Raw genomic sequence first — 46577 nt, forward strand, 5'->3', positions numbered from 1 at the left:
TGCTGTTCTCTATATTTTGAAGAACCGAAGTTCTTCACTCACTCGTTGTTCAGTTTTCAAAGATCAAAGTCTTTTTCTTTACCGCTGTATCTCTCGCAGCAACTCTTATATCATATCATGTTCGTTTTCATTTAGCAAGCACTTTTTTAAGAAGTTTTTCTTAATGTGTAACTTGCTGATGTGACTCTCATGATACTTTATCTTTCATTGTCACTCGTTCGTGACAACTTTTATAATATATCATGTGAGTTTATTTTCGTCAACACTTTTTTTGAAATAATTTTGTTGGCTCTTATTTCTATGAGTATTGACTGTTAGCCATTAAAATAATGACCGTTGCTTAATATATCATGGTTTTTTTATAGAAGTCAACTAGGTATTCAATATTTCTGTTTTTTTAGATTTGGTGGTCGATTTAACATGGTTTGCCTGCTTCATACTTTCTTACTCTTTGTATCATAACAGAGCATTTATACACTCTATCGATCAAACTAAATCGCTGATGGATGTTTGAGTACGATAAAGGATGCTGCATTGCTTTCTTACAATATATGATGCTAAAGAGGAACAAAAACAGAGTTCTTCTTTCTGTATTTCGCCACTCACTCATGTGTTCGCATCATTTACACACAGCGCAGGCTGCGGATCTCTTTCATAGGAAGATATTTGGTAATCTACCGACCTACTTTTTGACTCGGTGATGCTTGATCAAGTAGCTTTATTTCCTTTTCACTCCAATTAGCTCTACTACTCCTATAATTATCACTGACAAGTCCAGCAAATGACTGAAATGAATCAATCCATTGAGGTTATGGGCAACTTCGGTAGTCTGGACTAGCTAATACAGTATCCCGTAGCTAATAATAGACAGACTCTATTAGCCCTATATCATAAAAAAAGGCATCCGTTTCCCATTTATGGGTGAACAGATGCCTTTTTTCGAAAGACTTCATAGGTATATAAAAAAGATTATAGTTCTCTGCGCCCTTCCAGTGCTTTGGACAGTGTAACCTCATCTGCATATTCCAGATCCCCGCCGACTGGCAGTCCATGAGCAATACGGGTTACTTTGAGATTAAACGGCTTCACCAGACGCGAAATATACATCGCTGTTGCTTCGCCTTCAATATTCGGATTGGTTGCCAAAATTAGCTCCTGTACCCGTTCATCACTCAGACGATTCAGCAGTTCTTTGAGTTTAATCTCGTCAGGCCCTATACCCTCAATCGGTGAAATAGCGCCATGCAGTACATGGTAGTAGCCATCAAATTCACGGGTACGCTCCATTGCGACCAGATCCTTGGGTTCCTGTACCACGCAAATCACAGAAGCATCTCTCGTTTTGTCCTGACAGATCCGGCATGGATCTGCATCGGTAATATTGCCACATACGGAACAATAGTGAAGATTCCGCTTCACATTGACCAGTGCTTTGGCAAAATCGATCACGTCATCCTCTTTCATACGAAGAACGTGAAAGGCAAGCCGACCGGCTGTCTTCGGCCCTACTCCCGGCAAGTGCGTAAAAGCATCTATCAATTTAGCAATCGGTTCGGGATAATACAATACAGCGATCTCCTTTGAGACCGGTCATTTGGCTAATGCCGATCTGTTATTTTAGAACAGGCCAGGAATCTTCATTCCGCCTGTGAATTTACCCATATCCTGGTTTGCCAGCTCTTCTGCTTTGCTCATTGCATCGTTAACTGCTGTCAGTACCAGATCCTGCAGCATTTCTACATCATCCGGATCTACAGCTTCTGGCTTGATGTTAATAGATATAATTTTTTTGTGTCCGTTGACTTCAACAGAGACTACACCGCCACCAGCAGTACCCGATACGGTTTTGGAGCCCAGTTCTTCCTGTGCTTTCAGCATTTGCTCCTGCATTTTCTTCACTTGCTTCATCATTTGATTCATGTTACCCATTCCAATCATCTCCTCTAATAAAGTATAAGTGTATCTATCATTATTCCTTGATTACAACAAGTTCCTCGCCAAACAGCTGAATAGCTTCATCCACTAGAGCATCACTATTGGCTGCTTCCTCATGTTCAAGCTTGAGTTCTTCACCAGGCTGCTCGCTTGTTCCTTCAATAGCGTCCATCCAGTCTTTTTGCATCATCGTTACGAGACGATAAGAACCGCCCAGTATTTCATTTAATACTGATTCGATAACCTGCTTGTTGGCAGACTTCTCGATCGTCTCCCGGTGCATATCATGTTTGAAGGCTACCAAAACAGCATCTTCGTGGAAGGATACAGGGTCACAGTTTACAAACCAGGCATGGATGGTAACCTTAACTTCCTTGACACGCTGCAGCACTTTGCTCCACGAACCGGAGATTTTGGCAAAGTCCTCATGATTACGGTTGGAGACATAATGTGGCATTTGCGATGGAATCTTGGCAGCAGCAGATATTCTCGGAGCCGGTGCCCGTCTGCCAGTATTGCTGGAAGCAGCTTCTCCTCCAGTAGAGATACCCGATTTGAGCGCTTGATCCAGCTTTTGCTCCAAGGCTGCCAACTGCTGCTTGAGCTGCCGAATCTCGCCGGCATCTGCCGAGCCCCCACTAGTGGTGACTACTCCAGCTGAATTCTCAGAAGCATTACCACCCGGTATACTACTCAGCTTGAGCAGCGCCACTTCAAACAGCATCTGTGGCTGCGTAGCATATTTCATCTCCGTCTGATAGTGATTCAGCGTATCGATCATGGCAAACAGCTGTTCTTTGGTAAAAGCAGCCGCTGTCTCCCGGAAATTTTCAGGGTTCAGCATGCGTTCTGTCAGGTCACCAGCCTGCGGAATCATCTTGATCATCAGCACATCACGGAAATAGTATAGCAGATTCTCCATGCATTTCTCTGCGCTTTTGCCTTCCTGCATAAATGATTCTACCATATGCAGTACCTTGCCTACATCATTCTGCAATAATGCCGAAGCTAATTCGGCAAACTGCTCCGAGGCAATGCCGCCGGTCATCTGGAGTACCTGCGGATAGGTGATCTTGCCTTCAGTAAACGAAGACACCTGATCCAGTATACTCAGTGCATCCCGCATTCCTCCATCGGACAGTCGAGCGATATACTCCAGGGCATCCCGCTCCGACTCCAGACCTTCCTGCTCGGAGATCAGCTGCAGACGTTCGGTCTGCTCTTGCAACGATACCCGGCGGAAGTCAAACCGCTGACAGCGTGAAATAATCGTCGCTGGTAGACGATGAGGCTCTGTTGTTGCCAATATAAATACCACATGGCCTGGCGGTTCTTCCAGTGTCTTGAGCAGCGCATTGAACGCTTCCGTCGTCAGCATGTGGACTTCATCTATAATATATACTTTGCGCCGGACTTCGGTAGGCGCATACTTTACCTTTTCTCTAAGATCCCGTATTTCTTCTACACCCCGGTTGGAGGCAGCGTCAATCTCCAGTACGTCCATAATATTGCCTGAAGTGATCCGTTTACAGGTCTCACATTCATTACAAGGCTCAATAGCCGGGCCTTTTTCGCAGTTGATTGCTTTGGCCAGTATTTTGGCGGCAGATGTCTTGCCCGTACCTCTGGGACCATTAAACAGATAGGCATGTGAAATACGCTCTTCCCGAATGGCATTCTGCAGTGTCTGAATGATATGCTGCTGTCCTACCATGTCCTGAAACGACTGCGGCCGCCAAGCACGATAAAGTGCGATATGTTCCACTTGCTTACCCTCTTTCTTGTATATGGCTACCTTTGACTTCACTACTTGTCAAAGATGATCTGGCATAAAAATAATGTTATAAAACAAAAGAACTTACCTTTAATTATACTATAAATCAGCATCAAGCAAAACCTGCACACCCTAATTTCACAAACAAAAAACACCTGTTGCAGTACGCAAAAGGTGTTATGAATAGCTTAGTTATATACCGTGCACCTGTCTTCGATAATTGCGATCCAAGCGGTTCTTCTGAGCGACAGCTCAGGGTAGGCACTCCCTCGGCACAAGAACGAAACTGCTTATGGCTGCTTCCTTCCGGACCTGACCAGGTTCACAGGTGTTCCTTGCGAAGGACCCATCCGTCAACACTGCGCTCAGATACCTGCCTTACATCGACAATACCTAGGACAGGAATTCAATCTCGCTATAGCGGATTGCGAGTTATAGGGCACCGCTACCTCCCCATCTAGCACGGCATTAAGTAATTATACCTGACACACGTAGACAATGCAACTATCCATTAGATATGTTTTGCCAGGTCAATTGGTTGTCGCGGAAGCCGTAGTAGAACGGGTCGTACGTCTGCCTGTACTGCCAGAGCCAGTGCTGGAAGATGTAGATGGTTTCTTGGTACCGGAACTGCCGTTTTTGCTATCTTCCCGGGTATCAAATGTAGCAAGGAACTCCTGATTGGTCTTAGAATTGCGCAGCTTTTTGAGGAAACCTTCTACAAAGTCCTGGCTGTCGTTCATATTTTTACGGATATGCCAGATCGTATCCAGTTCTTCCTTGGCAAGCAAATCTTCTTCACGGCGCGTACCGGAACGACGAATATCGATTGCCGGGAAAATACGACGCTCGGACAGTTTGCGATCCAGATGCAGTTCCATGTTACCGGTACCTTTGAATTCTTCGTAGATAATATCATCCATACGGGAACCGGTGTCGATCAGTGCCGTAGCCAGAATCGTCAGACTGCCGCCTTCCTCCACATTACGCGCAGAACCGAAAAAGCGCTTTGGACGATGGAATGCTGCCGGATCGATACCGCCACTGAGTGTACGACCAGATGGTGGAATAACCAGATTGTATGCACGTGCCAGACGAGTGATACTGTCCATCAGGATAACAACATCCTTTTTGTGCTCTACAAGACGCAGTGCACGTTCTAGTACCAGTTCCGCTACTTTGATATGATTCTCGGGCAGTTCGTCAAATGTGGAAGCAATAACTTCACCTTTGACAGAACGCTGCATATCCGTAACTTCCTCCGGACGCTCATCAATAAGCAGCACAAAAAGCTCAATCTCCGGGTTGTTCGTTGAGATGCTGTTCGCGATTTCTTTGAGCAGGAGTGTTTTACCGGCTTTGGGAGGTGCTACGATCAGACCACGCTGTCCCAGTCCGACTGGAGCCAGTACATCCATGATCCGTGTAGAGAGTTTGTTGGGAGCTGTCTCAAGAACCAGCTTCTTTTGTGGGTAAAGAGGAGTCAGCGCAGGGAAATGAAGACGTTCTGCTGCCTGTTCCGGACTAACACCATTGACGGCGTTTACCTGAAGAAGTCCGAAATAACGTTCGTTTTCTTTGGGAGCACGGCATTTACCGGATACGAGATCACCGGTACGCAGATCGAATTTGCGAATCTGTGAAGCCGAAATATAAATATCTTCTGCACTTGGCAAATAGTTAATCGGCCGCAGGAATCCATATCCTTCTGGCAGTATTTCAAGTACGCCCTGCATGAACATCAGTCCACTGCGTTCAGCCTGCGCACGTAGAATTGCAAAGATCAATTCCTTTTTTTTGAGCTGTCCATAATACGGAATCTGGTATTGCTTGGCCAGTTTGTATAAGTCGGTCAGCTTCATTTCTTCCAAATCGGAAATTTGTAAATCCATACAATAACCACCTATTCAATTTTATAGAGAGTGTTGAGACAACCGATAGAATAATGTTGGGAATAATCAGAAGATTGAATTATACGGAGTGGATACTTCCAAATTCATTCATAGGATAGCATTACCCATTTTGGGAGGAGATATTCAAGAGGTATGTATTTTGGGAAATACAAGTGAATTCTCCTCCCTGTAAGAGGGACAATCAAATTAAAGAGTACGCGTTTCCAGCGTCTCTCTCCATACATTGGCACCCAGGTTACGCAGGTTATCTACAATGTGGTCATAACCACGATCGATAAACTCTACACCGGATACTTCGGTTACGCCTTCGCCAACAGTCAGACCGGCAATCACCAGCGCTGCACCTGCACGCAGATCCATCGCCTTGACTTTGGCTGCATTCAGTTCGCCGCCTTCAATAATAGCCGAACGGCCTTCCACCTTGATCTTGGCACCCATACGCGCCAGCTCTGGCACATGCTTGAACCGGCTGCTGTAGACGAAGTCACTTAATACACTAACTCCCTGCGCCTGTGTCAGCAGACTGGTCATCGGAGATTGAAGATCCGTAGCAAAACCTGGATACGTAAGAGCCTTGACATCTACGTGGTTGTAGGAAGCCTTGCCGAGAACACGGATACCCTCATCTAGTTCGTCGACATGTACACCCATTTCCAGCAGTTTGGCTGTTACTGCTTCCAGATGCTTGGGAATAACATTGTCAATCAGAACATCACCGCGCGTTGCCGCTGCAGCGATCATATACGTACCTGCCTGAATACGGTCAGGAATAATGGAATGTCGACAACCATGCATTTCGGAAACGCCCTCAATACGGATCGTCTCTGTACCTGCGCCCTTGATACTTGCGCCCATGGCATTCAGTAATGTTGCTACATCTATAATCTCAGGCTCTTTCGCCGCGTTTTCGATAATTGTATGGCCTTTGGCTCTTGCTGCCGCCAGCATAATGTTAATGGTCGCACCCACACTGGCTACGTCCAGATAGATTTTGGCTCCACGGAGCTCTTTGGCATATAAATGAATCGAACCATGTTCGTTGGTAACCGTTGCACCAAGTGCTTCAAAGCCTTTGATATGCTGATCGATAGGTCTTGGTTCAAAGTTGCAGCCGCCCGGCAAGCCGATCGTTGCTTCTCCAAAACGTCCAAGTAATGCACCCATCATATAATAGGATGCCCGCAGCTTTTTGACAGGTCCGTTGGGCATTGGAATAGATCTGACACTGCTTGGATCAATACGCATCTGGTTCTCTAGCTCATGCCAGCTTACGCTCGCACCCAGATTCTCGAGAATTTCCGCATAAACTGCCACATCGCTCAGAAGGGGCAAGTTATCCAGCACGACTTCTGACTCGGCGAGCAATGCCGCAGGAATAAGCGCAATGGCACTGTTTTTTGCACCACTGATGGTGATAGTTCCCTGCAGCGGACGTCCGCCACTGATCATCAATTTTTCCATAAAGCTTAGTATCCCCCTACGTGTTTTGCAGCCGATAAAACGACACGTGCTGTTGATTTTTTGGCGGTTAAAATGGAAAGACACCGGCTCAGCGGTGTGCTCTCCATAACAACCTATTTAATTAGACCTTCTCCAGCTGGAAAAGTTCCGGTTCATTCTGTTTTAACTTCTGCATACTGTAATATACACTACGCCTATTCAAAAAGCCAATTACGCTTTGTTGCTTGTACCAAACTCGCGGATTTTACCGATAACGGTTTGTTTGATTGCATCGCGACCTGGAACGATGAAAGTACGTGGATCGTAAGCTTCTGGTTTGTCAGCCAGTACTTTGCGAACCGCTTTTGCAAATTCGATCTGGTTCTCGGTATTCACGTTGATTTTGGAAGTACCCAGGGAGATCGCTTTGTCGATATCGTGTTTAGGGATACCAGTACCACCGTGCAGTACGAGTGGCAGTTTAACCGCGTCACGAATTTCTTCCATTTCTTTGAAGCCCAGGTTAGGCTCACCATGGTAAGGACCGTGTACGGAACCCAGTGCTGGTGCCAGTGTATCGATACCTGTTTCTTTAACGATGCGTGTGCACTCTTCCAGGTCAGCGTACATGATACCGCCGATAACGTCGTCTTCCTGTCCGCCTACAGTACCAACTTCAGCTTCTACGGAAACGCCTTTAGCGTGTGCATATTCAACTACTTTTTTCGTCATTTCGATGTTCTCATCGATTGGGTGATGGGAACCGTCGATCATAACGGAAGTAAAGCCAGCATCAATCGCTTCTTTACATTTGTCAAAGCTAGAACCGTGGTCCAGGTGAATGGCTACTGGAACTGTAATTTTCATATCGTGAAGCAGACCTTCTACCATTTTGACAACAGTAGTGAATCCGCCCATGTGACGTGCTGCACCTTCGGATACACCCAGGATTACTGGTGATTTTTCTTCTTCCGCTGCACCCAGAATCGCTTGTGTCCACTCCAGGTTATTGATGTTGTATTGACCAACTGCGTATTTACCTTCGAGCGCTTTGTTTAACATGTCTGTCATAGATACTAATGGCATAATGACATCCTCCTCAAAAATGTTGGGTATGTCCCAGAATGTGTAAGCCGCTACTGCATACGTGCCTATTATAACATAACCCACTTCAAATACTAAACAAGCAATTTGAAAAGAGATATGCGCCTTCGCACATTCAAATCAAATGGTTTGCAGCCATAATACAGGCTTATTGATCCACACTTGTGCCGCGAAGACACTGGTCAACTGCCTTACGCATATCGTCAATATCGAATGGCTTGGTAAAATGTCCAATCGCTCCCAGATCCTTGGCTTTCTGGATAATATCCAGCTCGCCGTAGGCAGTCATCATAATGACATGAATCTGCGGATGTGTAGACTTGATATGACGAAGAATCTCCAGCCCATCCATACCAGGTATTTTCATATCCAGCAGTACGAGGTCGGGAACCTCCTGTTCTACCACTTCCAGCGCCGCCTTGCCATTGGCTGCCTGGAACATCTGATAGCCCTCATTACTGAATAATTCAACTAGCAATATCCGAATTCCATTTTGATCATCGACAATTAATATTTTTTTCTGTTCCATGTGTCACCTTTCCCTTCGTCTGTGCTGATCGGTTCTCCTGTTGGTACATTGATCCACTATTCAGAACGATGACGAGCTACAATGATTCTGTTTGGATTGAAATGTAAATCCTTACTTTGAATAACATAATATACACTTTCGCTTTTTTTCGCGTAAATCCTGCATCATTGCGAAAAAGACAGTGCATACTACGACAAAATATGCCTGATATGCATTTACCGAAGCTTCTTAATGACTAAGTATGAAAAGGATATATGTCAACAGCCTGTTTACCGTATATCTATTCATGCAGTTTCATTATACAAAAAAACCACCTGCATCTTCTTCAAGATACAGGTGGTTGCCAAAAATAAAAATTAAACGTATAATCTTAAACCCGACGCTCTTATGTCTTATGATTGATGAGCGATGGAAGCTTTGACGAATTCACGGAACAACGGCTGTGGACGGTTCGGACGGGATGTAAATTCCGGATGGAACTGTACAGCCAGGAACCATGGATGATCAGGAACTTCCACGATCTCTACCAATCGACCGTCCGGAGAAGTACCGGAGATTTTCATGCCGACTTTTTCAATCTGTTCGCGGTACTGGTTGTTGAACTCGTACCGGTGACGGTGACGCTCGTATACCAGCTCTTCGCCATAGCATTCCATGGCCAGGGAACCTGGTTGCAGCTTACAAGGATACAGTCCCAGACGCATCGTGCCGCCCAGATCTTCGATATCCTTTTGTTCCGGCAGAAGGTCGATAACCGGATAAGGCGTAGCCGGATTGATTTCGGAGCTGTTCGCACCTTCGAGACCTGCAAATGCACGTGCATACTCAATAACAGATACCTGCATACCGAGGCAAATACCGAAGTAAGGAATCTTCTGCTCACGAGCATAGCGGATTGCATTGATTTTGCCTTCAATACCACGATCGCCGAAGCCGCCAGGAACGAGGATACCGCCGATGCCGCCAAGCTTCTCAGCTACATTCTCGTCTGTCAGTTCTTCTGCATCCACCCAGCGGAGTTTTACATCTGCATTGGCATGGTAACCAGCATGGGACAGGGATTCTACAACACTCAAATATGCATCATGCAACGCTACATATTTACCGACAATTGCGATTTCAACGGTTTTTTCCAGGTGCTGAATACGGTTCAGCAGTGCTTCCCATTCCGTCATGTCCGGAGCTGGTGCATCCAGTTTCAGATGATTCACAACGATATCGTCCAGACCTTCTTCACGCAGGTTCAATGGAACTTCATACAGTGAAGATGCATCACGACACTCGATAACTGCGTTGGCGTCGATATCACAGAACAATGCGATCTTGGCTTTCATGTCTTCGGACAGCTCATATTCGGTACGACATACAATAACGTTAGGCTGGATACCGATACTGCGCAGTTCTTTGACACTGTGCTGGGTTGGCTTGGTTTTTACTTCGCCTGCAGCTTTGATATAAGGGATCAGTGTTACATGGATATACATAACATTGTCGCGGCCTACATCACTCTTGATCTGACGAATAGCTTCGAGGAATGGAAGGCTCTCGATATCACCAACCGTACCACCAATCTCGGTAATAACAACATCCGAATTCGCTTCGCGACCAGCACGGAAAACGCGTTCTTTGATTTCATTCGTAATATGCGGGATAACCTGTACTGTACCACCCAGATATTCACCGCGACGTTCTTTACTGATAACGGAAGAATATACTTTACCTGTCGTTACGTTACTGTTCTTGGACAGGTTAATATCGATAAAACGCTCATAGTGTCCCAGATCCAGATCGGTCTCGGCGCCATCATCCGTTACAAATACCTCACCGTGTTGATAAGGACTCATTGTTCCCGGGTCTATGTTAATGTAAGGATCGAATTTCTGGATCGTTACTTTCAAACCTCTGTTTTTGAGCAGTCTGCCCAGTGAAGCAGCTGTAATCCCTTTACCCAGTGAAGATACAACCCCACCTGTTACAAAAATATACTTTGTCACAATATAACCTCCTAATTATTATCCAGACATTCAAATCAGCATCTCACCACAATAAACCCTACTTGGTTCTCATAACAACCAGCAGAACCCATACAAAACCATCTACCAGCTTATCGATCCATCGTAATATTTTATCGCAATCAGGATGCTCAGGGGGGAGATATATCCCAAAAAAAACAAAAAAAGTGACACCCGTAGCCACGGGGCACTTTATTTATTTCAGCAAATTATGCGCTGCATATATGTTGATTTATAGTTTGATTCATAAGCCCATGCAATAGTTTACTCTGTTCTGTAATGCTGTGTCAAGACATATCCCGAGAAAGATGGATAGATATTTACCTTGATGTCTTCGGGACTGCATAGCGCCTGTACGGCATTTATAGATATGTCTTAATTCGGTTCATTGGATATTCATTTATAGCATTTACTTATAAAAAAAACCTGCCCTCTACATAAAGGGCAGGTCAGGGGATTAACGGTCTTCGTCCGTGTCTTCCTCTTTGAATTCGGTGCTTTCCTCGTCTTCGTCGAAGTCTTCGTCCTCATCTTCGTCTTCAATGACCAGGTCTTCACTATCTTCTTCATCCTCGGAGAAGATCGCTTCATCGTCATCGTCGTTTTCATCTACATCGTCGTAGTTGTCATCTTCGATCTCATCATCTTCATCGTTGGTATCGGCTACATCTTCGTTATTGAACTCATCATCTTCAATATCATCATCGTCGTTATCGTCGTTGATAATACGTGGACGTTTGGCGTTCGCTACCGGATCTTCAGCGCGCTCCAGTGGATACCAGCGCTTGAGGCCCCACAGGTTGGTACCTACACAGGCAAAACGACCATCAATATTCAGCTCGGTATACAGCTGGGCGATATATTCATTAATTTGCTCTTCCGTATAACCGCGCAGTTCAGCAACTTCCTTCATCAGGTCACGGTAATACAAAGGTGTATTAATTTTTTTCAATACCGCAAAGGCCAGATCCACCATAGGGATCTCATGCACTTTCTCCGGATTGATCTTTAATTCTTGCGGTGTGCTCACTTACGGACACTTCCTCTCGGATCCAATTTCAGTCTGCTTATTTGATTCTATCCCGACATTCTACGGATAGGAATGAAAAGGCTCTACGATACATTATACAAAATGCTGAGTTAAGTAAACCCTATTTAACTGTAAAAATCAAGTTTTTTACAAAAAACAACAGGTATACTCCATGATCGTAGGGTAAAGCACATAAAAGCGGCTAATTCCGCCTGCTTACATACGGTCCGGTGCAGATACGCCAACCAGACGCAGTACATTGGCAATAACGATACGCACACTATCCAGCAGGGCGAGACGAGCCAGCGTTTTCGGCTGATCTTCGGTCAGGGTACGCTCTGCTTTGTAGTAGCTGTGCAGCATGGATGCCAGTTCATATACGTAGCGGATCAGGCGATGAGGCGCAAAGTTGTCCGCTGCCAGTGAAATCTCCTGTGGCAGCTCACCGAGTTTTTGCAACAGTGCATATTCGTGCTCTGTTGTCAGCTGGGTGTAATCAATCTCGGACAGTTCCGGCAGTGCAATCCCCTGCTCTTCAGCCTGACGGAAAATACTGCAAATCCGCGCATGCGCATACTGCACATAGAATACCGGGTTCTCATTGGATGTAGAGACCGCCAGATCCATGTCAAAGTCCAGATGGGAATCAATACTGCGCATCGCAAAGAAATAACGAACTGCATCCACGCCCACTTCGGCCATCAGATCTTCCATCGTTACCGCTTTACCGGTACGCTTGGACATTTTCACTTTTTCACCGTTCTGGAACAGGCTGACCATCTGTGCAATCAGCACGGTCAATTTGTCCGGATCATTACCAAGTGCCTGCATTGCTGCTTTCATACGCGGAATGTAGCCATGGTGATCGGCTCCCCAGATATTGATCATACGATCATAACCGCGGCCGTATTTGTCTTTGTGGTAAGCGATATCGGGAGTCAGATACGTATAGGTACCATCGTTCTTGATCAGTACACGGTCCTTATCATCGCCATAAGCTGTTGTGCGCAGCCATGTTGCGCCTTCTTCTTCGTACACTTCGCCGCGCTCGCGCAGTTCACCCAGAGCATCGAGTACCTGACCATTTTCATACAGGGACGTCTCGCTGAACCAGATGTCAAAGTTCACACGGAAGTCTCCCAGGTCACGCTGGATTTTTTCCATTTCCTTTTTGAGACCGTAATCACGGAAAAAGGAAGTCCGTTCACTGGAAGACATGGACAGCAGACTATCACCTTTTTCAGCTACCAGCTCTTTCGCGAAACCGCGGATATCTTCACCGTGGTAGCCGTCTTCCGGCATAGGTGCATCCTGTCCCAGTTCCTGCAGGTAACGAGCTTCAATAGACAGGCTCAGATTGGATACCTGATTACCTGCATCATTGATGTAGTATTCCCGGGTTACCTGGTAACCGGCAAAATCAAGCAGGTTGCACAGGGAATCGCCGAATGCAGCGCCGCGGGCATGACCCAGATGCAGGCTGCCTGTCGGATTGGCACTAACAAATTCGACCTCTACCTTGCGGCCTTGGCCATTGTTGGTACGTCCGTATTTGTCACCCTGCTCGTGGACGGCCTGGATGACTGGATACAGGTAATTTTTGTTGAGAGTAAAGTTGATAAAACCCGGACCTGCAATCTCGGCATGCTCAATACCACCCTGCTGCAGATTCAGGTTGGCAATAATGCTTTCTGCCAGCATGCGCGGATTCTGCTTGGCAATACGAGTCAGCTGCATTGCAATATTAGTGGCCAGATCGCCGTGGTTTTTGTCTTTGGGTACTTCAAGCGTAACTTCCGGCATCTCTTCCGGACCTACAATACCTGCTGCGAGTACAGCTGCATGTACGGCTTCCTTGACGGAATTACGGCTTTGTTCCAATGGATTAACTGTCATTGTCTAATGTTCCTCCTGTATCTTGCACTTCATAAGATTAATTCTCCGGGTACTGGCTGTGCTACCGGAGATTATTGCTATCGGTCTATGCGTTGGGGCGATCACCGGTAGGGGCCTTAGCCGCCTGTATGTCCAGACTGACCTTGAATGTACCGTTCAGCTGTTCATGCACATACAGTTCATATTCCCAGGTGACTTTACCCATATATCCGTTCAGTTCGTTATGAATCAATGAAGTATGGGTAATCAGGGCGAAACGGGTAAAAGGCGATCGGTAAAATCCGGTCAGCTGTTCTCCCTGACGGAAGGACTGCTCCGCTTCTACGCCGCCGTGACGCATAATCTTGATCTCATCCTTGCTGATCCTCACTGTTGTACGGACTTCCTGCTGTGTGGATTCGGGTGTTTCGGTATAGCGAATATAAATGCTGCTGCCTTTCTCAAAAGCCTGACCGGTAAAATGGGTGATGACGCTTTCCCCATTCTGGTCACTGCGCAGCGTCAGATGTACCTCGTTCGATTCTGTCATAAAACCCAGCTCCATTTTTGGTATGACTCCATCTTGGCTTGTTGAATATAGAACATTTTCACGATAAATTCAATAAGCACAGTCCCTTCTATTGTACCATTATATTGAAGCGAAAGCCGCTTTTTCCGACAAAAAATAGCAGGTTTCTGCTGATTTGGTATTTGTCATTCATTTCATATGGCCAAAGGGATCATACCAGAGTGATGCGTAAGTGATCCCAATTAATATTTACGCAAAAAAACCTGTATATCCCGGCGATAACGCAGGATATACAGGTCTGTTGTTATTTTACTTGCACAGGTCTTCGACGAACTTAGGCAGCGCAAATGCTGCTTTGTGCAGGCGTGGGGTATAGTATTTGTTACTTTCCATTTCCGGAATGGAGGTTTCATCCACTTCCAATGGATCGTATTTTTTACTTCCCATGGTGAATGTCCACAGTCCGCTCGGGTAAGTAGGAATGTTGGCTCCGTATACACGAACGATCGGGAAGATTTCTTTTACGTCTTTGTTGACCTGCTGAATCAGATCCGCTTTGAACCACGGGTTATCTGTCTGAGCAACGAAGATACCGTCTTCTTTGAGCGTCTCGTAGATTCCTTGATAGAATCCTTTTTCGAACAGTGGAGCTGCAGGTCCTACAGGCTCTGTAGAATCAACCATGATCACATCATACGTATTTTTGTTCTCGATGATGTGCATGTAACCATCCGCTACCATCACTTCTACACGAGGATTATCCAGTTCGCCAGCGATTTCTGGCAGGTACTTTTTGGAGTACTCGATTACTTTGCCGTCGATCTCAACCAGAACAGCTTTTTCTACTCCCGGGTGCTTCAGCACTTCACGGATTACACCACCGTCGCCGCCACCGACAACGAGTACATGCTTCGGATTCGGGTGCGTGTTCAGGGCAGGATGAGCGACCATTTCATGATAAACGAACTCATCTTTGACGGTTGTCATTACCATGCCATCCAGCACCAGCATGCGTCCGAACTCTTCGGTATCGATCATTGCCAGATCTTGAAAATCAGTTTTCTCTGTTACCAGAGTCTCGCGGATTTTGGCTGTAATGCCGAAAACCGGCGTTTGTTTCTCGGTATACCATAATTCCATATTTATTACCTTCTTTCGCGTATATTCAACTGAATCAAGGGGATAGTCCTTATCATTCATTTCGCATTATACGCGATATAATCCCGGACTGCAAAAGGAACTTGAGCAGCTTGGGAATGCAGGACTTTTATAAGAACAAGCAGGGATTTTCGCGGTAATTATAGACACCGGATTTGTCGTTCTATTCATTCGTTACAAAGGAGCTGATTATAATGAACGTTCACGAAATTGTACAGCTGACAGCACTCGAAGCCGCTCCGCGACTACTTGGTAAAATTATCAGCAGAATCACCGAAGATGGCGAGATCCGCTGCCGGATTATTGAGACCGAGAGCTACGGTGGCGCTGAAGACAAAGGCAGTCATGCCTACGGTAACCGCCGAACTGCGCGTACGGAAATGATGTTCCGGCAGGGCGGTTATGCCTACATTTATCTGATCTATGGTATGTATCATTGTCTTAATGTGGTTACCGGTGAAGAGAATGATCCGCAAGCCGTGCTGATTCGGGCAATTGAGCCCTTGACGCCCAAGGATGAGCAGCTGATGCTCAAACACCGTCCGGCTGCAACGCGTCAACTCAAAAACATCTCCAATGGCCCCGGCAAATTGTGCCAGGCTCTCTCGATCGATAAATCGTGTAACGGATTGCATCTACTGGCAAGTGGCGGAACACTGCGGCTGGAAGATACACCGGAGGATATCTTTTACGATATCGAATCCGGTCCGCGGATCAATATTGATTATGCCGAGGAGTATGCAGCCAAACCGTGGCGTTTCTATATCAAAAATCATCCATATATCTCTGCCAAAAATAACACTCCCCTTCCTTATATCCTCGAACGTCCACCAATTTTGTGATTGCCGATCAATGTACTGTAAGATGATTTTAAAAAACCGCTGGAACGGAGTCATTACTCCGCCAGCGGTATATGATCAGCTGATTGCTCCAGCCATTGATTCATCTGTTCTACGGTCATAGGTTTGCCGTAATAATATCCCTGCATAATATAACAGCCCTTGGATTGAAGAAACTGAATCTGCTCAACCGTCTCTACGCCTTCTGCAACCATCTCCATATTCAGGTTATAGGCGATAGCGATAATCGTGCTAATAATCGACTGCTTGGATGCATGATCAATGTTACGGACAAATACCTGATCGATTTTGATAATATCGACCGGCATCTCGTCCAGACTGCCCAATGAAGAATAGCCTGTACCAAAATCATCCAGAGAAATTCCTACGCCCTGCTGCTGAATCTGCTGCAGCTGGTCAACGGTACCTTCAATACCATTCATAGCAATCGATTCCGTGATCTCCAGTTCCAGATATTGAGGCTCGAGACCGGTATCAGCCAGAATCTGGGCGATACGTTCAGGAAATGCGGAACATTCAAACATACGTGCTGACATATTGACCGAGATCGGTATATGAATGCCTGCAATCTGCTGCCAGATCTTGTTCTGCTCGCATACCTTTTCCAGAATCCAGTCTGTCATTGGGATAATAAGCCCTGTCTCTTCAGCAATGGGGATAAATTCGCCCGGAGATACAATTCCCAGTTGCGGATGCTTCCAGCGCAGCAGTGCTTCCATACCTGTAAGCCGGTTATGCTGGGAATCCCATTTGGGCTGATACACGATAAAGAATTCTTCCTGCTCCTGTGCATTGCGCAGATCCTTTTCCAGCTCCATTCGGCGAATCTGGCGCTGATTCATATCTTCGCTAAAAATGCTGTATTTGTTCTTGCCCGTATTCTTGGATACATACATTGCCGTATCCGCAGCCCGCATCAGAAAAGTCCGTTCGAATCCATGCTGGGGTACAAGCGAGATACCAATGCTACCTGTAATAAATAGCTGATTGTTGGCCAGATGATACGGCTGCTTGATCGAGTCCAGAATCGACTCGGCCAGTTGAATCGTCGTATCCACTGAGCCGGTACTGGAGGCGATCAGGAATTCGTCACCACCAAGCCGGAAAACGATTCCCTGGTTTTTCACGCACTGCTGCAACCTTTTGGATACTTCTACGAGCAGCTCATCTCCTACATCATGACCCAGCGTATCATTAATGGACTTAAAACGGTCCAGATCGAGAAATAAAACGGCTCCTTCTGTCTTCTCTGTAAATTCCTTGGCAAAATAACGCTGCAGTCCATGACGATTGGGTAGACCGGTAAGCGGATCACTATATGCCATACGTTCCAGTACATGCCTTTCCACAAATACCGCTGCCCAGGAAGCCGCCAGAATAAATAGGGTTACAATAGCTACTGCAGAGATCAAAAGCATCTGTCCTGCAGGAGGCGCTCCCTCCAATTCCTGCTGTGTATAATGAAACTGGGCCGCTGCCATACCTACATAATGCATACCGGAAATGGCGAGCCCCATCACAATCGCACTATAGAATTTCCAAGTGCTGAAGCCCGGATGATTACGAAAGCGGCGAAACAACAGCAAGGCGGCGTAGGAAGCTATCAAGGCAGCAGCCAGCGACAGCAGCCAATAGACCGGATCATACGTAATCATTACGGCTGTATGCAGAGCTGCCATACCTGTATAGTGCATAGCTACAATTCCAGCTCCCATAAGCGCGCCACCCAGACTTATTTTCCAAAGACGGGTTACTGCTTCCAATGTCACATAAAAAGCGATCAGCGAAGCCAGAATACTAAATACAGCAGACAGAGCGACCATTTTTAAATCATAGCTCATACTGAGGTCTGCCTCCAAAGCCAGCATCCCAATAAAATGCATGGACCAGATACCGCTGCCCATGACAAAAGCGCCCAGACTCATCCATACGGTTTTGTTCCTGCCCGTGGATTGGCCAACCTTACCAACGATATTCAACGCTATATAGGAAGCCAGAATAGCGATAAAAACAGATAGCGTCACGATGTACGGATTATAGTGTGCGTGTATATATTCCATTGTTCATCTACCCTCCTTTACTCCAATTACAACCATACAAACAAAGCGGACAACTAATCCGCCATTAGGTACAAAGCAGAATTACATTTCTGCAAAGGATACCGCTACTTCTCCATTTCTGCTTACTTACTAAACTGTATAGTATATAAAACGGCATTATCATGCTTTTTTGTGATAGTAGATTGTTCTGGGCTATAAATATAGGAAGCTATGGAATGAAAAGAATGGTGAACACCCTCAGGTATCCACCACTCTTGCACAAGCTATAGTATTGATATCAAAATTACTCGGTAATATTGAACTTGGATGACATACGATCCATCAGACGAGCAATCACGGTTGCTGCTTCAGCCCGTGTAGCATTATCGGCCGGAGCAATTTTACCACTTGGTCTTCCGACCAGAATATTTTCTTTGACTCCTGTAGCCAAAGTATCTCTAGCCCAATCAGAGACCTGCTCTTTATCGCTGAAAGCACCCAAGGTCTGTTCGGAATCTGCAGCGAATGAGCCAGCAGGATCAAGATAATTCAAAGTGTTACTAATGATATGCGACATTTCTTCACGTGTAATTTGCTTATCGGGTTGATACGTACCGTCTGTATAACCATCTGTAATACCTGTTGCACTTACAGCCGAGATCGCATCATGATGCCAGTCATTGGCTTGTACATCCTTGTAGCTGGATGTACCTGAAGATGCGCTGTTCAGCTGCAGCAAATTATCGATCATTTGCGTAAATTGCGCACGTGTAATCAGTGCATTCGGATCGTATTTGTTATTGCCTACACCGTTCAGGATACCCAGATCCTGCAAACGATCGATGTTTGCCTTAGCCCATGAATTATTCACATCTACGAAGCGGGTTTTGGCAGCAGACTTCAGCGTAATAACAGAACTATCTGCAGTATCGTTCAACTCAGCTGCTGTTCCTTCTCCACTAGCTGCGGTTACCGTATTGGTATCTGCTGGTGCTGCAGCTGCTGATCCGCCACCACCACCGCCAGCTCCTACTTCGGCTGCTGGTGTTACTGCTCCAATACCTGCTGCGCTAGTTACACCGTTATCGGCCGGAGCTGGTGTTGATGTTGGTGTTGTAGCAGCTGGTGTTCCACCTGTTGGTGTGGCTGCAGTGACAGGATTAGTTGCTGCTGGTGTACTTGGTACAGTTCCTCCTGTTTCACTTGGTACAGTTCCTCCGTTTTCACCAGGTATGGTTCCTCCTGTTTCACTCGGAATACTACCAGTGGTTCCGCCATCGTCATTACCGGAACCAGTTCCTGGGTCAGTTGTTCCTCCTCCGGTTCCTGGGTCGGTTGTTTCTCCTCCGGTTCCTGGATCGGTTGTTCCTCCTCCAGTTCCTGGGTCAGTTGTTCCTCCTCCAGTTCCTGGGTCAGTTGTTCCTCCTCCGGTTCCTGGATCGGTTGTTCCCCCTCCAGTTCCTGGATCCGTTGTTCCTCCTCCAGTTCCTGGGTCAGTTGTTCCCCCTCCAGTTCCTGGATCCGTTGTTCCTCCTCCAGTTCCTGGGTCAGTTGTTCCTCCTCCAGTTCCTGGGTCAGTTGTTCCTCCTCCAGTTCCTGGGTCAGTTGTTCCTCCTCCGGTTCCTGGATCGGTTGTTCCTCCTCCAGTTCCTGGATCGGTTGTTCCTCCTCCAGTTCCTGGGTCGGTTGTTCCTCCTCCGGTTCCTGGATCCGTTGTTCCTCCTCCGGTTCCTGGATCCGTTGTTCCTCCTCCAGTTCCTGGGTCAGTTGTTCCTCCTCCAGTTCCTGGATCGGTTGTTCCTCCTCCAGTTCCTGGGTCGGTTGTTCCTCCTCCAGTTCCTGGGTCAGTTGTTCCTCCTCCGGTTCCTGGATCAGTGCCTCCCGGAATTTCTACTCCATCGTAAGGAAGTGTTGCAATTTCAGTTTCAGTTCCATTGCTGGTTACTGTGACAGTCAGTTCACCTTCTGTTGTTGGGAAAGTAAAGTTGACTACTGCTTGACCATCTCCATCTGCTACTTCTGTACCGAGCAGGTTGCCTTCAGTATCATAAACTTTCACCGTGTCGCCAGAGGCAACATTGGTCACTGTAACTGTTCCTTGATCACCAGCTACATCACTCAAATCTGCTGCTGGAGCTGGTGTTGCTGGCAGATCTACTCCGCTGTATGGCAGGGTGGTGATTTCTTTTTCGGTTCCGTTGCTGGTAACCGTAACGGTCAATTCGCCGCTTGCTGTTGGGAAAGTAAAGTTGACTTCCACTTCACCGCTGCTGCCAGCTACTTGTGTGCCCAGCAGATTACCATCGGCATCGTAAACTTTTACAGTATCGCCAGAAGTAATATTTGTAGCTGTAACGGTTCCTTGGTTACCATCAATATCAGACAAAGTAGCTGTCGGTGTTGGGGCTACCGGGAGAACTATTCCGCTATATGGCAGGGTGGCAATTTCTGTCTCTGGCTCACTGCCAGTTACGGTAACTGTCAATTCGCCGTCTGTAGTTGGGAATATGAAATTCACTACTGCTTGACCGTTTCCATCGGCTGTTTGTGTACCAAGCAGATTACTGTCGATATCGTAAACTTTTACAATATCGCCGGCAACGATGTTGGTAGCTGTAACCGTTCCTTGGTTACCGTCTATAGTGGTCAGTTCTGCTGTTGGATCTGTTGTTGGGAATACGATTCCCTGATAATCGAAGCTGCGCACTGTTGTTTCTACTCCTCCAGAAGCCACTTTGGCAAAGAGTCGTCCCTGCGCTTTCAAGAATTTGAAGCTTACTGCTGCTTTACCGCTTCCATCTGCCGGAGCAGAACCAAGCAATTGATCGTCGTCATCATAGACCTTGGCAATATCACCTGCATTCATACCTGTTACGGTAATAACTGCCTGATCTCTCTGTTGGGAATCTACAACGATATCGGCTACTGGTGCGTTGGCTGGTGGAACTTCTTCAGCCACATACGTTACTTTAACTATATTGCTATCCATCTGATTGCGTGTCAGTTGTACCGATACCTCTCCGCCTCCCGACAGCAGTTGAACCTGCAGCATTACCCAGCTAAATGAGCCAGAAATATCACTGCCCAGCAGCGTTCCATTCGCATCATAGACCCGAATCATATCGCCTTGCTGCAATCCCGTCACCTGGATGGTATCCTCGTTACCTGTCAAATTGTTAATACTGATACTGGATGCAGACAATACTGGACCCGGCTCAGCTGCATATATTACATCTGTAGAGACGCTGGCCAGACCACTATGCTCTCTTGTAAAAGAAAGTGTACCGCCATACGGCTGCAGTGTCAGCCCAGCGGTAATATCGCCGTTGGTATCTGCTTTTTTGGTGCTGATCACATTATTGCTTTGATAAATGGTAACCAGGTCACCTGCTACCAGGTTCCGGATATTGACGTTATCCATATTTCCTTCATTATTCAAAATCGTAATGTCTGATGCTGGAATCGGAGGTACGATTTCGGCTCCATACGCTACAGATACCGGATTACTTTCGATTCCCAGATAAGTTGTACTCACCTGTACAGCTCCGCCTGCCGGGATCAGGGTCAATCCAATGACCACCTTGCCACTGGCATCAGCTTTACCCGTACCCAGTACTTCATTATCCTGATAAACCGTAATGGCCTGATCTTCTTTGAGATCTGTTACAGTGACTGTATCCTGATTGCCATAATTATTCTGGGGTTGAACCTGACTTGCATCAACTGCGGGTACAACAATGGAACCGTAATTGATTTGTGCAGTCGGGCTCTCTACTGTATTGCGAACCAGACTGACGCCTACTACGCCGCCATTAGGAGCCAGATCTGTATTCACTGCAGCAACTCCATTACTGTCTGCAGTACCTGTACCCAGCAGTTCACCATGAGCATATACGTGAATGATATCGCCATTTTGCAGACCATTTACCGTTACTTTGGATGTGGCATTGATCAGATTCTCTACTTTGATTGCAGCTGGCAGAAGAGGATTGACTACCTCCGTGCTGTAGCTGACCAGTGTTGGAACACTTTCTACGCCATTGCGTACCAGAGCTACGCTAAGGCTACCACCGATAGGAAGTAAAGTTACGGGTACTTCCAGTGTCCCATCTGCTTGCAATTCGGCACTGCCGAGCAAATCTGCGCTGCCATATACTTTGACTACATCACCCTGTTTAAGACTGCTGATTTTGACAATATCCTGACTGCCTGTGTTGTTATCGATATTTATACTCGCTACTGCCAGTGCCGGTACCATTTCTGCCGGATACAAGACTGGTGTTACGATACTCTCTACACCCTGCGAAGTTACACTGATACCGATTACACCACCTACAGGTACCAGTGCTGCGTTGATTACAGCTTGACCATTACTGCCTACAGTCGCTGTACCCAGTACTTTGCCGTTACCATATACTGTGATCAGGTTCCCTTGTGTCTGACCGGTAACTGTAACTGTATCGTTATTGCCGGAAGTATTGCTTACTGTAATATTGCCGGTTGACACAGGTGGTACTACAACTGCTCCATACGTGATAGAAGTAGCTGCACTCGCCAGGCCATTACGCAGCAGCTCCACACTTAGACTTCCGCCCTGTGCATTTACACTAACCGGAATACTAACTGTTCCGGAAGCATTCGCAGTGGCTGTGCCAAGTACTGTACCATTGCCATATACTTTGACTACATCGCCATTATTCAAACCATTAATGCTTACATTCGTTGTTCCATTCAAAATAGGAGACAGGGAAATCTGATTGCTCAAAATAGCAGGAACGATCTCTGCTACATATACAACTGGTGTTGCCAAGCTCTCCACGCCTGCATGATTCACACTTACGTTGACTGAACCGCCTACAGGAAGCAGTTGTACAGGAATAGATACTTTCCCTTGTGCATCTACTGTACCTGTGCCCAGTACACCTGTGCCGTCATATACAGTCACTGTATCTCCTGCTGTCAGATTGACAGCAGCAACGACATCTGCATTTCCGGACAGATTTTTCACTTGGATATTACTGGAGAGAATCGCTGGCACTACAATAGATGGATAGTTAACCGTCGTTGTCGCGCTTTGCAGAATTCCCTGCTTTACACTGATATTAAGACTGCCACCAACTGGTTCCAGCAGAACAGGCAGTGTCAATGTATTGGTAACTGCCGGTGCAGTTGCTAGAACAGTACCATTGGCAGATACAGTGACGATATCTCCAATCGACAGGTTTTTTACAGTCACCTGGGAAGTTCCGCCATACGAATTGGTAACCGTTACATTACCAGAAGCTACCGGCGGAATAATTTGAGCCGGATAACTGACTGGAGTTGCTGCGCTTTCTACACCGCTGCGCTTACGGGTCACATTAAGGTTGCCACCTTCCGGTGTCAGTGTTACGGCTACCGTAACCGAACCATTACTGTCTGCTGTGCCTGTACCAATCACGCTACCATTGGAGTAGATAGTTACCAGATCGCCTGCAGTCAGCCCAGTTACAGCTACTGTGTCCTGATTACCATATGAATTGCTTACACTGATATTGGCTGCTGGAATAGGGCTCAGTACAGCCGCCGTATAGATAAAGGAGGTCTTGGCACTCTCAGCTGTACCTCGCAGCGCGCTTACCTGAATGGTGCCGCCTGCTGGTACAAGTGCTGCCGAGACAGTTGCCTGTCCAGAAGCATTGACTGTACCCGTACCAAGAACTTCATTTTTATCATTATAAATGGTAATGGTATCTCCCGGATTCTGACCGGTAATATTAATAGTCGAATTGCCACTGATTGCATTATTTACACTGATCTGTGCTGCGGTCGGTGGAGGTACTGCACCGATCACAGTGAAGGTTCCCTGTTGGGTCGCTTCCCCGATCGTAACATTCAGCAGATTTTTAACAGAAGCTCCAAAAGAGTAATTGCCTGCTGCAGGCAGTGTCTTGTTATTTAAAACTAGCGTATTGGAAGCTAACAAGTTGAGTCCCACTAAGGATGCGTTTAATGTTATTGTTCTTCCGTCACTACTGATTGCGTTCGCCGGAAGACTCGTTCCGTTAAACTTATCTGCTACAGTAGCTGTCAGTCCTGCAGGCAGCGTAAATACAGTACTTCCTGCCAGATTCAATTGAATACCGGGCGCATACGTAATTGCTAAATTAGTTTTCTGCCCTGTCACATTCTGTCCATTCGTTGAAGATATACCTAGTGTTCCATCTGCTGCCTGGACATGACCTGGCCAGCTGGAGAATACCAGAGCCACCACCAATAACATAGTAAACAGCGTATACCCTTTTTTCCTCATCTCTTTCTCCCCTTTTGCATGATGTCTTAGGTGCCATGCGAATAAAATGAAAGTATATCTACATGACGTATAACGTTACTTTCGCCTTTATTTTCAGTACGGATTATAGGTCTTTCCTCCTAATATAAGGTAATTATGTATGATTCTACTTTATTAGATTATTTACGACAAAAATAGAGCACAAAAAAAGACCACCTTATTTGCAAGATGGTCTTTCGTTTATACATTTGTACTTGTCCGTACAACTATAGATTAATAAGATAGAGTGTTGAGTTATCTACCCTATACTTTTATTAAATACTGCAGCAATCGCCTGCGCACGATCGGTTACACCCATTTTATTGAATATATTGGTCAAATGGTTCTTTACTGTATGCTCACTAATAAACAGGGTGGCTGCAATCTCTTTGTTACTGGACGCTTTGACAACCAGCTCCAGAACTTCCTTCTCCCGCGGAGACAGCCCAAACTGCTTCACAATCGCATCCAGTCCGCGGCCTTCTGCTCCTTCGGCGGTAAGAGTTTTGGTTGCCGGTGCTTTCTCTTCCACCAGATTGATTTCGGTCTGAAGCGTGTGTCTACTCAGTACAAACAGACGGAATTGACTGACCAGTCCCTGATCTACACCATTAATCTGCAGATCATTTACCACACGCATATCATGATCCCCTGCTGTTGCAATAGCAAAAGCCAGTGCCATAATTTGTCCACCTTTGGAATAGGAACCGGTGCCAAGTATACTCTGGTCGTCCTGAATATGCTTGTAGTCTTCGATCATTTCTGCTTCCTGCTGGAATAAATGCGGGAAGCTGCGCAGCATTGAAGGGTCGGTGCAAGACATCAGGCAGGCACGGCCAATAACTTCCGCTTCTTCCTTGATAATGCCGCCCCACATAGCAAATTCCTGTACAATTTTCTGGGCATCGGCTGTCAGCTGATAATGAGCGACATTCCATTCCCGAATAGCTTCATGCAAAATATGAGCAAATCGGTTGCTGTTCGACAAATACTGCTGTCGATCATGTACAGATTTCATCACAACACTGCCCATCATCGCCAGCGCCGACAGAATCTCGCGGCATTCTTCACCTTCCTGCTCATTGCTGACCGCAACGCACAGAACTGCTCTTGTCCGATCAGCGTAGACGATTGGATACTCCAGCATCAGCGAGAACGGCGTACTCGAATTAATGAAGGAACTCGCACCAGGTTTATCGCTATTATCGAGGTAGCGACGAGCTATGTCCTTGGCATACGTTTCGCCTTTGGGACTCTGCATTCCGCGCGCGACCATCTGTATTTTTCCATCTTCTGAAGAACGGTGTACTACAATGGATGCGGACGGATTCCACACCAGGTTCAGGCTCATGTCCACCAGCATGAACATGACACGCTGGATATCCTGCACCGATATAATCATGCGTGACAGCTCAATCAGCGGCTTAAAGCGCTGCAGCTGCTTTTCCATTTTCTCGTACGTAATATGGTTGCCGATATACCAGCCCATCAGGGAGATCATCGTTTCCTCAAACTGCGGATTGATACTTGGTGTAGAACGTTCTTTGAAGCTTAGGCCAAATAACAGTCCGTATACTTCATTCTCATAACGAATCGGGAAACATTGTACTTCATACACCGAATCCAACCCTTTTTGCTGGAAAAAGTGGTTCCTGGGGTCCCGTGATATATCTCTCCAGCGGCTCGGCTGCGCACTGAGTACCGCCTGTCCGAGGAAGCCTTCACCTTCATGAAATATTGACCCGCCCAATGTACCCGAATTCATCCCCATACTATTCATAATCGTATATTTGCCCGGAGCGGTCTTAAGCGCAAATCCGAACACATCGGCCAGATCGCTGCTTGCCAGTACTGCTCTGGTAATCTCTTCGATTGGATTCCCGACTCCCTGTTCGGTAATCAGCGTCTCATTGAGTGCATTCAGACGCTGAGTCAAGCGATTTTCCTTAAAGCTGGATTTCAAAATAAGCGATAGCGCCTTGGCGAATTTGGTAATCTTCTCACGCTTAAAAATCTCCTGATCCGGAGAAATTTCGCCGGTATTCTGAATCCAGCTACGCATTAACTCAATAAAGTCAGCAGGTGCACCACTTTCCGGTTGCAAATAATTGGGGTGCGTAATAATCGACTGCAGCGTCCCCTGCTGAATGAGTATACCGCCCCATACATACATGCCTGTATCGGACTGATCAACTGATACAGGCGCAATGAGCCATTTCACACCCGGTACCCATTGATCGGACAAAATAGTATGACGGATGCCTTGCAGCTTATCGATCTCCGTCTTGAACATGTTTTGCAGTTCACTGCCATATTTGTCAAATACGGAGGCATCGTCAATATTGGAAGGAGCCGTTATCAGCTGACCCTCATGGTTGGTCACAAAGACCAGCAGATTAGTCAGCTGGGCATACGTATCCTGAAGTTCCTGGCAGATCTCTCTGGTGTCATTCATCATGTGAGTATCAATCATAAGCATTCAGATCCACTTCTGTCTGTATATAAGGAGCTTTATACCGATAGATCGCACGCATCCCCTGTCCATTCTTTTCCAGAATAGACATCTCCGCCAGACGGTTCAGTGCTTGTTCCGTTACCTGCTGGCTGCGGCCAAGCCGCTTGGATAAGCCGCTGCTAGTCTCGATCGCATACGGGTTATTTTCAAAAAACAACGTGCATTCCATCTGTAATGTAATCACATCACTTTCTGCCACCATAAGGTCCCAATCCCTCCTTATATCAGTTGTACGAAAGGTTTCTCGGCTACATTTGCGATAATGTGTGGAGCAGATACACGTCCACTCGGAGATTTGGTTACCTGCAGATATTGGTAATTACCATCTACCCAGGTGCGAATCACACCATTGCATGTGCGCTCAAGGAACGAAGCCGTTTCCGTACCAATCTCGGCAAAGTTGCAGTGTACTACAATGGTAATACCCAGTGAGCGCCACATCGACATCTCTTCCGCAAAATAACGAAGCAGGAAATCTTTTCCTCGCTCGGAAATAATCGTATTCAGATCATAATATACAAACCAGCGCTTGTCACACAAATCTTCACATTCAAAAATTGGATTCAGCCGTTCGTTAAGAACCTGTGCATATTCTTCATTGGTTACTTTATCCACACGCACAATGGCTTTCTCCAGATCCGATTCCACTGCTCTGCGATAATGTTCAATAAAGAAAGCTTTTCCTTTGCGTGCTGCTTCTCGCAGTGATACACCAAACAGCTCGATCGTATCTGCAAAGGTATCCAGCGATGTATTACCGGACATCATCGTTACCGTACAATCATCATCTTTGATACGCTGGGAATAAATCGAAGACAGCAGATACCGGTAATTGGCTTTGCTGTTCGTATCAATCATAAATACGCTGCCCCGTGGAATACCACCTGCCAACAGATCATCCAGCGAATCGATACCGGTGGACAGCACTTCGGCTTCCCGAATTAGCATCTTGTCTTCCGCCATGGATAGGGAAGGCACAATGTATACACCATTATGGATAAATTTGTAGGTATGTTCACCTTCCAGAATACGAGTACCACGCATTTTCAGCACTTCAATCGTCCGCTTCCGGTATTTATCCATCAGCGGTTTCAGGGACAGGCGTACAATACCATCACAGATATAATTCTCAAAAGGCATGCTCATACCTTCAAACTCGGAATATTCCCGGATAAAAAAGGACGTAAGCGAATGCTTGCGCATAATGTTACGGATGGAATACACATTCGTCCGTACGTGTTCTTCATCTCCCACCATTCTAAAAAGACTGATGCTGTCGATAACTACCCGCTTGCAGCCGATCTCCCGGACAATCTGCTCGAACAGGCCATGAGGCTGGAGCATTTGTTCCAGCAAAATATCCGGCTCCATACAGACTACACGAAGCTTGTTTTGCCTTTCCAGGTCCCGCAGATCCCAGCCAAAGCTGGTCATATCATCATAGATCTGCTCCGGAAGTTCCTCGAATGTAATATAAATTCCTGGTTCATCATGCTTAATCGCGCCCTCTACCAGAAATTGCATACCGAATGTTGTTTTGCCGGTTCCCGGTTCACCTTCCAGAATAACTACAGCTCCAGGCGGAACTCCACCATATAGAATATCATCCAGACCTGGTATACCTGTACGAACAGCCTTCTTTTTCTGCATATATTGCTCCCTCCATCTGTAGAATATTTTAGTCAAGCAAGGGGTAGCTTTTCCTACGAAGATGACTGTACAGCAATTATAACAACCTATCATGGTTTGGAGAAAGATATTTTCCATTTTTGTAGAAATAGAAAGGTGTTTAATCAATTATACCCTTTTTTTCCAATTATCAATGAGGTATTCACAATAAATTATTCTGCCCCGTTCCAGCGTCATCGATATTCTTCGATAGCTTCCCTGCTCAAAGAAAAAGCCGGAAACCATCCAAGATTTCCAGCTTTTGCCTTATATTATTGTTACGCACAATCGCAGTAAAAAGATTAAACTTTTTTACCTATTTTTTCATTATTATGATTGAGGTTCCAGTGCCTTCTTCAATTCATCGGAAGAATTGTTCCACCACTCTTCGTTATGGCTGACCAGCAGCTGACGGAGAGCTGCTTTCGCTTCTTCATCCATGCCTTCCAGCATAACGCGGCGCTTAATCGCATAGTCCAGCTTGTTCACATGCTCGGCGAGAATTTTCCAGCCTTTTTTCTCTTCTTCATTAATCCACATCTCACAAGCAGTCGCTCCCGCGTAATTAGCACCCTCTGCCAGTTTGTCTACGGCTACCCAGACTACCCAAACCTGACGGCCGCCTTCCACCTCTTCACGGTTTGGTGTAAACTTGATACCGCGCTCGACCTTGCTCTTCGCATGCATAGCGCCAATATCAATACGCGCTTCGCCACGATCTACTATTATAGGAGAAACATTATTCAGGTTAATGGCACCTGCGCCAAATCCTTTGTGTTTGCTGCTTTTGGTACTGCTACTGATAATATTAAGGGATACTGCTTTTTTACCCGGTTGGTTTTGTTCCATGAGTCTACTAACTTCCTCTCTGTATTGGATATATGAGTCATAACTGTTTATAATGGTAAAGTGAGTTTGTCCGGCTGTTTTCATTTATTACTGTACATAATAACATCATCATTATTGTAACGAATATTAGTTTAAAAGCCAACGAAAGTCGATTCTTGTCATTTTTTCAGCAAAAAAGAGATTTAATTGCCTCAAATGTATAAAGTTTACAAATTTATAACCGAAAAAGATTAAAGAACAGGCAAGCATAAGCCCAAATAAGTACGAACAGTCACCAAATGACAGACAAAGATTAAAATTTTTTAATAATTACAAAGCTGATAGTGACGGGCTTTCTCGCTTGCTAACGCATTCATTTACCAAGTTATCCTTAAAAAAGGATGAATAAACGTTTGCCAAAGTAAAAAACCTCTGTTAAAATAAATCCAGCGAGTTATTAGTAACAACTTTGTAAACTTTAAGAATAAAGCTTGTAACTTTTGTCAGAAAAGATGAAATTTGTCGTTGAAGTGAATATGGACTACGGTGCAATCAATAAGTGTGAAGCCAAATTCCGTGGCACCGGGAAGCGGGGGAACCGTTTTGGGTGAATTGATCTTGTTTCGGAGGGATCATAGGGGAAACCTTCTACCGAATCCTTAAGCTAACCTCGCAGGCATTGGAAGGGGACAAATGATTTTGAATATGAAAAAGAAACTAACCGCCGCAGTAATGGGATTCGCAATTGCGTTTACTGTTATGGGGACTAGCAGTGCAAGCGCAAATTCCAAAATGGACCAGATCATCGAACCAGCCATGGGTACACCATATCGTATTGGTGGAACATCCTTCAGCGGTTTCGACTGCTCCGGATTTACTCAATATGTATTCGGTCAAATGAACATCGATCTGCCTCGTCAATCGACTTCTCAATACCAAGTCGGCGACGCTGTATCCAAAAATGATCTGCAAGCTGGGGATCTGGTATTCTTTAACACTACAGGGGCAGGCGTTTCTCATGTGGGCGTTATGGTAAGTAGCACTCAATTCGCACACGCTTCTACATCCAAAGGCGTACGAATTGATAATCTTGATATGGACTACTACCAAAACCGCTATGTGGGCGCTAAGCGTGTAATGAGTAACTTCTCTTACAGCAGCTACGCAGCCGAGTAATTAACAGCTATTCTATCTTTATATACATTTCATTTACCAACCGTGAGAGATTCCCGCCAGAATCTTTTGCGGTTTTTTTAATGCTTACTTATAAGACGTAACAACCTGGGAATAGGTTACATATTTTGAGTAAATAATTACTTTAATTTATAAGCCGACTGTTCAGGTAGTTATGTCTACTATATAGTACCCTGATCGTAATTATGGTAAACACTTTTTCCAGTAAAAATTAATATTTAATTTCCTTATACAAATGTGTTGGTTGCTCTAATAAAGTGACCATCTGCCGGTTCCTGTTTATTTTGGATTATGAATAATATTTCAATGTTAATGATTCTCTGCCGAAAAGCTTGAATGTCAACCGGACCACTTTTATAATTTGTAGTAAATACAAAGGATACGGTCTAAGCAAGCGAGACACCATTTATATACGATGAGGAGATGCTGTTATGAGTGACCTTTCTATACCTTATTTTCATACTGCTCCCCTCAATGAGCAGCAGGCTGCTGAAATATGCGAATGGGTGTATGAACCACCCTATGATATTTACGGATGGATGTCATGGGATCAGATGCAGGAGCTGGAGATCGAATTTGGAGATCCCGAACTGCGGCAGCAGCAGTATCTGGCTGTATTGGATGCCAAAGAAGAATTAGCCGGATTTGCTCAGCTGTTTCCTTTACAACAAACCATTCGACTGGGCATCGGCATGCGGCCTGACCTATGCGGTAATGGATATGGTACAGAATTTACGCTTGCAGTTGTGAGGACAGCTATTCAGCGAAATCCGGAAGCTGAGATTGATCTGGAAGTACTCACCTGGAATCAACGCGCCATTCGTACTTATCAAAAAGCAGGCTTTCATATTACCGATACATATACACGGCGTACACCGGATGGCATGAAACCTTTTTATTGCATGATTTATAACAAGCAGACTTCCTGACCCTATCTTCGATAATGAAATTTGCTCATAGTAAAAAGCACAGTTCGCAGTCTATATGCTGCGAGCTGTGCTTTTTTTGCGCGGGCTGCCGATATTCCGTGACCCTTGACTGTATGATCCAACAGCGTATATATAAACACACATCAATGATCCGTATTAGATCAGTGATACAAAAGTCATCTCTTCTTCACCAATCAGAATATTGATCCGGTGCGTATCCGGGTCATGAATAACAATCCCGCTGCCTACATGAATAACAGGCTCCGAACCCAATGCATAGAAGAGATCTTCTGCCAGCGCTTCCTGTACTTCACGCTTTTCACTATCTTGAAGCGCTTTCCACTCTTCGGATTCCATATGAAAAAACATATAGCTGTCCGGTATCATATCCAGTGCTGCAGTCAGATCTGTCAGAATTTCCTCGTATTCGCGACCATGTTTGACTCCCATACCTTTCCTCCTTTCAACTGCTCATATTGTCACAATTGCCAACTTCTTTCCATTATAACTCAAAAAACTCTTAACAAAGTATCATATTCTGTCGATAAAAAAGTATCAGCTTTTTAAGTAACGCCATCATTCCATGGAAGAGAATGATGCAGGAAATAAACTATACTCATGGACGAGGTGTATTATGCAAATTTCAACAATTATTGGCCTGGCACTCGGGTTGGTATCCCTGATTATCGGGATGCTGCTCAAAGGTGCTCCACTGGTCAGTCTCGTTAACAACCCGGCAGCTTACGTTATTATTTTCGTAGGTACTGCAGGAACTATCTTTATGGCGTTCCCGATGTCAGAAGTAAAACGTATTCCCAAGCTTTTTGGTATTATTTTTAAAGAAAGACCGCTTATGAGCAAAACAGAACTAGTCAAAATGTTCATGGAGTGGGCTTCCATTACCCGTCGTGAAGGACTATTGGCGCTGGAATCCAAAGTCGAAGAGATTGATAATACATTCCTTCGTAATGGTATGCGGATGATTATTGATGGTAATGATCAGGAGTTTGTTCAGGATGTTCTAATGGAAGATATTAATGCAACCGAAGAGCGTCACCGCTCGGGAGCTTTGGTTTTCACCCAGGCTGGTATGTACGCTCCTACACTCGGTGTACTCGGTGCCGTTGTAGGTCTGATTGCTGCACTGGCTGACTTGAGTGATATGGGTAAACTGTCACACGCGATCGCTGGTGCGTTTATCGCAACCGTTCTCGGTATCTTCAGTGGTTATGTACTGTGGCATCCAATGGCCAATAAATTGAAGCGCCTGTCGAAAATAGAAGTCGAAGTGAAGCTGATGATGGTCGAAGGACTTCTGTCTATTCAATCAGGCGTATCAACTATGGCCATTAGCCAGAAGCTGTCCGTATTCCTGACTCCTACGGAAGTTGCTGCTATGGACGCAGACGGAGGAGGTGGAAACAGTGAGCAAGAAGGGTAAACGACATGAACCCCATGAGGAACATGCCGACGAGAGCTGGCTGCTTCCCTATTCTGACTTAATGACTCTGCTACTGGCCCTTTTCATTACGCTGTTTTCCATGAGTTCCATGGATGCTGCCAAATTCGAACAGATGGCTCAGGCCCTCAGTGCTGCATTTTCCGGTGGTTCAGGTGTACTGAATGAGAATGCGATGGCTCCGACTGCCGGTAAAGTACCAAACAAAGATCCGCAGGATTCTACAGCATCTGCTGCTGCGGCTCCCTCGCAGGATACTTCCGCTTCTTCCAAGCAAAAACTGCGTGAACAGCTTAAAAAGCAGGAACAATACGATCTGGAGAACCTGAAGCGCAAACTGGATAAGTATATCAAGGAAAATGGTCTGAAATCTCAATTGACTACTAAATTGAATCAGTCGGAATTGAGTATTACGATTAGTGATAATACGCTGTTCGCTTCCGGACAGGCTACCGTCAAAACCGATTCCCGCAAACTTGCCAAGTCGCTTTCTACGATTTTGCAGGAGATTTCGAATTATGATGTCATTGTCTCCGGTCATACGGATAATGTACCGATCTCCAATTCCCGTTATACTTCCAACTGGAATCTGAGTTCGGACCGGGCGCTTAATTTTATGCAGATTTTACTGCTGAACAAAAACCTCGATCCACGCAAATTCAGTGCGATCGGCTATGGTCAATACCGTCCGATTGTGAGCAATGATAATAATGTAGGACGTGCCAAGAATCGTCGTGTTGAAGTCGCTATTGTCCGCAAATATGTAGACAATGATGTTAACCCTACGTTGCAATCTCTGACTGGCAATAAGTAACCAGGCATAACTATGCAATAACCTGCTTTTGAAAACAGGCAGATACAGAGCACTCTGTATCTGCCTGTTTTTTTGATTTTCTCACTGACTCTTTGCTTATTACGATTGAAAAGAAACAAGGGATTGCCTACAATTATATAAGGGCAAAAATAGCGATATTTCGACGTTTTTGACGATTTATTTGCGCATATTTATCCACAGAACGCTTACACAGCAAGGTTTTCCACAGCAAAATATAGTTATCCACAATTTTATCCACAAGCTGTTAACAACGAATATTTGTTCGATGTACAAGTACGATAAATCGCTATACCAAAAAGGAAGTGTTTTCAATTTTAATGGAACAACATACGCACTGGATGAGGGAAGCCATTCGGGAAGCAGAGAAGGCAGAACAGCTCGGGGAAGTTCCCATCGGTGCGGTTATTGTCAAAAATAATGAGATTGTCGGACGCGGTTATAATCTGCGTGAAACGACCCATGATGCAACAGCTCATGCCGAGATTCTGGCCATTCGGGAAGCAAGTGAATCGCTTGGTTCCTGGCGGCTATTGGACTGTACATTGTATGTAACGCTGGAGCCTTGTCCGATGTGCGCAGGTGCTATTGTGCAGAGCCGTATCCCTAATGTAGTCTACGGTACCATAGATCCCAAAGCCGGTTGTGCAGGTACCCTCATGAATCTGCTTCAGGAGCCGAGATTTAATCACCGTACCCAGGTGCTGGACGGTGTTCTGCAGGAAGAATGTGCCTGGTTGTTAACCCGCTTTTTCCGTGAACTGCGCTTGCGTCTCAAAAAGCCGAAGCCACTGCAGCCAGAGTAAAGGAGGTTCTAGCCATGTCGATTGAACTGTATAATACCCGTAAAGGAATCCATATCCGGCAACTTCAGCCGGATGATGCCGAATCCCTACTGGAGCTTCGCCTGCAAAGCCGTGAGGCGAACCAGCAGTATGAACCGCAGTACCCGAAGGACTTTTTCACCTTAGCCAGTCAGCTGGATCTGATTTATCGACGTCGTCAGGAGGCAGCTGAAGATCGCGCCTATCTGTTTGGCATATTCATCACCGAGAATCAGGAGCTGATCGGTACTCTTTCGCTGAGTCATATCGTTCGTGGTGTAGGTCAGTTCGCCGAGATTGGATATTCGATGAGTCATCTTCAGCAGGGCCAGGGATATATGACTGCAGCTGTCGAGTTGGTACTGGAGTATGCTTTTCGCTCCCTTGGTCTGCATCGTATCCAGGCTGGTATTATTCCGCACAATATCGCTTCACGCCGTGTAGTGGAGAAATGCGGCTTCCAGGCAGAAGGAATCGCCCGCCAACTGGTTAAAATTAACGGCCAGTGGGAAGATCATCAGATCTATGCTATTCTTGCAAGTGACCTGCGGGAAAAATCTTCCTCTATCTCCTACGAAGCACCTATGTCGCTTTCCGATCCAAAGTCTAACTAAACTTGCTATTTAGCTTGAATCTAGCCGGTATGCTATATCCATGAATTAGGCATACCGCAGAACCGGGATTAAAGCACATTATACATTTTTCCTCAAAAGACAAAGCAAAAAACCTCCCTTTTCGCTATGAACAGGGAGGTTTTTTTGAGACTATTGAAGATACATATCTTTCTCCTACAGACTGCTCTATTTATTCTGTGGATCTTAGTAACCCATTTCTTTTTGCAGCTGGTCCATGGTTACTACATCAGCACCTGTTGGGATACCCAGAGTAAATGCTTGTTTTTCATTGATTTTGGAATACTGGCTGCTTCCTTCCAGGGCTACTTTAACATTTTCTTTGGTATCCGGATTAGCGAATACAGCATCCATTACCATTTGTTGATATACCGGGAAGTTATCATCGTTGATTGCTGTATTTACATGGAACTGGTTCAGTGTCATGTATTTATCCAGCTCATTCACGGATTTGGTAAATTCGTTCTGGGAATCTTCCGATTGAAGCGACTTTTTCACTTCATCGATATCGGATTGTGTAATGTTCAGTGCAGAACGGTATTCTTCTTTGGACAGTACATCCAGTACAGCTGGCAGTGCCTGTTTTACAAAGATCGTTACTGCTTCTTTGGCATTTTCGTTGGTTACTGCGAACTGAACAACTTGCTTGGCATCTACGCCTTCAGGCAGAGCTGCATCTTTTTTATCTACATCTTTGAAGTATTTCGCTTGGTCGTATTTATCCAGTACTGCACTGGACAGCTCCTGGGACAGTTTTTGGCTGGTTTGTACGCTCAGCGGTTTGTACTCCTGTCCTTCCATCTCAGCCAGTTCTTTCATGTCCAGCTTAAGGAATTTGCCGACTATCGTCTCTGGCAATGGCAGCATAGGGATTTGCGGGATTTTGACATACAGTGTGTCCTGCGTCATTACCATTGGAACTTTGATATTGATTGCGCCATCGCTCAGGTTGACGTTCATTGTCATTTCCGTTTGCATTGGGTTACTCTGATATGCACCAGTCATGGAAATCTGTGCATTTTTCAGTGTATTGGCAATCTGCGCATTGGTTGGATCTGTTGATGCTGCGCCGTCAGCAGATGTGAATGCCAGATTCGTAATTTTAAACTGGGTTGTCATTGCATACGATGTCATTTGTGCAGCATTGGTTACAGCTGCTTTTACGGCTGTTTTCGGTTCTTCTTTTTTCGTACAGCCTACCAGTGCCAGTGTGAATACCAGCAGGATCGCCAAAAGGCTTCCAGTCAATCTTTTGTTCATGTTGTTACCCCTTTCGTTTGTGTCCATCAATGAAGTATTGCTCCATGTCTCGCAAGCAAACGTTTTACGGACTCCGCATCCATGATAAACCATTTTGACAGTATTTTAAATGACAAACCTAAAATTGGTTGCAAATAATTGCAAAATGATCAAATTTCACCTGAAATTCGGCTTTTTACCGACCGATTCCAGATTTTGTTTCATGCAAAAGACGATGCAGGAATCTCTAGTGAATATCCCTTTTCTTAAAACGTCCACCTTTGACATCATGAATATTACCGACTGCCATAAACGCATTTCCGTCAAAATGATTGACGATTTCCTTAAGCTTGGCTTCTTCCAGTCGGGTAATGACACAGAAGATAACCTTCTTCTCTTCTCCCGAAAAGCCGCCTTCTCCGGATAAATAAGTAACCGTTCTACCCAACCGACTAATAATCGCATCGCCTATATCATGTGTACGTTCGCTGATAATCCATACCGACTTGGATTGATCCAGACCATCGATCGTAATATCAATGACCTTGGTCGCGATATAGTAGGCGATAATGGAATACATCGCTCTGTCCCAGCCAAATACGAATCCTGCTCCGCACAGAATAAATACGTTCAGGATCATTACAATTTCTCCTACAGAGAAAACCGTTCGCCGGGATAACAAGATAGCAATAATCTCTGTTCCGTCCAGAGAGCCGCCGGAGCGCAATACAAGCCCTGTACCCAATCCGAGAAACATGCCTCCAAATACAAAGGCCAGTACCGTTTCTTTGACAAAGGCTTCGACCGGATGCAGCAGCAGCGTGCCGGTCGACATGACGGTAATTCCCAGCAATGTAGACAATGCAAACGTCTTGCCAATTTGCTTGTAACCAAGAATCAGAAATGGAATATTGAGCAGAAACAGAAATACTCCCAGCTTCCATCCCGTCAAATAGGACATGATGATCGATATCCCTGTAATTCCGCCGTCTGTAATGTTGTTAGGTACCAGGAACAGCTCCAGTGCAGCGGCTACTGTGGCAGCCCCCAGAATAATCAGCAGCGAGCGAATCAGCGTACTTTTGAGTGAACGTCTTCCGTGTTCTACCGGTGTGAACTCGGATACCGGAGGTTGTTTTACAGCCATGGCTTTCCTCCTTTTTCTATGTACGTACTTTCATGCTATATGGTGGCAACTTTTTTCCAGCTGTCCGAAAATGCAAAACGTTCACCCTTATATTATGGCATAAAATGGATGATCATCCTATATAAATCAAGCTATCTGCCACAAAACACAAAAAAAGCCGCTCCTCTTCGGAACGACTTGGTTATTGTAGATGTATGGCGGAGAGGGTGGGATTCGAACCCACGTGGGCTTGCACCCTAACGGTTTTCAAGACCGCCCCGTTATGACCGCTTCGGTACCTCTCCATTAAATCCTAATATTGCACAACACAAATATCATAACATACATCTTTGTACATGACAACTTTTATTTTGTTTTATTACCAATCACTTCTACACCGCGCATATAAGGACGCAGTACTTCAGGTACGATTACACTTCCGTCTTCCTGCTGGTAGTTCTCCAGAATCGCTGCTACGGTACGTCCTACAGCCAGTCCCGAACCATTCAACGTATGCACAAATTCTGGTTTGCCTTTGCTGTCTTTGCGGTAACGGATACTTGCACGACGCGCCTGGAAGTCCTCTACATTCGAGCAGGAAGAGATCTCACGGTACATATTGCTTTCCGGTAGCCATACTTCCAGATCGTACGTTTTGGCCGCACTGAAGCCCATATCAGCCGTACAGAGTGCCAGTACACGATAAGGCAGACCCAGCAACTGAAGCACACGCTCGGCATTGGCTGTCATTTTCTCCAACTCTTCATAAGAAGTCTCCGGTTCAACCAGCTTGATCAGCTCGACCTTGTTAAATTGATGCTGACGAATCAGACCGCGCGTATCACGTCCGGCGGCACCGGCTTCAGAACGGAAACAAGAGCTGTACGCAACATAATGCTTGGGCAGATCTTCTTTGGACAGAATCTCTTCACGATGATAGTTGGTTACCGGTACTTCAGCTGTTGGGATCAGATAATAATCAGAATCCGTCAGTTTGAACAGATCCTCCTCAAACTTCGGCAGCTGTCCTGTACCTACGAGACTATCGCGATTAACAATGTATGGAGGAAGAATCTCTTCATACCCATGCTCTTCACTGTGCAGATCCATCATAAAGTTGATCAGCGCGCGCTCCAGGCGTGCACCCATGCCTTTATAAAAAGTAAAACGGGAACCTGTTACTTTGGCTCCGGCTTCAAAATCCAGAATACCCAGATCCTGAGCTACATCCCAATGTGCTTTTGGTGTGAAATCAAATTGACGGGGTTCACCATCACGTCGGATCTCTACATTATCGTCTTCCGACGCACCTACAGGTACACTGCTATGCGGCAGGTTGGGAATAGAGAGAGTCATTGCATCGATCTCTGTCTCGAGATTACGAATCTCCTCATCCAGTGCTTTGATCCGATCAGAGACCTGACGCATCTCCAGAATCAGTTCCTCGGCATCCTCTTTATTCTTTTTGCGCTGAGCGACTTCTCCGGATACAGTATTCCGGCGGTTTTTCAGCTGTTCTGTCTCCTGCAGCAGTTCACGACGCTTGGTATCCAGCTCCGGGAAACCTGCGATCAGGTCCAGCGACTTACCACGATTTTGCAGCGCGGTAACTGCGCGATCATAGTCATTACGCAGTATTTTAACATCTAACATAAATAACCCCTCCTAATAAAATAACCTTAACTCCCGGTTCTCTTTATCGCCGACAGGGCAGCTCTTCCGCAGCCACCTGTATAGGCGGTAATCTGCCGGAAGCGCAATACACTGTACCGGGCAAGCGAGAACTTGCCGCCATCCGCAGAGAATCAAGTTCTACCGGCGGAAGCTGCCAAGAGTTAAGGTATGGTCAATCCTGTATATTCCTGTTTACATACATTTCTCTATACATTATAAGTCCAATAATCGATCCTGTAATCCGCTAATAAGCCAATTATTGGGCAGTAGCCAGAGACTGTGCCACCATATCCACAAAGTACTGATGAAGACGATAATCATCGGTCAATTCGGGATGGAAAGAGCAGGCTAGCAGGTGTCCCTGTCTTGCTGTGACAATCTCATCGTGATACACAGAGAGTACTTCGACTCCTTCGCCAACGTCCTGGATAAGCGGTGCACGGATAAATACCGCACGGATCGGCTCATCAATTCCTTTAACATCCAGATCGGTCTCGAAGCTCTCACGCTGTCTGCCAAACGCATTACGGGATACGGTCATATTCATGAGGGACAAATGTGCCTGATCGTGACCAGCGATTCGTTCTGCCAGTACAATCAACCCGGCACAGGTACCGAACAAAGGCTTACCCTGAGCAGAAAACTGCTGCAGTGCTTCAATAAAGCCGTATTGGCGCATCAGCTTGCCGATTGTTGTGCTCTCTCCACCGGGAATAACGATCCCGTCGATCTCTTCCAGCTGCTCAACACGCTTGACAGTAACAGCTTCCGCTCCTGCCAGCTGAAGACTTCGGATATGCTCTGCAACGGCACCCTGTAGTGCCAAGACACCGATTTTCATATGCAATCCTTCTTTCTTACCAGCCGCGATCCTGCATGCGCTCACCTGGAGTTAATTTGGAGATTTCAATACCTTTCATTGGAGCACCCAGATTTTTGGATACTTCTGCGATCAGCTTGTAATCATTATAGTGCGTAGTAGCTTCTACAATCGCACGGGCGAATTTCTCAGGGCTGTCGGATTTGAAAATACCGGAACCTACGAATACACCGTCAGCACCAAGATGCATCATCAATGCTGCATCCGCTGGTGTTGCCACGCCGCCTGCCGCAAAGTTAACGACTGGCAGTTTGCCGTTCTCGTGTACGCCGATCAGCAGATCATAAGCAACACCCAGGTTTTTCGCTTCCGCGTACAGTTCATCTTTAGACATGTTCTGTACTTTGCGAATCTGGCTGTTGATATGACGCATATGACGTACCGCTTCTACGATATTACCGGTTCCCGGTTCGCCTTTGGTACGGATCATAGATGCACCTTCACCGATACGACGCAGTGCTTCTCCCAGATCTTTGGCACCACATACGAATGGTACTGTAAAATCATGTTTATCAATATGGAATACTTCATCAGCCGGAGTCAATACTTCACTCTCATCGAGGTAATCGACACCCAGTGATTCCAGTACTTTAGCTTCTACATAGTGACCAATACGTGCTTTGGCCATAACAGGAATGGAGACCACTTTCATAACTTCTTCCACAATGGTAGGATCAGCCATACGTGCTACTCCACCGGCAGCGCGAATATCAGAAGGTACACGCTCGAGAGCCATAACCGCTGTAGCACCAGCAGCTTCGGCTACTTTTGCCTGCTCCGCATTCATGACGTCCATAATGACGCCGCCTTTTTGCATTTCTGCCATACCTCTTTTAACTCTCGATGTACCAGTTTCCATGTCCATGCCTCCTGATTATTTCTATAAGCATTGTGCATAGCATAATGCTGACTTCCTGATAATGATGTGATTCCGTCAGCTTACGCCATGGAAGTCATACGCACTGCCAGCGCGGATTGCAGGACAGAATCTAACTCATAATTTTACATGACACTTCTGCAATATACAATACATTTACTTCGAGCAGGTAAAGTGAAAAAGCGGCTATGAAAGAGAAACAGAACGTCTTTCCAATACACACTGTACATCTATTTCACAGCATGGTACAGGTTCAATTAGAACATATTTTTAACAGAATCGAACAGATCGCCAAACAGATCACCGATCGAGCGGAAGAACAAGCGCAACCAGCTTCCTTTTTCGACGGGTTCAGCAGCAATCAGGTTAACCGTAGTGACCTGATCCTGAGCGATACTGTCGTTTTTGTAAGTGTATGTGATTGTTCCAAGCGCTTTGCTTGCTGCGATTGGAGCAGTGCGTGCTGCTTCATCAGATTGAGCTACAGTGTACGTTACGTTTTTCGGCTCTGTGCCTTTTGGTACGACTACGTTAACAGCTGCATCGGTAACAACAGGCACTTCTGTTGCTGCACCTTTGACTACCGGAATAGTAGCTAGACCGGATACAGCGGATTTTGCACCAATGATTTGTTTGACTTCAAAGTTATCAAAGCCATAATCAAGCACTTTTTTGGTTTGTTTGAAGCGTTCTGCTTCCGTTTCCGCTCCCATAACGACACTGATCAGACGCATGCCATTACGTTCAGCTGTTCCTGTAAAGCATTGCTTGGCTGCTGCGGTATGACCTGTCTTCAAACCATCCAGACCTGGATAAGCGTATGCTTTGAAGTTGGTGATGGATGAGTTGGATTCCAGCATCCAGTTCCAGTTCACTACAGGATCTTTATCTGTCGGACGGAATTTGAAGGATTGAATACTGGTCACGTCGCTAAAATCAGGATGATCATCAACAATATGACGAGCCAGAATCGCTGTATCCATTGCCGACATTATCGTCTCTTTACCATCATCCGGACGACTTGCTTCCGGCATATCTGCGATATTTAAACCAGTCGCGTTGGCAAAGTGAGCTGTTTTCATACCAAATTCTTTGGCTTTGGCATTCATCAATTTAACAAAATCTTTCTCTGTACCGCCAATTTGTTCAGCCAATGCTACAGAAGCATCATTGGCTGATCCAATTGCCATAGCCTTATACAAGTCCAGTACAGTATGCTTATCACCTGCTGCAAGGAACACACGTGAGCCGATTTGAGCAGCAGCATTTTCAGATACGGTTACCACATCGTCCCATTTCAGCTTGCCTTGTTTGACATAGTCAGACACCAAGTATTCTGTCATCATTTTGGACATACTTGCTGGTGGTAGAGCTTCATCGCTATTGATAGACAACAAAATTTTACCGGTTGATGCTTCCATCAATACGGCAGATTTCACCTGTAATTCAGGTGCTTTGATATTAGATACAGCTCCTGTTTTGGTATCAGTAGCCGCTGTGGATTTGGTATCTGCGGCCTTCGAATTGGTAGCAGCTGCTGCCATAGCAGTTGTAGGAATAATCGTGGACATACAAAGCATATTTACAAGCATCAGTGATGCTACACTTTTTTTGATCAATTGACGTTTCGACTTCTTACCTTTTTGCGTTAATAACTTGCGTTCCAATGTATTAATGCTCCCCTCAAAGTCATAGCTTATGTTGTTCATGTAATATACAGTATTCGGCGTTTATGCATTTTAATGATGCAATCATCGGTAAATCTCCAGATCCGAATGATTACAGTCATCTCTTCCCGGATAATTCAGCTATTCAATAGACTACATAATAATCTATTTTGTAAAATAGCTGCTTATGTAACAGGCATAACATACGGAAAAGCCCAATATCACAATGACTTTCTAATTTTAGCACACGCCGCCATGCAAAAAAAGACAAGCTTGCTGAAAATCACAAGCTTGTCCGAACGTCAATAAAAATATAAAACGCCAGCCAGGTCGCTTAATCAAATTTTGTAACAAAAAGAGAATATATGGAACGTGTCTACTTCTTCTATATCACTTTTGCTACATCATTTTATGAATATGACCTGACTGACTATTTAAATTTCATTTCAGCTGCTGTCCATATAAATGCTGTTCATCACAAGTAGTCAGTACTGCTCTGCTGATAATAGCTCTCTTGTGCTGAGATTCTATTACAGAGAGTAGTTTGGTGCTTCTTTTGTAATTTGAATATCATGCGGATGGCTTTCGCGCAGACCTGCACCGGTAATGCGAACAAATTGTGTATCATTGCGCAGCTCGGACAGATCGGCTGTACCGCAATAGCCCATACCTGAACGCAGTCCACCAATCAGCTGATGAACCGTATCGGACAATGGTCCTTTGTAAGCTACACGGCCTTCAATACCTTCCGGCACGAGTTTTTTGTCATCATCCTGGAAATAACGATCTTTACTGCCCTGCTTCATCGCAGCCATGGAACCCATGCCACGATATACTTTGAAACGACGGCCCTGATAGATCTCGGATTCGCCTGGGCTTTCTTCCGTACCGGCAAACATACTTCCCAGCATAACCGCATCAGCGCCTGCTGCCAGTGCTTTCGTAATCTCGCCAGAGTACTTGATACCTCCATCGGCAATGATCGGTACGCCATATTCACGGGCTACGGTTGCACAATCATAAATAGCTGTAACCTGTGGTACGCCAATACCCGCGATAACACGAGTTGTACAAATCGATCCTGGACCAATACCTACTTTGACAACCGAAGCGCCTGCTTGAATCAGATCGCGCGTAGCTTCACCTGTAGCTACGTTGCCCGCTACAATTGTCAGTTCAGGGAACATGGAACGCAGCTTACGAACTGCATCTAAAATATTAATATGATGACCATGTGCAGAATCGACCACGAGCATATCAACACCCGCTTTAACCAGTGCTTCGGCACGTGCAAAAGCGTCCTGGGATACACCAACAGCTGCACCGACCAGTAGACGCCCTTGAGCATCTTTCGCTGCATTTGGGAATTGGATCGCTTTTTCGATATCTTTGATGGTAATCAGACCTTTGAGGATATTATTTTCATCCACCAGAGGCAGTTTCTCGATTTTATGCTTTTGCAGCAATACTTCCGCTTCCTGCAAAGTAGTACCTACCGATGCAGTAACCAGATTTTCGCTGGTCATCACTTCACTGATTTTCATATTGTAATCATGAATAAAACGCAGGTCACGGTTTGTAATGATACCAACCAGTGTATTATTTTCATCTACAATAGGTACACCGGAGATACGATATTTAGCCATTACTGCTTCAGCATCAGATACCATTTTGTCCGGAGTCAGAGAAAATGGATTAGTGATAACGCCGCTTTCGGAACGTTTTACGCGATCCACTTCTTCTGCCTGTTGTTCAACTGACATATTTTTGTGGATGACGCCAATGCCGCCTTCACGTGCCATAGCGATAGCCATTGCAGCTTCCGTTACTGTATCCATCCCTGCACTGATCAGAGGGACGTTCAATTTCACATTTTTACTTAGTGTTGTAGCGACACTCACTTCTTTTGGCAATACTTCAGACTTACGCGGCACTAACAAGACATCATCAAATGTTAGTCCTTCTTTAGCAAATTTTGTTTCCCACACGAGGATGTTCCTCCCTTTATTTGATTTGATTCCTATTGTACTGAATAACTCATTCCGCTCGCCTACTCTGTACAGACTTCCAGGATCATCTATAACAAACCCTCTGAAATCTTCCGTTAAAGCTATTTTCAGAAGTATTCAATCAACCGGATACTCTATTAAAACCCTTAAATACCAAGGAAATGTACGCCTTGAAAATAAGTTTCTGAAAATATATTATTGCCATCTTAGCAAAGGGGTTATAGGCTGTCAAGAATGTTCGGGGAATATCACTTAATTCCAAGCCTTTGCTCTTATAAGGAGTACTTTTGTCCACTCTCCAAGGACATTTCTGTTTATAATTCTTTTATGTATCTAAAGCGTATCATTTCTGTGGCGTTTATAATTATTCTATAGCCACTCTGTGTTTGTCCTAACTTAGCTACCTCTATATGTATTCTTTGATAATTCTTTGCTCGTTCTTTAATGATTCTTTACTCGTTCTTTATGAACTCTTTACTTGCTCTTTATGAGCTTTCATCGGCTTTTTTTGTATTTTATTTATGCTCTATCTATGTTGCATCTCATTTTTAGTATAATCCTGTTTATCTCTCGTCTTTCCACCTCTATTTTGATTTTTACCTTATGATATTTTCCATTTATCATTAATGAACTACAAATCATAATCCAGCTCATAACTTTTACTAAATAATTCATTATACATGTATTATCATAAAAACACTTTCAAATTACTTCACTACCATTCCCAATTAAAAGTTTATCCAATTTTTTTCCATAATTATGAATAAGCACTATAATATTGGGTACTTTATAAACAAACCACTTTAACCTCGAAAGGAGTTTGATTATGAAAAAGGGTATTGCTTCTTTACTCGTTGGATCTGCTCTATTGATTGGTACAGGTACTGGTGCATTGGCGGCTACGAACATGGAGGAAGTAACTGCATATTTGAATGATCAAATCAAAGTAGAAGTAAATGGAAATCCAGCAACATTGCAAACAGCTAATGGTACTGAGGTAACACCTCTTACCTATAACGGTACAACTTATCTTCCTGTTCGTGCAACAGCCGAGCTGATGGGAGCCAATGTCGTATATAATGCTGCTACAAGTACGGTTCAACTTACTACTGCTACAGGCAATACGTATGCAGGTAATGCTGCTTCAACGGGCACCACTGATACCAGTGGTACTACAAATAATATGAGTGGAACCACTACAGCTCCTGCTACAGATACAACTAATAATGCAGGTACAACAAGTACAAATACGGATACTACCGGCACTACTAATTCATTCACTGAGACCACTAATAGTGGTACTGTAAATGGCAATGGCGGTACTGTAGATTCTACTACAGGCGGTGAAGTAGAAAGTCCTGCATCTGGAACAAATGTAGATTCTACAACTGGTGGATCTACTAACCCGAGCCAGGATGACGATTCTATAGGTGAAGATAATTAATATATCTAATTTAATTCCGATACTATTATAAATAAATGAAATATGAAGTAGTTAAATATACTTCAAAATTTCATATGAATACTAATTAGTATCACAATAAGGCTCTTTCCATCAGGAAAGAGCCTTATATTTATAATCCTATTTTAAAAAATATATACCTATATCTATCTGCCCAAAATCTCGAAAAGTCTATGAAAGCTTACAAAAGCAAACAAAAAAGACGCTATCCAGTGGATAACGTCTTTCTTTTTGCGTCGCTTGGCAACGTCCTA

At 45.2% G+C, this 46577-nt stretch carries 34 protein-coding genes, 1 tRNA gene, 1 other RNA gene and 1 riboswitch; of the genes, 8 read left to right on the forward strand and 28 right to left on the reverse strand.

From position 1 onward, the window contains the following. Window positions 1-969: 969 nt before the first annotated feature. The 13 genes from recR to speE all read right to left on the reverse strand — a co-directional run bounded on the left by recR (window position 970) and on the right by speE (window position 15281). A complete protein-coding gene (recR, locus tag WH46_RS23000) occupies window positions 970-1566 on the reverse strand; it encodes a recombination mediator RecR (protein ID WP_017815717.1) in 597 nt (198 codons plus the stop codon). A 51-nt stretch (window positions 1567-1617) separates the two neighbouring features. Further along, window positions 1618-1929 carry a YbaB/EbfC family nucleoid-associated protein gene (locus WH46_RS23005; RefSeq protein ID WP_017815718.1) on the reverse strand — a complete coding sequence of 104 codons (312 nt, stop codon included), beginning with the start codon at window positions 1927-1929 and terminating at the stop codon, window positions 1618-1620. Window positions 1930-1969: 40 nt separating this feature from the next. Beyond that, a complete protein-coding gene (gene dnaX, locus WH46_RS23010) occupies window positions 1970-3700 on the reverse strand; it encodes a DNA polymerase III subunit gamma/tau (protein WP_046228503.1) in 1731 nt (576 codons plus the stop codon). Window positions 3701-3908: 208 nt separating this feature from the next. Next, window positions 3909-4175: signal recognition particle sRNA large type (gene ffs, locus WH46_RS23720), an RNA gene on the reverse strand. 64 nt (window positions 4176-4239) lie between these two features. Further along, window positions 4240-5601, reverse strand: coding sequence for a transcription termination factor Rho (gene rho / locus WH46_RS23015; RefSeq protein WP_017815720.1), 1362 nt, complete (start codon window positions 5599-5601; stop codon window positions 4240-4242). Between the two features lie 207 nt (window positions 5602-5808). After that, complete coding sequence (locus WH46_RS23020; RefSeq protein WP_017815721.1) at window positions 5809-7083, reverse strand: UDP-N-acetylglucosamine 1-carboxyvinyltransferase; 1275 nt, start codon at window positions 7081-7083, stop codon at window positions 5809-5811. Between the two features lie 210 nt (window positions 7084-7293). Next, window positions 7294-8148: a class II fructose-1,6-bisphosphate aldolase gene (gene fba / locus WH46_RS23025; RefSeq protein ID WP_017815722.1), complete on the reverse strand. Its 855-nt coding sequence runs from the start codon at window positions 8146-8148 to the stop codon at window positions 7294-7296. Between the two features lie 166 nt (window positions 8149-8314). Beyond that, window positions 8315-8695: a response regulator gene (locus WH46_RS23030; protein ID WP_017815723.1), complete on the reverse strand. Its 381-nt coding sequence runs from the start codon at window positions 8693-8695 to the stop codon at window positions 8315-8317. A gap of 392 nt (window positions 8696-9087) precedes the next feature. Beyond that, the gene (locus tag WH46_RS23035; RefSeq protein WP_017815724.1) at window positions 9088-10689 is read right to left on the reverse strand and encodes a CTP synthase; all 1602 of its coding nucleotides are present in this window, start codon (window positions 10687-10689) and stop codon (window positions 9088-9090) included. A 475-nt stretch (window positions 10690-11164) separates the two neighbouring features. Then, window positions 11165-11737, reverse strand: coding sequence for a DNA-directed RNA polymerase subunit delta (gene rpoE / locus WH46_RS23040; protein ID WP_017815725.1), 573 nt, complete (start codon window positions 11735-11737; stop codon window positions 11165-11167). 216 nt (window positions 11738-11953) lie between these two features. Continuing rightward, complete coding sequence (gene argS / locus WH46_RS23045) at window positions 11954-13633, reverse strand: arginine--tRNA ligase (RefSeq protein WP_046228504.1); 1680 nt, start codon at window positions 13631-13633, stop codon at window positions 11954-11956. 85 nt (window positions 13634-13718) lie between these two features. Next, entirely contained in the window at window positions 13719-14162 is a 444-nt protein-coding gene (locus WH46_RS23050) for a YwiB family protein (RefSeq protein WP_026136423.1), read from the reverse strand. A gap of 288 nt (window positions 14163-14450) precedes the next feature. Then, window positions 14451-15281, reverse strand: a complete 831-nt coding sequence (speE, locus tag WH46_RS23055) for a polyamine aminopropyltransferase (protein WP_017815728.1) — start codon at window positions 15279-15281, stop codon at window positions 14451-14453. A gap of 212 nt (window positions 15282-15493) precedes the next feature. Between speE and WH46_RS23060 the strand changes: the two genes are divergently transcribed. Beyond that, window positions 15494-16141, forward strand: a complete 648-nt coding sequence (locus tag WH46_RS23060) for a DNA-3-methyladenine glycosylase (protein WP_046228505.1) — start codon at window positions 15494-15496, stop codon at window positions 16139-16141. Between the two features lie 53 nt (window positions 16142-16194). On the opposite strand, the gene WH46_RS23065 is transcribed toward WH46_RS23060, so the two are convergent. From WH46_RS23065 to WH46_RS23090, 6 genes are all read right to left on the reverse strand, one after another. Beyond that, on the reverse strand, window positions 16195-18219 hold the full coding sequence (locus WH46_RS23065; protein WP_046228506.1) for a putative bifunctional diguanylate cyclase/phosphodiesterase: 2025 nt from the start codon (window positions 18217-18219) through the stop codon (window positions 16195-16197). A gap of 283 nt (window positions 18220-18502) precedes the next feature. Beyond that, a complete protein-coding gene (locus WH46_RS23070; RefSeq protein WP_046228507.1) occupies window positions 18503-24490 on the reverse strand; it encodes an S-layer homology domain-containing protein in 5988 nt (1995 codons plus the stop codon). Between the two features lie 277 nt (window positions 24491-24767). After that, window positions 24768-26981, reverse strand: coding sequence for a response regulator transcription factor (locus tag WH46_RS24540; RefSeq protein ID WP_269430661.1), 2214 nt, complete (start codon window positions 26979-26981; stop codon window positions 24768-24770). Next, the gene (locus WH46_RS23080) at window positions 26974-27225 is read right to left on the reverse strand and encodes a hypothetical protein (RefSeq protein ID WP_017815678.1); all 252 of its coding nucleotides are present in this window, start codon (window positions 27223-27225) and stop codon (window positions 26974-26976) included. The genes WH46_RS24540 and WH46_RS23080 overlap by 8 nt, the downstream gene beginning before the upstream one ends. A 17-nt stretch (window positions 27226-27242) precedes the next feature. Further along, window positions 27243-28673 (reverse strand): ATPase domain-containing protein, encoded by a 1431-nt coding sequence (locus tag WH46_RS23085; protein WP_046228509.1) that lies wholly within the window; start codon window positions 28671-28673, stop codon window positions 27243-27245. 348 nt (window positions 28674-29021) lie between these two features. Continuing rightward, on the reverse strand, window positions 29022-29540 hold the full coding sequence (locus tag WH46_RS23090) for a YwhD family protein (protein ID WP_017815680.1): 519 nt from the start codon (window positions 29538-29540) through the stop codon (window positions 29022-29024). Between the two features lie 534 nt (window positions 29541-30074). Beyond that, a riboswitch (cyclic di-AMP (ydaO/yuaA leader) is annotated at window positions 30075-30213 on the forward strand. A gap of 11 nt (window positions 30214-30224) precedes the next feature. On the opposite strand from WH46_RS23090, the gene WH46_RS23095 reads away from it, so the two are divergent. After that, window positions 30225-30695 carry a C40 family peptidase gene (locus WH46_RS23095; protein ID WP_026136421.1) on the forward strand — a complete coding sequence of 157 codons (471 nt, stop codon included), beginning with the start codon at window positions 30225-30227 and terminating at the stop codon, window positions 30693-30695. A gap of 449 nt (window positions 30696-31144) precedes the next feature. After that, window positions 31145-31642 carry a GNAT family N-acetyltransferase gene (locus WH46_RS23100; protein WP_046228510.1) on the forward strand — a complete coding sequence of 166 codons (498 nt, stop codon included), beginning with the start codon at window positions 31145-31147 and terminating at the stop codon, window positions 31640-31642. Between the two features lie 156 nt (window positions 31643-31798). On the opposite strand, the gene WH46_RS23105 is transcribed toward WH46_RS23100, so the two are convergent. Then, window positions 31799-32092, reverse strand: a complete 294-nt coding sequence (locus tag WH46_RS23105) for a hypothetical protein (protein ID WP_017815683.1) — start codon at window positions 32090-32092, stop codon at window positions 31799-31801. 184 nt (window positions 32093-32276) lie between these two features. Between WH46_RS23105 and motA the strand changes: the two genes are divergently transcribed. The 4 genes from motA to WH46_RS23125 all read left to right on the forward strand — a co-directional run bounded on the left by motA (window position 32277) and on the right by WH46_RS23125 (window position 35371). Further along, window positions 32277-33083: a flagellar motor stator protein MotA gene (gene motA / locus WH46_RS23110; RefSeq protein WP_046228511.1), complete on the forward strand. Its 807-nt coding sequence runs from the start codon at window positions 32277-32279 to the stop codon at window positions 33081-33083. Then, window positions 33067-33915, forward strand: coding sequence for a flagellar motor protein MotB (locus tag WH46_RS23115; RefSeq protein ID WP_046228512.1), 849 nt, complete (start codon window positions 33067-33069; stop codon window positions 33913-33915). Before motA ends, WH46_RS23115 begins: the two co-directional genes overlap by 17 nt. Window positions 33916-34253: 338 nt before the next feature. Next, complete coding sequence (gene tadA / locus WH46_RS23120) at window positions 34254-34739, forward strand: tRNA adenosine(34) deaminase TadA (RefSeq protein ID WP_017815686.1); 486 nt, start codon at window positions 34254-34256, stop codon at window positions 34737-34739. A gap of 14 nt (window positions 34740-34753) precedes the next feature. Continuing rightward, window positions 34754-35371: a GNAT family N-acetyltransferase gene (locus WH46_RS23125; RefSeq protein ID WP_046228513.1), complete on the forward strand. Its 618-nt coding sequence runs from the start codon at window positions 34754-34756 to the stop codon at window positions 35369-35371. Window positions 35372-35575: 204 nt separating this feature from the next. Here the strand turns inward: WH46_RS23125 and WH46_RS23130 are convergent, their stop codons facing one another. The 8 genes from WH46_RS23130 to guaB form a co-directional block, all read right to left on the reverse strand. Next, on the reverse strand, window positions 35576-36649 hold the full coding sequence (locus WH46_RS23130; RefSeq protein WP_017815688.1) for a hypothetical protein: 1074 nt from the start codon (window positions 36647-36649) through the stop codon (window positions 35576-35578). A gap of 226 nt (window positions 36650-36875) precedes the next feature. Continuing rightward, window positions 36876-37775 carry a YitT family protein gene (locus tag WH46_RS23135; protein WP_017815689.1) on the reverse strand — a complete coding sequence of 300 codons (900 nt, stop codon included), beginning with the start codon at window positions 37773-37775 and terminating at the stop codon, window positions 36876-36878. A gap of 195 nt (window positions 37776-37970) precedes the next feature. Then, window positions 37971-38059 (reverse strand) — tRNA-Ser (locus WH46_RS23140). Window positions 38060-38120: 61 nt separating this feature from the next. Then, complete coding sequence (gene serS / locus WH46_RS23145) at window positions 38121-39407, reverse strand: serine--tRNA ligase (protein WP_046228514.1); 1287 nt, start codon at window positions 39405-39407, stop codon at window positions 38121-38123. A 277-nt stretch (window positions 39408-39684) separates the two neighbouring features. Next, a complete protein-coding gene (pdxT, locus tag WH46_RS23150; RefSeq protein WP_017815691.1) occupies window positions 39685-40269 on the reverse strand; it encodes a pyridoxal 5'-phosphate synthase glutaminase subunit PdxT in 585 nt (194 codons plus the stop codon). 16 nt (window positions 40270-40285) lie between these two features. Continuing rightward, a complete protein-coding gene (gene pdxS, locus WH46_RS23155) occupies window positions 40286-41167 on the reverse strand; it encodes a pyridoxal 5'-phosphate synthase lyase subunit PdxS (RefSeq protein ID WP_017815692.1) in 882 nt (293 codons plus the stop codon). Between the two features lie 275 nt (window positions 41168-41442). Further along, window positions 41443-42777 carry a D-alanyl-D-alanine carboxypeptidase family protein gene (locus WH46_RS23160; protein WP_231584403.1) on the reverse strand — a complete coding sequence of 445 codons (1335 nt, stop codon included), beginning with the start codon at window positions 42775-42777 and terminating at the stop codon, window positions 41443-41445. A 605-nt stretch (window positions 42778-43382) separates the two neighbouring features. Then, complete coding sequence (gene guaB / locus WH46_RS23165) at window positions 43383-44840, reverse strand: IMP dehydrogenase (RefSeq protein WP_046228516.1); 1458 nt, start codon at window positions 44838-44840, stop codon at window positions 43383-43385. Window positions 44841-45687: 847 nt separating this feature from the next. Here guaB and WH46_RS23610 point away from each other — a divergent pair. After that, a complete protein-coding gene (locus WH46_RS23610; protein ID WP_052714347.1) occupies window positions 45688-46305 on the forward strand; it encodes a stalk domain-containing protein in 618 nt (205 codons plus the stop codon). Window positions 46306-46577: the final 272 nt, after the last annotated feature.

Source organism: Paenibacillus dauci (assembly GCF_000971985.1).
GTDB lineage: Bacteria > Bacillota > Bacilli > Paenibacillales > Paenibacillaceae > Saccharibacillus > Saccharibacillus dauci.

Bases quoted from the DNA above. Each gene is read 5' to 3' on its own strand.
- WH46_RS24540 (WP_269430661.1), bottom strand. From the start codon at position 26,981: ATGATTGATACTCACATGATGAATGACACCAGAGAGATCTGCCAGGAA.
- WH46_RS23050 (WP_026136423.1), bottom strand. From the start codon at position 14,162: ATGACAGAATCGAACGAGGTACATCTGACGCTGCGCAGTGACCAGAAT.
- WH46_RS23060 (WP_046228505.1), top strand. From the start codon at position 15,494: ATGAACGTTCACGAAATTGTACAGCTGACAGCACTCGAAGCCGCTCCG.
- WH46_RS23160 (WP_231584403.1), bottom strand. From the start codon at position 42,777: ATGCTTGTAAATATGCTTTGTATGTCCACGATTATTCCTACAACTGCT.
- WH46_RS23125 (WP_046228513.1), top strand. From the start codon at position 34,754: ATGTCGATTGAACTGTATAATACCCGTAAAGGAATCCATATCCGGCAA.
- WH46_RS23085 (WP_046228509.1), bottom strand. From the start codon at position 28,673: ATGCAGAAAAAGAAGGCTGTTCGTACAGGTATACCAGGTCTGGATGAT.
- serS (WP_046228514.1), bottom strand. From the start codon at position 39,407: ATGTTAGATGTTAAAATACTGCGTAATGACTATGATCGCGCAGTTACC.
- WH46_RS23065 (WP_046228506.1), bottom strand. From the start codon at position 18,219: ATGGAATATATACACGCACACTATAATCCGTACATCGTGACGCTATCT.
- WH46_RS23070 (WP_046228507.1), bottom strand. From the start codon at position 24,490: ATGAGGAAAAAAGGGTATACGCTGTTTACTATGTTATTGGTGGTGGCT.
- WH46_RS23095 (WP_026136421.1), top strand. From the start codon at position 30,225: ATGAAAAAGAAACTAACCGCCGCAGTAATGGGATTCGCAATTGCGTTT.
- speE (WP_017815728.1), bottom strand. From the start codon at position 15,281: ATGGAATTATGGTATACCGAGAAACAAACGCCGGTTTTCGGCATTACA.
- WH46_RS23080 (WP_017815678.1), bottom strand. From the start codon at position 27,225: ATGGTGGCAGAAAGTGATGTGATTACATTACAGATGGAATGCACGTTG.
- WH46_RS23030 (WP_017815723.1), bottom strand. From the start codon at position 8,695: ATGGAACAGAAAAAAATATTAATTGTCGATGATCAAAATGGAATTCGG.
- pdxT (WP_017815691.1), bottom strand. From the start codon at position 40,269: ATGAAAATCGGTGTCTTGGCACTACAGGGTGCCGTTGCAGAGCATATC.
- WH46_RS23135 (WP_017815689.1), bottom strand. From the start codon at position 37,775: ATGGCTGTAAAACAACCTCCGGTATCCGAGTTCACACCGGTAGAACAC.
- motA (WP_046228511.1), top strand. From the start codon at position 32,277: ATGCAAATTTCAACAATTATTGGCCTGGCACTCGGGTTGGTATCCCTG.
- WH46_RS23130 (WP_017815688.1), bottom strand. From the start codon at position 36,649: ATGAACAAAAGATTGACTGGAAGCCTTTTGGCGATCCTGCTGGTATTC.
- WH46_RS23090 (WP_017815680.1), bottom strand. From the start codon at position 29,540: ATGGAACAAAACCAACCGGGTAAAAAAGCAGTATCCCTTAATATTATC.
- fba (WP_017815722.1), bottom strand. From the start codon at position 8,148: ATGCCATTAGTATCTATGACAGACATGTTAAACAAAGCGCTCGAAGGT.
- tadA (WP_017815686.1), top strand. From the start codon at position 34,254: ATGGAACAACATACGCACTGGATGAGGGAAGCCATTCGGGAAGCAGAG.
- WH46_RS23105 (WP_017815683.1), bottom strand. From the start codon at position 32,092: ATGGGAGTCAAACATGGTCGCGAATACGAGGAAATTCTGACAGATCTG.
- WH46_RS23100 (WP_046228510.1), top strand. From the start codon at position 31,145: ATGAGTGACCTTTCTATACCTTATTTTCATACTGCTCCCCTCAATGAG.
- rho (WP_017815720.1), bottom strand. From the start codon at position 5,601: ATGGATTTACAAATTTCCGATTTGGAAGAAATGAAGCTGACCGACTTA.
- WH46_RS23610 (WP_052714347.1), top strand. From the start codon at position 45,688: ATGAAAAAGGGTATTGCTTCTTTACTCGTTGGATCTGCTCTATTGATT.
- WH46_RS23005 (WP_017815718.1), bottom strand. From the start codon at position 1,929: ATGGGTAACATGAATCAAATGATGAAGCAAGTGAAGAAAATGCAGGAG.
- argS (WP_046228504.1), bottom strand. From the start codon at position 13,633: ATGACAGTTAATCCATTGGAACAAAGCCGTAATTCCGTCAAGGAAGCC.
- pdxS (WP_017815692.1), bottom strand. From the start codon at position 41,167: ATGGAAACTGGTACATCGAGAGTTAAAAGAGGTATGGCAGAAATGCAA.
- WH46_RS23020 (WP_017815721.1), bottom strand. From the start codon at position 7,083: ATGGAAAAATTGATGATCAGTGGCGGACGTCCGCTGCAGGGAACTATC.